Genomic DNA, 56,954 nt, shown 5'->3' with positions numbered 1-56,954 from the left:
TGACGGCGCCCTTCTCGATCGTGAAGTCGACGATGTCGCGCGAGGTGACCACCGCCTTGACGCCGGGCAGCGCCTCGGCCTTGGCGGTGTTGATCGACCTGATGCGGGCGTGCGGATGCGGGCTGCGCAGCACCTTGCCCCAGATCATGCCGGGCATGGTGGTGTCGGCGGCAAACGCCGCGCGGCCGGTCACCTTGTCGACGCCATCGGGCCGGATGGTGCGCTGGCCGATCCATTTGTTGTTGACGACGTTCATGGGCGGGTCTCCACCATTCCTTGCCGCATTTCAGCCGCGGTCTCCATCACCGCGCGGACGATCTTGTCGTAACCGGTGCAACGGCAGAGATTGCCGGCGAGCCAGAAGCGGACTTCCTCTTCGGTCGGGTTGGAATTTTTGGCGAGCAGCGCCTCGGAGGCGACCAGCATGCCCGAGGTGCAGATGCCGCACTGGAGCGCGGCATGCTCGAGGAACTTCTGCTGCAGCGGATGCAGCCGATCGCCCTTGGCCATGCCCTCGATGGTCCCGATCTCGTGGCCCTCGGCCTCAGCCGCGAGCATCAGGCAGGAGCAGACCAGGCGGCCGTCGAGCGTGATCGAGCAGGCGCCGCAATCGCCGGACGCGCAGCCCTCCTTGGAGCCGGTGAGCCCCAATTGCCCGCGCAGCGCGTCGAGCATGGTCTCGTACGGCTCGCACAGGAACTCGACCGGCTCGCCGTTGACTGAGGTGGTGACGTGCAGTTTCGCCATGGTGCTAGTGTCCTCCCGCGCGCTGGGCGGCGATCGCGGCGGTGCGCTTGAGCAGCACGCCGGCGGTTTTGGTCCTGTAGGCGATGGTGCCGCGCTTGTCGTCGATCGGACGACAGGCGGCGCGGCACGCGGCAGCGGCGGCTTCGAGCGCGGCATCGTCGAGCTTCGAGCCGATCAGCGCCTGGGCGGCAGGCTCAACCAGCAGCGCGGTCGGTGCCACTGCACCGAGGCCGACGCGGGCCGCGGTACAGACGCGATCCTTCAAGGTCAGGCTGACGCCGATGCCGACCACCGCGATGTCCATCTCGGTGCGCGGGATCATCCGCAGGTACGCGTCACCCGAGCCTTTCGGCCGCGGCGGTAACGTGAAGCTGACCAGGATCTCGCCCGGCTTGAGGTTGGTACGGCCAGGTCCGGCCGGCACATCCTCAACCTTCATGTCCCGCCGGCCGTTCGGACCCTGCACGGTGACGACGGCACCCGCCGCGATCATCGCCGGCACGCTGTCGCCGGCCGGTGAGCCGTTGCAGAGATTGCCGCCGGCGGAAGCGCGGCCTTGCACCTGCTTGGAGCCGATCAGGTTCACGGCCTCGAGCACGCCGGGCCATACCTTGCCAAAGCGCGCATGCTCGGCGAGCTCCATGCCGGAGACGGCGGCACCCACGCGGAAACCGCCATCGGCGGTTTCGCTGATTTCGGTCATCTCGCCGATCTTCTTGATGTCGACGATCAGTCCCGGCCGCACCAGGCCGGAGCGCATTTGCACCAATAAGTCGGTGCCCCCTGCCATAACGCGGGCGGCACTCCCGGCGGCAGCAAATGCGCCAATCGCTTCGTCAAGCGTGCGCGGTGCTACGTATCGGATATCGGTCATGACGGTTCTTTCGGTCTCCCTCGACTGCTTGTTCCCTTAGGATTTGCGGGATGTGGCCTTATTGCTGGCCGGCAGACCGCGAGCCTACACGGCGGATCGGGGTCCGAACAGCCTGCGAGGTGCGGCAGGAAGCGCAGGCTCCTATGCAGGATGCGGACTTGTGCGTGCCGGCGGCGGCGCGCGGCCTATGCTTCGTGGCGCTCGCGACCGGCCGCGACGAGGCCGCCAACCAGATCGGTCAGGCCTGACCGCGTTTGCCGGAGCCGATACCAAGCATCGAGAACATCCCGATGATGAGCAGCGCCGCCGGAATGCACCACCACAACACATAGCCGAACATGTATTCGAAGATCGTGCGCCGGTAAGGGGGAAGCGGATTGGGCAGCGCGCCGGCACGCTGCATCTGCTCGATCTTCTCCTGCGAGAGCTCGTGGTAAACGTTGAGCGGGCGGCCGTTGAGGTCTCTGCCGGAGCCCTTGACCATCAGGGCATAGTAGCCCGTCATCTTGTAGGGCAGGATGAAGGAGTGCGTGAGGCTCACATAGCCTAGCGCGAGCGCTTCGCCCTTGGGACCCTTCTCGGTCAGGTCCTGCAGCTGCTGGTAGCTGTATCGCGTGCCGAACTCCGCGGCGCGTACGTCCTGACCGGACACTGCCATGCCGATGAACATGAGAAGAACGAGCAGACCGCGGCGCATGGCGTCTTGCCTCTCAAAGGGACGCGGCGGTTCGACCGCCTAATACTCATCAGGCAAGCTACCGGAAAGGTGTCCAACCCCGGCTAACCCAGGCGATACAAGTGTCAGCAGCCGGTTAAGTCCTCCTCAACCTCGTCGGCGCGTGCTGCTCGCGGCGAAGCCCGGAACCAACGCCTGCTCGGCGACCTGCTCAAGCAGTGAGCGCACACGGCTGCGCAACCTCGCAACCGGACCAAACGCGATGGCGCGGCTCTTGCTTGCTTTCAACAACGGATTGGTGAAGCATGCCGGCGCAATGACAGATCGGGAGACGGCGAATGGTCGAATTCTCGCGCAGAACGCTCCTCAAGCTTGCGGCCGGCGTACCGCCGGCCATCGCGGCGCCGGCCATCCTGTCATCGCGCGCCCTTGCCGCGGGCAAGGGCAAGACCATCACCGCCGTGATGCATTCGGACCTGCGCATCATCGATCCCGGTTTCACCACCGCCTACATCACCCGCGACCATGGCTACATGGTCTACGACACACTGCTCGGCATCGATTCGAGTTTCAAGGTCCGCCCGCAAATGGCGGACTGGACGATCGCGGACGACAAGCTCACCTACACCTTCACGCTGCGCGACGGCCTGAAATGGCATGACGGCGCGCCCGTCACCGCGGAGGACTGCATCGCCTCGCTGAAGCGCTGGACCGCCGTCGACGGCATGGCGCAGAAGCTGGCCGAATTCACCGCTTCCCTCGAGGCGAGCGGGCCGAAGACGATCGTGCTCAAGCTCAAGGAGCCGTACGGCCTCGTGCTGGAGTCGCTGGCAAAGCCTTCCTCCTATGTCGCCTTCATGATGCCGAAGCGGCTCGCGGAGACGGCGCCGGGCAAGCAGATCGCCGAGCAGATCGGTTGCGGGCCGTTTAAATTCATACAGGCGGAATTCCAGCCGGGCGTGAAGGCCGTCTATGAGCGCAACGCCGACTACGTGCCGCGCAAGGACAAGCCGGATTGGCTGTCGGGCGGCAAGGTCGCGAAGGTCGATCGCGTCGAGTGGGTCACGATGCCCGACGCGCAGACCGCGATCAACGCGCTGCAATCCGGCGAGATCGACTTCCTGGAACAGCCGTCGGTCGACCTGCTGCCGGTGCTCGAGGCGGACTCCGACCTCACCGTGGCCGTGCTGAACAAGTTCGGCTTCCAGATCGAGGGCCGGATGAATTTCCTGCACCCGCCATTCGACAACGCCAAGGTCCGCCGCGCCGCATTCCTGGCGATGAACCAGAAGGACGTGCTCGACGCCACCGTCGGCAACGCGAAATATTACGAGATCTGCGGCTCCTATTTCGCCTGCGACACGCCGCTCGCCAGCGACGCCGGCGCCGAGACGCTGATCAAGGGCAACGGCATGGCCGAGGCGAAGAAGGCGCTGGCCGCCTCGGGCTATGACGGCACGCCCGTCGTGATCATGATCCCCGGCGACGTGCAGACGCTGAAGGGGCCGCCGACGGTCGCGGCGCAGCTGTTGCGCGCGGCCGGCTTCAACGTCGACGCGCAGGTGACGGACTGGCAGACCGTGGTGAGCCGCCGCGCCAGCCAGAAGCCGCCCAAGGAAGGCGGCTGGAACCTGTTCTTCACCTTCACCGGCGCGACCGAGGTGATGAACCCGATCGTCAACAACCAGATCGCCGCGAACGGCAAGCGGGCCTGGTTCGGCTGGCCCGAAGACGCCAGGCTCGAGCAGATGCGCGACGCCTATGCGCGCGCCACCTCCCCCGAAGAGCAGAAGAAGGTCGCGGTCGAGATTCAAAAGCAAGCCTACGAGCAGGTGATCTATATTCCGCTCGGCCAGTTCCGCTTGCCGAGCGCCTGGCGCAAATCGCTCACCGGGGTGCTGGAAGGCCCGGCGCCGCCGGTGTTCTGGAATGTCGACAAGACCGAATAGGACCAGCGGCGCGAGCGACGCGCGCCGCTGATCAACGTTGGGCCAGCCGATGCACGTCGGAAGGTTCATCGTTTCAGCCGCCTAGGCGCTTCACTGCTCTCGCTTGCGGGCGCCGCAAAATATCGAAAACAACCCCATGCAAAGGAGCCGACGGCCGCCAGCGTTCGACCGGGCACGTTCGACCGGGCAACTGTTCGACCGGGCAACTTGACACGTCGGGCAAATCAGGAATATATTTCCAATATTCCGAAATCAGCCTCCCCCTCCAGCCGAACCATTGGCTGCGACTGCGCATCATTCGCAGCACCCCAGCCTTGCCGATAACGAGGGCGTGGGCTCACAAAAGTCCGCTTCCGACGGCGATGCAGCAATTGCCATGCTGGATCGTCGTCCACTGCTTTTGACCGATTCCGTTGAAAAAGGCCGGCAGTTTTCGTTGTAATAGCTCCGTCGCGACGTGGCCGAACTGCTCTACCGACCCTATGCGAGCCTCGGGCTGGGCATCGGGATCAGCTTGGCCATCTTTCGAAGGTTCTGGGCGGTGGCTGCGAGGATGAACTCGTCGCGCGCGCCGTTTGGGCCTCGTAAACGCAAACGGTCGAGCTTGAGAATGCGCTTGAGGTGCGCGAACAGCATCTCGATTTTCTTGCGGAGCCGGCGCGAGGTGCCTCCCTCCCACGACCTTGCGATCTGGCGCGCCATGTCGCGAGCGCCCTCATAGATCGAGCGCGGCACTCTCCGTGAAGCCTGCTTGGGGCAACACCGAGCCTTCAATGCGCATCGATCACAATCGCGCTTGCTGGCGAGGTAAAGCATGGTGGCACCATCATTCACCAACGTTCCGGTCGTGGTAAGAACTTTGCCACCAGGGCAACGATAGATGTCCCCAGCATGGTCATAGGCGAAGTCGTCGCGCGAGAAGATCCCATCTGTGCGGGCCGACTTGTCGAAGACTGTAACGTGCGGCTCGATGCCGTGCTCATAGACCAGCCAGGCGAGCATCTCGGCCGAGCCATAGCCGCTGTCACCGAGGAGCCGGCTCGGATAGAGATCAAACCGCTCCAGCGAGCGCTCAATCATGCGCTTGGCGGCCAACACCTCCGCCTGCCGGATTGCCGTCGTTGCCTCAACATCGACGATGATCGCATTCTCGATGTCGATCAGGTAGTTCGTCGAGTAGGCGAAAAACGCTTGGCCGCCGTGCGCCCCCGTCCAGCGCGCCGCCGGGTCGGAGGGCGACACGAACTTCGGGGTAACCTCGGTCGCGGCTCCGAAAGCGGCATCATCGAGGACAGCCAGATACTCATCGATTGCTCGGCCGGCAGCCTCCGGCGGAAGTCCCTTGTCGCCTTCGATCCCCTTCTGCCGATTGGCATCGGCCTTGATCAGGCTCGCATCAACTGCAAATCCTTCACCGCCGACCAGTCGCTCCTCGATGCAGCGGCACAAGACGCTCTCGAACACGCGACTGAAGAGGTCGCTCTGCCGGAAGCGGCCATGCCTGTTCTTGGAGAATGTCGAGTGATCCGGCACCGCCCCATCCAGACCGAGCCGGCAAAACCACCGGTAGGCCAAATTGAGGTGAACCTCATCGCACAGCCGCCGCTCCGATCGGATGCCGAAGCAGTAACCGATCAGGAGCATCCGGATCATCAGCTCGGGATCGATCGAAGGTCGGCCGATGCTGCTGTAGAAAGGCGCCAGCTCCTGCCTGACCCGTTCAAGGTTGACAAACCTGTCGATCGACCGGAGCAAGTGGTCGGCGAGGATATGTCTTTCGAGCGAGAACTCATAGAACAAAGCAGCCTGGTCTACTTGTCGATGCCCCATCATGATCTTCAGTCCTGCCAACTAGACAGACTGAATCACTGATATCACTGCGTCGCAACAGCCGTCTTTTTCAACGGAATCGGCCCGTTCGAGACATCCAGCGATATCCGCTCTGTGGCCGCTATCGGGGGAAAGCGGAAGTCCCCCGGCGCGCGCAATTTTGGGCACAGACTGGCACGGCTATCCAGTTGCCGCGGGTCGGTTACCGGCTTCTCGCACGAGCGTTCGCGCGCCATCGCTCCGGGAGGCTCTGCGGCGAGGCGGCCGGTTTCCACTGCAGGGACACGACCCAGTTGTCGAAGACCGTGTTGAAGCTCCCGGACTGGTACGAGAAGTTCTCGCCCGCCGGCCAAAAGTAGCCGGCCTCGGCTGCGTAGGTAAAGAGCGTCCAGGTATGGGGCTTCTTCCAGAACGCGTTGCCGCCGTCCGGGTCCCCGTCGAGAGCGCTGAAATCGAGGAAGAGCCAGAGAGGTGCATTCTTGGTGCCGAGGTTCGTATCCGGCGAGTTGAACTGCAGCGCGTTCCAGTAGATCCCAGGTCCGGCTCCGGGATCAGCATCGTCCACGAGCTTCTGCAGCCGCCAATAGAAGCTCGCGTCGCCGGTCATAGTGGTCTCGCCGGTGAACGTGATTAGGCCAGCCTGCGGGCCTGCCTGGATGATGCCGCTGATTGAGGTGGTCCCGCTGATTGTTCCGCTCCCTTGTAGTGTGCCGCCGGGAGCAGGCGAATCGGTGCCGGTCGCTGCAATGGTGACCGGGCCCGAGACCGTCCCACCGTTCATGAACAGTGTGCCCGACTCGCCGACAACAACCGCGCCGGTCACCGTGCCGGCGACCTCCAGCGTCGCCGCGTAGGATACCAGCACCTCGCCGGCACCCGTTGCTGATCCACCGGTACCGCCGGCAATCAGCGTACCCCCATTGACCCTGATCAGACCGGAAAGCATGCCGCTGCTGTCTGCACTCAGGGTCAGCGTGCCGGGACCGAACATCGTCAGGCCCGCCGATCCCTCGATGGCGGCTGCGATCTGCGAACTACCGCCGGTAGCATTGGTGTAGATCAGGCCTTCTGCCGCGCCGAACGAAAGGCTCGCAGTAGCGATGCTGCCGCCGTTCATGATGAGGCCCGCGGCGTCGCCGCTCGCCTGGCTTCCGACCAGAATGCTCGCATCGCCGCCCGTAATCGCCCCGCCGTTCACTTCGAGCGCCGCCACCTGCGGCACACCGCCGCTCTCGACCGCCTGGCTGTCGACGACCTCGTAGACGGCATCGGCCGGAACATCGTTGATGCTGACATTGGTCGACGACACGGTCGCCGCGCTCGCGAAGCCCTCGGAGGGCGAATAGGTCAGGAACTTGCCCGAGCTGGCCGCGTCGTCGTCCTCTCCGAGAATGTAGGGAGCGACGATCCCGTTCATGACGATGGGCAGGTTTGCTCCCGTTCCTGCCACGAACACCTGTTGCGTCAGCCCAAGCTGGGCCATGCCGCCGCCCGGCACGATAACAAGAGTTCCGCCGGAGTTGCGGACAATGTTCGTCAGGGTACCGTCGTCATTGCCCCCGATTACGACGCGATAGTTGCCGCTTCCGGAAAGCTGCAAGGCGCCTCCCGTAGAGCCGATGACGAACGTCGCCAGAGATCCCGAGGCGATCTGCACATCGACCGTCGCGCCGTCCGAACGAAGCTCGAGTATTCCGCCGTTCGTCACCGTCACCCTGAAGCTGCCAAATGGTGTGCCGGATGTCCGGGTACTTGCCAGCGTCCCAGCGCCTACGGTGTTGTGTCCTATCAGCTGGTTCGTGTTGGTGAGCAGGAGCGTGCCTTCGCCGTATTTGTGGAGGCCGCCCAGCCCGGAGATCGGCGCGACGACGGTCAGCGTGCCGCCGTTCGTATTGATGACCTTAGGCTGGTTGATCGTCCAAGTGCTGGGTTCATATCCGGATGTCGAGGGCAGCGCCGACGGCGAGATCGCCCAAGCTTGCCCCTGCCAGAGCACGGCGTAGACGCCCCACCCGGTGAGCGCGTCGGTGACGACCTGGCTGTAGTCTTCGGAGGGTAGCGGCAGATTTTCCAGCGTCCATCCGCTGGGCATTTGCGCGATCTGGACGGTCTGCGGATTGCTAGACGGGAGGTTGGGTACGTTCTCGAACGAGGCGGGGAAAGCGTTGTTGATGGTGATCGTGCCGCCCGTCAGGTTCACCGTGAGCGGCGCGAGGACGTGGCCGCCGTTATTTTCCATGTATCCCTTCGTCGTCTGGGAAACGGAATACCAGCCAACCGCGAAATTGGCCAAGACGATCGTCTGCGGACTCTCGGACACGTTCGTGGCCAACTGATCGGCAAGCCACGCGAGGTCCGGATTAGAAGTGCTCGTCAAATTATAGAGATCAGGCCCGATTCCGCAGGCCGACAGATAGTCGGCCATCCCGCTCGTCATGCCGTCCACGAAGCTGCCGCTCTCGCTCGACGTCCGCACCAAGCCCGCGACCACCCTTTCAAGGTTGATCGCCACGGGGTCGTCCTCGCCGTCGTAGACCACAGGAGCAACCTGCGTGAAGCCGTTTGCCGACAGCCAGTAAAGGCCCATGACCATCGACGTCGGGCCGCAATAGGCTTCACCGTCCCCCGGCAGGCTCTGCCCGAAGGGCCCGAAATCGGTCTGGATGATCGAAGGCGTGCTCTTGATGGGGTCTTTCCACATGGGGCTGGTCCACTCCTGTCCGACAAGGCCACGGTACGCGCTTGACCCGCAGGTTAATGTCCCGTTAATTGCGAGACACAACTTGTGAATACTTTAGCGTGTCGATACACTCCAAGAGTGTAGAGCGGAATCTTGAAAGTACGCAAGCTGGGTCTCCAGCCTGGCCGGCAGGGACGGCTTAGGAGTTCAAGCGCGGGCGCCGAGCGGCAGCATGTTCATCGTGAGTGGCGCATATCTGCCACCAGCGGCGATGTCCTGCGGCAGGGCCTGATAACAGGTGGTGTCGCGGCCGGTCCGCGTAACGCGAACGTCTACTTCTGAGGCGTGCTGCGAATCCTGGAAGTAGCACCTTTGAGATATGGCGACCGGCTCTGAAGATGTCCGTTCATTGGGGTAGACCGGAAGTACCCGACTGATTGCTAAAACGACGCCTTTGACCCAGAGCGGAAATCAGAGCTCGATCGCTGCGAAAATCACCGAACGCAGCAGCACGCACCGTGCCGGGTTGCTCGCGGCCGCGCGTTGCGGTCGGGCAACACTTTCTGGAAAAGCGTAGCGCCAACGGCTTCCGCCCATTGCGCAATTCCATTTTGATCCGAATGATCGATGCCGTCGCGTGCTGGGCGGTGCAACAGGGCTCGGATCGAGCCCTTGGAGGCTACGGGGTGATGAACCCGCGGCGAATTGCGACTCCGGAGTTGTGCGGGACGGTCGTTCTCGCAGGGTGGCTCCTTGCCTGGCTTGCCGGCTCTGCCGGCATCGGGAACAGCGGCGCAGTGTCCATCGGGGACCTCGCACCATCTCTCGCCGCCAACGCCGAACTGGCCGATACGCGACAGGCCACGGCAGTCGACAACGTCACCAGAGTAAATGCTGAAGCAGCGATGGCTGCAGAACCCCTAACGGGGCCGGCGTCCGACACGATCGCCCCGCCGCAGGCAGGCGTCATGGGTAATGCTGTCGCCAACGCCGATGCGGCGATGGCGGTTGAATCGGTGCCGGCGACGCCCCCTGATGCGACAGCAACCTCGAGCGAGCCGAAGTCAATCGTCGTGGCTGCCTTGCCGGATTCGTCGCAGACGCTGCCGGTCGAAACATCGCCGGTGCAGGCGGCGACGGCGAGCCCGCCTCCAGTGTCTGGTGACACCGAGGAGGCCGCGAGACCCCTCGATATTTTCGAGGAGTGCCTCGTCGTCGATGTCTGCATCGACCGGTACCTGTGGGCGCTCTACCAGCGGACGCCGAAGCAAGACACCATCAGCGTACAAGAGCAGCGGAAAGTGACCGTCAAGAAGAAGCGCAAGACGGTGACTGTCACCAGGACGTTCACCAGGCGCGTCGATAACGATTTCACGTGGAAAGATCCGAAGGCGGCGGAACGAGTGGGCATGCCGATGATCGACTACGTGATTGGAGGGGTGGATCGAAACTTCAAACTCAAGCTGTTTCACGCACTTTACGCGGCGGAGCAGGCCGGGTTGGCGCCCGGCATCACCAGCGCGTTCCGCGATGACTACCGTCAATCGATCGCGAGCGGCCTGAAGGCGGCGTCCGACAAGTCATACCATGGAGGGAGCTTCCGCGGCGGCTATGGCCACGGGCTTGCCGTCGATGTCGTGAGCGTCAAAGGCGCGACGCGGGCGGAGCGTTGGGTCTCCACCGAGGCCCTTTGGAAATGGATCGATGCGCGTGGACCGGATTTTGGAATCGGGCGACCGTATCTCGATCGAGATCCACCGCATGTCGCGCCGATCGACGGCAAGGAATACGCCGCTCACCGCGGCGGGACGAAAGCTCAGCACGCGGAAGCGGATCGCAAGAAGCGCGACCGGGGCGCTGTGCGGGTCATGGCGAAACGATCAAAGACCGCAAAGGCGTCGAAGGGGAGAACGATCTGATCGGGTTCAGCTGCGCCTTCCAACACGACGCGGGCAACAATGCCTAGCAATTCCATCATCGTGCAAAAATACGGCGGCGTCTGTCTCGAAACACCGGCAAGAATCCGCGCGGCCGCGAGCAGTGTCGCCGATTTGCATGGCCGTGGTCATCGTGTCGTGGCGATCGTTTCCGCGATGGGCAAGACCACCGATGAACTCGTCAGGATGGCCTATCAGGTCAGCCCGTATCCCAATCGCCGCGAACTCGATATGCTGTTGACCACCGGCGAGCGCATCAGCATGTCCTTGATGAGCATGGCGCTGTCTGATCTCGGCGTGCCGGCGATCAGCTTTACCGGCAGTCAGGCCGGTGTCATGACCGACGGGTCCCATTCCTCCGCACGCATTCTGGACGTGCGGCCCATTCGCGTGCGCGAAGAACTCGATCGTGGACGCATCGTGGTTTTGGCGGGCTTTCAGGGCGTGAACCCGCTGACCAAGGAAATCACGACGCTTGGCCGAGGTGGCAGCGATACCACCGCGGTCGCCATGGCTGCGGCGCTCAAGGCGGAGTGCTGCGAGATCATCAAGGAGGTCGACGGAGTTTGCTCGGCTGACCCGCGCATCGTCGCGGACGCAAAACCCTTGCGTCAGCTGGATTTCGCATCCCTATCCGAAATGTGCTTCTGGGGCGCCAAGGTCCTGCACTTTCGCAGCGTGGAGCTGGCCCACAGCCAAAACGTGCCTTTGGTCCTGAGAAAGTGGGGCGGCGCGCGACACAGCACGCAAGTGATGAAGGAGGTCGCAGACATGGAGAACGGAAAAGTCCTGGCCGTCAACTCGATGGCTCGCATCGAGCATGTGGAGATCGATTCGGCGGACCTCAATCAAGGCTTTGAGAAGTTCGCGCAGCATCTCCAGCAAAATGGCTTGCCTTGGCCGCAACTCCTCGCCTCGGCTTTCACCGCCGAAAAAACCCGCATCATGATGACTTGCGATTCGGAAACACTCGACGCGTTGCTGCGCACACTGGATCGGAGCAAAGACCTGCGCAAACAGCGCGAGACGCTGAGTTCGGTGAGCCTCACTTGCTTCGGCGGCATTTCCTCGGACCTGCCGTACAAGGCGGTTCAGATTCTGCAACGCCACGGAATCATCGCCGACAAGTATGTTTTGTCATCGCATTCGGTAAGCTTCTTTGTTCCGGTGGAGAGCCGTGAGGCCGCGGTCATGGCCTTGCATTCGCTGATCTAGTTGAAATTTGGCAAGGGTCGGGAGTATTTCCACGCCGCTTCGGGCAAAACGCCCGATGACATTGCGAGACCGCCTGCACGCGCGAATGCTAGGAGTCTGTTACGAGGGAATGCTTGCGCGGCAGCAGGCAGCCAAGCGCCGGCGCCTCCTCGACGGTCGTACCACGCCTGCCACAACCCGGTGCGCGGATGACTCGCCATCATGACTGCCGACCGTGGAGCCGCGCGATGCGCAAGGGCTGGTTCAGGCCGACAATCGGAGTTGCGATCATCAGCCTCGGTCTGCTTGCTGCGGCCGATCTGTTTGCCGAAGGCCGCAAATACGATCCCGGTGCCAGCGATACCGAGATCAGGATAGGACAGACGATGCCCTATAGCGGCCCGGTGTCGGTATTCTCCGTCATCGGCAAGGTGCAGGCCGCCTACTTCCGGATGATCAACGAGCGGGGCGGCATCAACGGCCGCCGGATCAACCTGATCTCCTACGACGATGCCGCGACGCCGGCGAAGACGGTCGAGCAGGTCCGCAAGCTCGTCGAAAGTGACGAAGTCCTGTTCATGTTCCAGTCGGTGGGCAACGCCCCCAACATCGCGATCCAGAAATATCTCAACGACCGCCACGTTCCCCAGCTCTTCGCGGGCGGGCGGTCGATGCGGTTCGAGGATCCCGTCAACTTTCCCTGGACCATGGGATTCGCGCCGAACCTGCGGACCGAGATCCGCGTCTATGCGCGTTTCATTCTCGACAATTACCCGAACGCCAGGATCGGCCTGCTCTACCAGAATGACGAGAGCGGAAAGGAATATCTCGCGGGGCTGAAGGACGCGCTCGGCGCGCGGGCGCCGGCCATGCTGGCGTCCGAAGCCCCCTATGACATGACGGACCCGACCATCGACTCGCAGGTGGTCCGGCTCAAGGCTGCGGCGGTCGACGTGCTGATCGACATGGCCGCGCCGAAATTCGCCGCGCAGGCCATCCGCAAGACCGCCGAGCTCGGTTGGAAGCCGCTGCATTTGCTGGGTGTCGGCTCGTCCTCGATCGACGCGGTGCTTGTGCCGGCGGGGATCGAGCACGCTCGCGGGCTGATTTCGGCGAGCTCGTTCAAGGAAGCCACCGACCCGACCTGGGCCGACGATGCCGGCATGAAACGATGGAGCGCCTTCATGGCCTCCTACTACCCGGAAGGCGACCGGAACAGCCTCTTCACGACCTACGGCTACAGCGCCGCCGAGCTGCTGGTGCGCGTGCTGCACCAATGCGGCGACGATCTCTCGCGCGACAACATCGTGCGCCAGGCCGCGAGCCTGAAGGATGTCAGACTCGATCTGCTGTTGCCCGGCCTCGCCATCAATACCAGCCGCGCCGACTATCGCGTGGTGAAGGAGTTCCGGATGATGCGCTTCACCGGTGAGCGATGGCAGCCCTTCGGGCCGGTCGTCGCCGACTAGAGCCTTCCCCGTTCCGATTGAATCGGAACGGGATTCCATATCCATGGTTCAAACGCGTTTTCTTCACGCACAGCGGTACCGACTTCGCTCAGGAGCGCTCAAGGCCGGATCATCGGATTGATCGACCGGCCTTCCCTGAGGAAATCCGAACCACTTATCAATGCCCGAGCCGCGCCTCCGTGCCGGCCAGCAGCCGCTGAATGTTGGCACGATGGCGCACGATCACGTAGATGCCGCCTGCGATCACCAGCAAGCGATAGGGCAACGGTTGCTCCAGGCCGCAGACGAGGACGATCGCCGTCAATGCCGCCAGCATCGAGCCGAGGGAGACAATCCGAAAGACAGCCACCACAGCGCCAAAGGCCGCCGCAGCGCCGAGGCCGACCGGCCAGGACATCGCCAGCAACACGCCGAGCCCGGTCGCAGCGGATTTGCCGCCGGTGAAATTCAGCCAGATCGAACGGCCGTGCCCCAGCAACACGGCAAGCCCGGCCAGGCAGACAGCCCAGGACACGCACGTTTGCGGATCAAGCGCTGCCGGCGGCGTGACGGACGGCAAGGTGTACAGCCAGGGATAAAACCAGCGGGCGAACAGGATTGCCGCCACGCCTTTCAGCACGTCGACAAGGAGCACCGCCAATGCGGGCCACTTCCCCAGGGTTCGCAATACGTTCGTTGCCCCGGTGGATTTGGAGCCCTGCTGGCGGATATCGATGCCCCTCAGCAGCTTCCCCGCCAGATACCCCGACGGCGTCGAACCGAGCAGATAGGCGATCGCCAGTCCAGCCACACCCGCGATCCAGAAGACCATGTCAGTCACCTCGACGCCCTCAGCGGCGCGTCCATCAATCCTGACGCGGATGCCACCAGCGTCCGCCGATCACGACGCCTTCGGATGCGATCTTGCGATCGCCCGTTAAATGCTCGCCGACCACATCGACATAGTCGAACGTCCCCTGCCGGACCGAGAGCAGCGTGGCGTCGCCGACGCTGCCCGGCTTGAGGCTGCCGAGCTCTCCGGCCGCCGCAACGCCATCGCGGCATTGACGGTGGACGCCGCGATCACGTCCGGCAGCGGCATCCCCATGCAGAGGAATTTCGACATCATCGTCACCTGGTCGAATGCCGGGCCGTCGATGCAGAGCTGATGGATGTCGGAGGAGATGGTGTCGGGATAGAAGCCGTTGGCGAGCATCGCGCGCGCCGTCCTGAAGGCGAACGAGCCCTTGCCATGGCCGATGTCGAACAGCACGCCGCGCTCGCGCGCCTCCAGCACGACCTGCTTCACCGTGCCCTGCGCGGTCGCGGGCGTGTTGGGGAACGGACGGAGCGCATGGGTCAGCACGTCGCCCGGACGCAGGCGCGCGAGCACCTCCTCATAGCTCGGCGGCGGATGGTCGATATGCGCCATCAGGGGCATGCCGACCTGCTCGGCAACCTCGAGCGCGATCTCGAGCGGCACCAGCCCCGAGGTGCCCGAGGCGAACAGGCCGACCCGCACCTTGATGCCGACGATCAGGTCGCGGTTCTCGTCGGCGACGCGCGCCGCGTCGATCGGATTCATCAGCCGCAGCTCCTCGCTCTCGCCGACCATCACGCGATCCGAGAAGCCGAAGATGCCGGCGTGCGAGACGTGCAGATAGGCGAGGATGCGGACCTGGCTCGGCTCGATCACATGCTTGCGGAAGCCGGCAAAGTTGCCCGGGCCGGCGCTGCCGGTGTCGACCGACGTGGTGACGCCGGAGTTGCGGCAAAACTCCTCCGCGTCGATGCCGAGCGAGGTGCCGCCCCAATAGACATGGGTGTGCAGGTCGATGATGCCCGGTGAGACGATCAGCCCCGAGACGTCGCGGACCTCGGTGGCGGGATCGGCTTGCAATTCGCGGCCGAGCGCAGCGACCTTGCCCGCGGCAAAGCCGATATCGGTCACGGCGTCGAGTTTCTGCGACGGGTCGATCACCCGTCCGCCGCGCAGGATCAAATCGAAAGGCATCGTGTTCTCCGGATTCGGTCCGGCACGATGGTCGACTTCGCCGGCGCCTGCAAGCCGCTCAACCGACGCGGGCCTGCTCAGAAACCGGCGCGGTCGCTGTCGCGCGATCCGCGCCCTCGTCGGCGACCATGTCCGATCCCTTGTCCGCTCCGTTGGCCGACGCGACGATGGCCGCAATGGCGGGATTATGCACCGCCTCCGAGGCAGCAATGGTCTCGCGGGCCCAGCGGTACGAGGATTCGAAGATTTCCTGATGACGGTCGAAATCGGTGACGTCGATGCCGTCGGGCGTCGGCGGACGCATCACCATGTCGAGCGGCGTGGTCGGCAGCGTATCATAGCGCTGATGCGCAACGAGGCTTCGCCACAGCACGTTGACGGCGCTCGGCGCGGCCGGAAGCAATTTCTTGCGGAACGGCGTCAGCAGCGATGCAAGCAGCTCAAGCCGCCCCGGCAGCGCGGCATAGTCGACGTCGAACATCTCGGTTGCCGGGTCTCCGAAATGGACCACCAGATTCGGTCCGCTCTTCATCTGGTGCATCTGCGCCAGCGGAACGTTGTCGACGAGGCATCCGTCGACCAGCATCGAGCCGTCCCTTGTATAGAACGGCGGCAGCAGACCGGGGATGGCGCTCGACGCCCGCACCGCGTGCCACAGCAGACCGGTGCGGATCAATTCGAGACTGTGCGTCGACAGATTGGTCGCGACCGCCGCGAACGGCCGCCAGCAGTCCTCGATCCGGCAATTGTGGCCGTACTGATCGGCGAGCGCGGCATCGAACGCCTTGTGGTCCAGCAAGGCGTAGCGCGGCCAGGTCGGGCGGCGGAAGCTGCGACTGGAGACGAAGATCTCATGTGTGCCGCGCTCGAGATGCTCGGCGTCGTAGTTCTTGGCAAAGCCCGCCGCCATCGCCGAGCCGACGCTGGTGCCGACAAAGATGTCGAACATCGCGCCGCGCTCACGAAACGCCTTGTAGACGCCGACATGCGCGGTGCCGAGGCTGCCGCCGCCGCCGGCGACAAATCCGACGGCGCGACCGCACAGGAAGCGAACCAGGCTGTCGATGTCGAGCTGGTCCTCGAGCGCGACATGATGATGCATGAAGCAGGGCAGCCGCGCCAGCCACGCCGCGGTGCCGCTGACTTCGTGGCGCCTGACGTCATGAACCCGGACGAGGCGCCGCGTCGACGCCGGATGCACGGCGCAGGCGAAGCGTTCGATCTCCGTCAGATCGGGCGTCGGCGCATGGCCACGGCAGGCGAACACGACAAGATCGGCCTGGCGGATGGTTTTGCGCGCCCACTCCGATGCGTCGGGACCACCGAAATAAGCCACCAGCGGCGCGTCGTACTCGATCCTGTTGAGCCAGTCGGCGACCTCGGATGCGTCGAGCGCGCGGCCGGGAAACATCGCCTGAACCCGCGCGAGGTCGACGATCTCGGCACCGGCAGCGGCAAGGCCTTCGCGTAACCTGTGCTCAAAGGCGGCAGGCACCGGTTCCCGTCCGCCCGGGATCAGCGCGACGGTGCGCGCCTTCGGCGACGCCCGGAGCGGCAACAGGCGCGCAGTCTCGGTGGCAAACCGCCGCGCGAGCGCAGCCAGCAGCGCCTCGACGATCTCGGGCGTTTCCCGCGCCAGCGTCGTATAGGCGGCGCGCGTCAACACCAGCACGCTGGTGTCGCGGATCGCAATCACATTGGCGGTGCGCGGGATGTTGGCAAAGAAGCCGATCTCGCCGACCAGTTCGCCGGCGCGAAGTTCCGCGATCGGTTCGGGATGACTGGTTCGGTACACCGCGAGCGCGCCATGAAGCACCAGGAACAGCGCGTCGGAGGCGCCGCCCTGCTCGACCAGCAGCTCGCCGCGCACGAGGTCGCGCCGGGTCATTGCGCCAAAGGCGATCAGCCGCTGCTCCGCGCTGAGGGTTCTGAACAGCGCGAAGTCCTCGGACACGTTTCCCCACGCAAACGTCGCGCTCGGCGGCACACGGTTCGAATGCATGATCCGATGTTAGCGCCGGGCCGTCGTCCCGGCGAGCGATATCAGGGCCCAATCGGCCGCACCATGGACACAAATCCTTGGGAGCACTGCAGCAGGATTTGCAACATCCGCCATCTGATTCACCCGACCAGTTCCGGCCACGGCACGATGGTCGACTTCACCGTCTTCATCGCCATTGCGTCGGCAACCGCGCGGGCGACGCCATCCTCGGTGAACGGATAGATCGTCTGCATGTCGAGCCAGGGATATTTGTTGCGCGTGCGGTAGAGCATGTCGACGCCGAGCGGCAGGTCGTTGCCGGTAAAGCCCCAGGAGCCGAGCACGTTGAGATCCTTGGTGCAGATGCGGTGCCACGAGGTGTTGATCGAGCCGGCATCGGTGAACTGCCCCATCTCGACATAGGTGCCGCCGTCGCGCAGCATCTCGATGCCCTCGGGGCCGGCGGTCGGATGGCCCGAGCAGTCCATGACGAGGTCGGCGCCGAAACCGCCGACGATGTCACGCACCGCCTTGATGCGCTGCTCCGGCGTCTTGAGCTGCTCGATATCGACAGTCGCCTCGGCGCCGAACTTGCGCGCCAGCGCAAGGCGCGGCGCCTCCGGCGCGCCGACGCAGATCACGCGCCCCGCGCCCATTTCCTGCGCGGCGGCGACCGCGAGGATACCGATCGGCCCCGAGCCCTGGATCACCACCGTGTCGCCCCAGCTGAAACCGCCGGCGCGGGTGGCGCGGTTGAAGGCGCGGATGCAAGAGGTCAGAGGCTCGGAAAGCGCACCGAGCCGCAGCGACATGTCGTCAGGCAATTTGTAGATCTTGGTGCCGGGCAGCATGTCGAGATCGACATAGACATATTCAGCCCAGCCGCCCCACATGTGCGGCGCCTTGTCGAAGCCAAGATAGCGGCCGTAATAGACCGGCGTCAGGCACTTGTTGGCGCTCTGGGGATAATGGATGCAGTAGTAGCAGCGGCCGCACGGCATCAAGGGCGGGATCATCACCTTCGATCCCACCTGCAGCGGCTTGCTCATGAAATCCTCGGTGAACTCCGCGCCGCATTCCACGATCACGCCGCCGAGCTCGTGGCCGAGCGTGAACGGCCACGGCAACGGCTTCGGCCAATGTCCCTTCAGGATGTGCAGATCGGTTCCGCAAACGCCACAGGCGCCCACCTTGATCAAGGCCGCCTTTTTGCCGATTTCCGGCCATGGCACTGTCCGTATTACCGGCTTGGCTCCAGGTCCATCATGCGTGCAGACGCGGATCTGCTCCATCGGTTCGCTCTCCCTGTCCTTGTCGTTGGGCCGGGTTCGGCCGAGCCGACTTTAGGTCAGGACGATTGGGATGTCATGAAGGCCTGTCATGAAGGTCTTCATGACAGACCTTGGCGGAACGAGGCGCTTCTAGTCCTGGCGGAGTAATTTCCGCAAGGAGGCATCGATTGTGAAAGCAGCCGAGGGCGAATTGGCTGGTAGCATTGCGGGGAACGACACCATGAATCCTGGTATCGAAGGCATCGTCGGCATGTACGTCAAGTTGGGCGAACTGGACACGCTGCAACGGATGAAGGAGCATCGACAGGGCTTGCTCGACCAATGCGTCGATACGGCGAATTTCAGCTTCGATGTGACGAGATCGATCTACAGGAGCGACCTCGAGGTGATCGAGGCGGGCATCGAGAGCCTGTATGGCGAGATCATCGGCCATGTCGACGTCATCAACGAAAAAAGGATTTCCGGCTGGGCGCTGTACAACCAACACCCCGACAAGAGGGTCGCGATCGATATCTACTTCAACGGCAACCTCGTTGGCGAGGTCGTCGCCGATCAGTTCCGCAACGATCTTCTCAAGCTCAACAAGGGCGATGGACACCATGCCTTCGCCTTCGTGCCGCCAAGCGGATCCTATCAGCCGCCGCTGCAGATTGAGGTCCGCGCGGCGAAGCGAAAGGTGCTGAAAGCCGTGGCTGTTGAACCACCAGCGGCGGCAGTCGAACCGGAAACGGCTGTCGAACCGGAAATGGACGCCGAGGCCAAATAACCTCACCGCGCCGCTTCCGCACACCCCGGATCCGCCGGGTGCCGCCACCCGGCTGAAGCCGCCGCAGACGCCAATACGGGCTGCGACATGACGGACGTGCGCGGCCGATTGACAGCGACGATCGCTTCACCGCAACCTGCGATGCAACCTCAGGTGACGGGAATGAAGCCGCAACCCGGCTCGGAGCGAATCTTCGTGGACGCCAGCACCGATCCGCTGGACGGGCGCGTGCGATGGGCGCCGGCGAAGTCGCTGTGGCTTGGCGGCATGACCGCGGTCGCGATCGTCCTCGGGCCGCTGCTGTTCACGTGGAGCGCGTTCGCATTATTCATCGTCACCAGCGCGATCACGCTGTGCTTCGGGCATTCGGTCGGCATGCACCGCCGCCTGATCCATGCGAGCTTCGACTGTCCGCTGTCGCTGGAGCGGCTCTGCGTCTATCTCGGCACGCTGGTCGGGATGGCCGGCCCCTACGGCATGGTGCGGCTGCACGATTTCCGCGACTGGGCGCAGCGCCAGACGGCGTGCCACGACTACTCCTGCCACCGCGCCGGTTTCTGGCGCGACGCGTGGTGGCAACTGCACTGCACGCTGGTGCTGAAACACCCGCCCGAATTCCGGCTCGAACGGCGGCTCGCCGATGACCCCTTCTACGCCTTCGTCGAGCGAACCTGGATGTGGCAGCAATTGCCCTGGGCGATCCTGTTCCTCGCGATCGGCTCGTGGAGCTGGCTGGTTTGGGGCATCTGCGTCCGCGTCGCCGTCTGCGTCACCGGTCACTGGCTGATCGGTCATTACTCGCATCGCAAGGGCGGACAGACCTGGATCATCGAAGGCGTCGCGGCCCAGGGCTACAATGTCGGCATCGCGGGCCTGATCAGCATGGGCGAAAGCTGGCACAACAATCACCACGCCTATCCCGGCTCCGCGAAGCTCGGGCTGCTGCCGGGTCAAATCGACCTCGGCTGGTGGTTGATCAAGGCATTCGAAGCCGCAGGACTCGCGAGCAACATCAAGACGCCGGACAATCTTGCGCCCCGCCCGGGCGCGCGCCGCGTCGACGAACCAGGCGACGCCGATGCAGTCGCGCCGCGACATCGCGGCCGCGCATTGTTCCAGTAATCCGCAGCCGCGCATCTTCCGTTGCGGATCGAACGCCACGCAGCTATATACGCCGCGTCGGAAAAGGCAGACTTGGTTCGGTAAGCCCAAGTCCTTTCGAAAACGAAGGTCCTTTCGAAAACGAAAGCTCTGGTCTCCTGCCTCGTGCATGAGATCCCCACGACGAACACCGGACGCCATCCAGGCGCCCAATGTTCGTCCGTGTGGTTCTCAACCCGACGAACCGCTCCGGTCGAACACCGACATAGGAGCAGTTCATGCACAAGCACCACCCCATTCCCCATGATGTCATGATTGCCGGCGCCGGCCCCGTCGGCTTGATGCTCGCCTGCGAGCTGCGGCTCGCAGGGTGCTCGGTGCTGGTGCTGGAGCAGGCCGCCGACCCGCATTCGCCGCTGAAGCGGCTGCCCTTCGGCATGCGCGGCCTTTCGGCGCCCAGCATCGAGGCGTTCTATCGTCGCGGGATGCTGGATGACATCGCGGTGGCTCAGCGTGTGCAGGATGGCACGGCCAGTACGCCGAACGGCACACATTGGATGCAACAGCCGCGCCGCCCGGCCGGCCATTTTGCCGGCATCCAGTTCTTTCACGATGATCTCGACACGTCGAAATGGCCGTTTCGTCTGCCGAGCCCGGCAGGCACCAGCATGGCGGTCGAGATGGAGGCGCTCGAATCCGCCCTCGCCGCGCGCGCAACCGCGATGGGGGTTGAGATCAGGCGCGGCACAGGCGTCGAGGCGTTCGAACAATCGGATGATGGCGTGATCGTTCGCGACGGTGCCGAGACGTTCCACGGACGCTGGCTGGTCGGCTGTGACGGCGGCCGCAGCATGTTGCGCAAGGCCGGCGGCTTTGAATTCGTCGGCACCGATCCCGAGTTCACCGGCTATTCGGTCGAGGTCGATATATCAGATCCGGACAAGCTCCGCACCGGCCGTCACTACACGCCGACGGGCATGTATACCTACGCACGGCCCGGCACGATCGCGATGGTGGAGTTCGACGGCGGCGCCTTCCACCGAACCCGGCCGATCACGCGCGAGCACGTGCAGGCGGTGCTGCGCCGCGTCTCCGGCACAGACGTCACGTTGACGGCGCTCCGGCTTGCCACCACCTGGACCGATCGCGCCTGCCAGGCGACGGATTACCGCAAGGGGCGCGTGCTGCTCGCGGGCGATGCCGCGCACATTCATTCTCCGCTCGGCGGCCAGGGGCTCAATCTCGGGCTTGGCGATGCGATGAACCTCGGCTGGAAGCTCGCGGCCACGATCCGCGGCGACACACCGGTGGACCTGCTCGACAGCTACTCGCGTGAGCGGCATCCGGTGGGCGCGCAGGTGCTGGACTGGTCGCGCGCCCAGGTCGCGCTGATGCGGCCAAGCCGAAGTTCGCGCGCGCTCGAAGCCATCATCCGCGACCTGATCGCGACATCAGACGGCGCGACCTACTTTGCCGAGCGCGTGTGGGGCGTTACGCTGCGCTACGATCTTGGCAGCAACCATCCGCTGGCGGGCCGCAGCGCCCCCGACTTCGAGTTCGTTTGCGGGGCTAAGCTCGGCGAGCTGCTCAGAGATGGTCGCGGCCTGCTGCTGGACTTTGATCGGCGCGCGCCCCTGCAAACGCTTGCCGATCGCTGGCATGGGCGGATCGGCTATGTCGCAAGCGACGCGCGGGATCGGCTGGGCCTTAATGCCGTGCTCGTACGCCCCGACGGCTTCGTCGCATGGGCCGCCGACACCGCCCCCCACATCGATGAAGCCGCTCAGGTCATGTCGCGGTGGTTCGGCGAACCTGATGTGCGGCCCTGCCCCTTCCACTCAGACTTCTCTTGCACCGTGTGCGAGTTCCCTGCCTCAACCGTAACGCCCCGTTAACCCTATCAGCCTTAGGGTCGTCGGGGCTCCGAATGGACGGTGGCCGGGTTTGTCGTGATGTCGTTTGCACAGAAGAAAACTACCGTCGTCCCCGTAGCCGAGGAGCGGCGGCGCTTCCAGCGCGTCAAGGTGCACCTGCTCGGCCGCTACATGCTGCCCGACCGGCGCGAGTTTCCCTGCCAGATTATCAACATGTCGCCGGGCGGCCTCGCTTTGCTGGCGCCGGGCATCGGCAATGTCGGCGACCGTGTGATCGCCTATCTCGACCATATCGGCCGGGTCGAGGGACGCATCACCCGCATCATCGACAACGGCTTTGCGATGACGATCGGCGCCACCGCGCGCAAGCGCGACAAGCTCGCCGCGCAGCTGACCTGGCTCGCCAACCGCGACATCCTCAATCTGCCCGAGGATCGCCGCCACGACCGTATCGTGCCGCGCAACCCGATCGCCCTGCTGACCCAGGAAGACGGCACGCGGATGACCTGCCGCATCATCGACCTTTCCTTGTCCGGTGCTGCGATTGCTGCCGAGAACCGCCCGCCGCTGAAATCGCTCGTGATGCTCGGGCGGGTACAGTCCCGCGTGGTGCGAAATCTCGAGGAAGGCTTCGCGCTCGAGTTCGTCCACGAGCAATCGGCGGAAACGCTCGAAGAGAGCGTTACCGCGAGGTAAAGCGAAAAACCGCTCAAAACCGCTTTTTTTGCCCGCGAAGGCGGCCACCGGTGCACCGGTGGCCGCCGTCGGCGCGTTTGGCCCGGTGAAAATCGGCGGTTAACGGCCGCAGCGTTTGGCGCAACAAACCGCGCTGGCGCAGCGCGCGCGGCGTTAATGCATAAAATTTGAATCAATTGCAGTTGTTTCAAATTTTACGCGAATTCGATTCAAGTACAGTTCGAATTCGCCGCAGGTTTTACCAGTATTCGCGTCAAATCTACTTTGCGTACTTAGCGGCGGCGCAAAAGCTTTGTGCGAAACGTGGTCCCAACAAGAAGAACGGGGGCCACGATGTTTGGGTTCAGGGGACAGGGGAAAGGTTTGGCGGTTGCCGCCATTCTGTTTGCGACGTGCGTGTCGGCCAAGGCCGGCGACGTGGTCTACGCCAGCCTGGGTGACGTTGCGCGTTCGCCGATCGGCTGGGTCGAATTCTGTGCCGACAATCCGGGCGAATGCCGCGGCGGCGCGACGCAACCACGCGACATCGTGTTGTCGCAGACCGCTTGGCGGGACCTCGTACGGGTCAACAAGTGGGTCAACGAATCCATCAAGCCGATGACCGACATGGATCATTGGGGCGTGATCGAGAAATGGTCGTTGCCATCCGACGGTTACGGCGACTGCGAGGACTACGTGCTCCTGAAGCGCAAGATGCTGATGGACGCCGGCTGGCCCCGCGAGGCGCTGTTGATCACGGTGGTCCGCGACAAGAAGGGCGAAGGCCACGCAGTGCTGACGGTGAAGACCGACAAGGGCGAGTTCGTGCTCGATAACCAGAACGAGAGCATCGTCGCCTGGACCGACACTGGCTACCGCTTCGTCAAGCGGCAGTCGCAGGGCGATCCCAATGTGTGGGTCTCGCTCGGTGACAACCGCCCGGCAGTTGCAACGGCAAGCTCGCGCTGAGCAGAACAGGAAATTTCGAGTTCGCGATCCGGTCACATCCCCACCCCTCCCCGTCCCAGACCGGTTCGCGCGCGGCCACCCTTCCCCCAAAGGGTGGCCGCACCTTTTTGAGCGGCGTCGATCGACGCCTAGCAGGCTGTTGAAAAAAGGCGGTCGCCGCCGACCGAGGATCATGATTCATTGGCTCCGACGAGATTCGGAGATGGTGCGTGCGCGGCGGCGACAATCGAACGGGCGAGCTGTTCAGCTACGTCGACCTGGAAGCAAGGGTGCGGCGTGATCATCCGCTGCGAGGGATCCGGACGATCGTGAACGAGGCGCTGGCGGCGCTGGAGCACGAGTTCGCCGCCCTTTATTCGCCGATTGGACGGCCGTCGATCCCGCCGGAGAAGCTGCTGCGGGCGATGCTGTTGCAGGCGTTTTATTCGATCCGCTCGGAGCGACTTCTGATGGAGCGGTTGGAATATGATTTGCTGTTCCGCTGGTTCGTCGGAATCGGCGTCGACGATGCAGCCTGGGACCATTCGGTATTCTCGAAGAACCGCGACCGGCTGCTGGAAGGCGACATCGCGGCGAAGTTCCTGGCGGCGGTGCTGGCGCAGCCCAGGGTGAAGAAGCTTCTGTCGAGCGATCACTTCTCGGTCGACGGCACGCTGATCGAGGCCTGGGCCTCGATGAAGAGCGTCAAACCGAAGGATAGCTCCGGCGAGCCGCCGGCCCAAGGCGGCGGGCGCAATGCTGAAGCGAACTTCCATGGCCAGAAGCGCTCCAACGACACCCATGCTTCGACCACCGATCCGGAGGCCAGGCTCTACCGCAAGGGGAAAGGCAAGGAGACGAAGCTGTGCTTCATCGGGCACGGGCTGATGGAGAACCGCCACGGCTTGCTGGTCGACGCCTGCCTGACGCAGGCCGGTGGGCATGCCGAACGGGTGGCCGCGCTGCACATGATCGAGCCTCGTGCCGATCGACCGACAGCGATCACGCTTGGTGCCGACAAAGCCTACGATGCAGAAGACTTCGTCAACGAGCTGCGCTCGATGAACGTGACGCCGCATGTTGCGCAGAATACCGGCGGCCGTAGCTCTGCGATCGACGGGCGTACGACCCGGCACGGCGGTTATGCTGTCAGCCAGCGCATCCGCAAGCGGATTGAGGAGGCATTCGGCTGGATCAAGACGGTCGCCGGGCAAGAGAAGACCAGATTCCGTGGCCGTGATCGGGTCGGATGGGCCTTTACCTTCGCTGCGGCCGCCTACAATCTGGTGCGGCTGCCCAAGTTGATCGCGGAGACCGGTTGATGGCCAAGGTGCCCGGCTTTGCCAAGGCCTTTGCCGGCCGCTGGCGCATCGTCGAAATGGACAACTGGGACAGCGACTTCCTCGATCTTGTCGGAGAGGCGCATCTCACCTTCCGTGGCAAGTCCGATGGCGAAATAGCGTTTGGGGCTCTCAAGGGCTTCCTGGATGCTCGCTACGGCACCCGCGACGGATCGGCCTGCGCCGAGTTCTCATGGGAGAGGCACGACGAGAATGATCCGTCCTGTGGTCGCGGATGGGCCATGATCGGCACTGCGGGCAGGCTCGTTAGCCACTTCTACATCCACAATGGCGACGATTCAGCCTTCGTTTGCGAACGCGGCTGAGTTCTTCAACGGCCTGCTAGTGTGCTGAATGCGAAGTTCGTGCGATTTCGCGGCAGCCACTTTCACGAACTTCGCATTCATAAAGCACACTAGAATCATAAGTTTGCTAGTGTCCTTATCGAATCCGAAGTTCGCTCCGAAGGTGCGGCAAATGATGCGAACTTCGGATTCGGGACACTAGAAGAACCGCTCGAGAAACGCCGCGGTCTCGTCTGAGATGCCGACGATCTTGTTGGTGGCCTGGCGATAGAATTTGAAATTCAGCTCGGTCTCGGGCCGGCCGTCGCCCCAATCCTTGAAGCGCTTGAGTTGCTCGCGCCCGAGCAGTCGCGCCGCGGATGCGGTGCGTCTGACCGTGATGCTGACGCGCGGCGTCTGCCTGATGACGCCGACCTTGCGGGGTGTCGCGTCGGCCGACGCGACGATCGCGCGGGCGATCAGGCCGCTGCCGCCCTCGTTCTCGCTCGCGAACACGAACACGACGTCGTCGGCCGCGATGTGCTTGCCGCCATACATGGTCTTCTGCGCGGTGAAGGTGAACACCTTCGCCCGCGGATTTCGGATCTCGGTCTTGATCGCAAACGCCATCGCATCCCTTCGCCGGCTCGCTTTGTCATCCGCGTCGGCGGCTTGACATCCTAGCATCGGCGAGATTGAATTGAATTCAATTCAGCGAAGGGCCCACGATGGACGCGGCGAGCCTCGGGACACGGGAACGGCTGCTCTCGGCAGCGCAGGCCGAGCTCATCGAGGGCCATGGGCACCTCGAGATGCAGGCCGTCGCAAGGCGGGCGCAGGTCTCGGTCGGGCTCGCCTACCACCACTTCGGATCGAAGGCGGGCCTGATCGCCGCCGTGGTCGAAGGCTTCTATGAACAACTTGATGCGGCGGCGTTCGGCGGTGCCAAGCTGTCCGCCACGGACTGGGCGGACCGGGAAAAGGAGCGGATCGGCGCCTATGTCGCCTTTCACTATGACCACCCGTTTGCGCCCCTCGTGATCGGACCGCTCAGCCCCGCGCCCGAGGTGCTCGATGTCGAGACCGCCTTCACCGGCCGGCAGCTTGCAGCCGGCGCCCGCATGCTCGAGGCGGCCCAGCGCGACGGGATCGTGCCCGGCGGCATCGACCCTCACCTCACCATTGCGCTGATGATCGGCGGCATCCGCCAGGCGCTGATCGGCGCGCTCATGAGCGAAAGACGGCCTGATCCGGCAAGGCTGACCGGCGACATCTGGGCCTTCATGGCCGCCGCGCTGCGCTTGCCTGCCAAACCCCTGTCCGCGCGGCCAGGAGCCACGCGGCGCAGCCGCAGCTAAGCTTCACCCAGAACCCAAACATCGATGGCCATCTTGTTCAATCCGCACGATTTTCACGCACCGCAATCGTCCTACAGCAAGCACGATCTGCTGCGCTCGAGCGAAGGCGGCTATTTCGGCCCGGGCAATGCGCAGCTGCCGGCACCGCCAATGCTGATGATGGACCGCATTACCGAGATCAGCCTGGACGGCGGCGCGTTCGGCAAGGGCCACGTCGCCGGCGAACTCGAGATTGCGCCGGACCACTGGTTCTTCGCCTGTCACTTTGCCGCCGACCCCGTGATGCCCGGATGCCTCGGCCTCGACGCCATGTGGCAGATCATCGGCTTCTGGCTCGGCTGGTCGGGCTCGCCCGGCAAGGGCCGCGCGCTCGGGGTCGGCGAGGTCAAGTTCAGGGGGCACATCACGCCGGATGTCAGGCTGGTGCGCTATGAGGTCGACATACGCCAGGCCAGGCGCGGCCGGCTGGTGCTGGGCATCGCCGACGGCCGGGTGCTCGCAGACGGCGCTTGCGTCTATCTGGCAAAGGACATGCGGGTCGGCCTGATCGCGCCCAGAGGCTGAATTCGGGGAGGTTGAGTTCGGGTCGGCCAGAGGCCGATCGTGCCTCGAGCAGGCCGGGCAGCACGGCCGAAAACTAACATATGATACAAATTTCGCTGCTGCCGCAGTGGTCTACACACCCCCCGGTTTTGCCCGCGCCGGGGTTTGTGCTATTTCGAACCTTTCAATTGATGTCCGGTTGTTGGTCGCATGGTCGAACTTGCCCCCCGGAATTCACAAGCCAGCAGCCTGATTGGCGTGCAGCCGATTGCGATCGGCGCCGTGGCGCTGGTGCTCGTGCTGTTCGGGATCGGCTCGATCGCGCTGTGGCGCGCCTACACCGGCAACGTGCCGGAGACCGACCGCATGGTCGCCGCGCGGCAGTTGCAGGCGCGGACCGCGCAGGTCTCCGAGGCCCTGGTGGAAAAGACCAAGGGCATGGAGGCGACCCAGCAGGAATCCATCGACCAGCTGCAGGAGGTGCAGGACCAGCTGCAGACCATGCGCAAGCAGCTCGCCTTGCAGGCGGCCGATGCGAAGAGGCTCTCCGACCAGGTCGCCGCGCTGACCGAACAGGTCGAGGGTTTGCGCCAGTCGCTGGCGAGTGCGCAGGCCAACGAGCCGGCCGCCGAGCCCGCGCCCCGCAAGCGCTCGAAGGCCACCCGTAGCGCCAACCGGAAGCGCCACAGGTCGCGCGGTTGACGCCCCCGCAGACCCCGCCCACCCAGGTGACCAGCCATAAAAATGCGCCAAATCCCGAGCAAGATCATCATCTAACGGGAACTTTCGCGCTCGAGGGCTGCCGGCGGCGGCCGATCATGAGTGCCCGTTACCGTGAATTAATCCTGACTTTGTGAACTGGTTCACATATCGGCCTTCGAATCCGAGTCATCTTCGAATGACCGGATGGCGTGAGCCGATTTCAATATCCGGGGCTGGCAAGGTCGTTGACGGTATACTACGTCGACGGCCTTGTTTTTTGGGGTCCTTGAATCCCGCTCGCGACCGCCCGGCAGGAAAGCTCCGGCTCGAGATCCCGAAGGCGGCCCTCGCCGCGCGAAAGATGCAGACCGCCTGAAGAAATACGGCGTGCTCGGCTGACAACTCTGGATGCGCAGCGTCACCGCGGCCAAAGCCGCGGCGAACGGAATTGCCGCCCTATTCGGTGCGATCGCGCGAGACGCGACCACCTCGCAGTCGCAGCCGCGCAAGCTTCGGCTCGAGCTCGCGCAGCATGTAGATCAGCGCAACGGCAAGGCTCGCAACAACCACCATGAGCAGCAATGTCAGGTCCGGAATGGTCAGCATCTTTGATGTCCTCTGGGCCCGGCTTCAATCGCGGCCGGGCCATCTGTTTTCGCGGCGCGCTCACGCACGGACTTCTGCAAGGCGGTGCAAGCCGCATACCAGTGTCCCGAATCCGAAGTTCGCATCATTTGCCGCACCTTCGGAGCGAACTTCGGATTCGATAAAGACACTAGCAAACTTATGATTCTAGTGTGCTTTATGAATGCGAAGTTCGTGAAAGTGGTTGCCGCGAAATCGCACGAACTTCGCATTCAGCACACTAGTGCGCGACAGAGAACGCGGCGGCCGGGCATCGAAACGCCGGCCGCGCCGATCATTGCAAGACCATCAGCATGGCGAGCGAATGGACCGGCCATGCATGAGCGAATGGCTCAATTGCAAACCTGCACCGGCCGAACGCGCCAGCCATACGGTGTCATCGCGCCGCGGCGCACGACGTAACAACCGCCGTAACCGTAGCCGTAGCCGTCGTCATAGCCGTAGCCCGCGTAGTATGGATTGCCATAGTAGCCGTCATAGTAATCGTAGGCGCCATAGCCCAGCCCGAAGCCGACCGCTGCCGCCGCGAGCGGATAGCCCCAGCCGCCGCCCCAGCCGCGCCGATAGTAGCCACCGTTCCAGCCGCCACCACGCCAGCCTCCGCCGTGCCAGCCGCGGCCGGCCCAACCGCCGCCGCCGATCGCAGCCGACCGGAAGCCACCGCCTCCGCCCATCGCCCGGAATGCAGCGCCGCCGCCGTGGAAGCCGCCAAATCCGCCGCCGCCGCGGAAGCCGCCACCACCATGAAATCCGCCGCCACCGAAGCCACCGCGTGCCGACGCAGCATCGACGGTGAACAGACCGACCGAGGCCGTCGCCAGCAAGGCAATCATCGTTTTACGCAACATCACCCGTTACTCCTTTTTTCAAAGGCTTTGTTTTCAAGCCTCCTCCGCCGCGTCCTGCGTATGCTAGCTCAATCTAGGACCGCGGCTTCTACCGCGCGCCTATGTCGCGCTCACATCTGCGCGACCCGCGTTCATCAAAGCACGGCCGTCAGAAGTTAACAGCCGCGGCAGATGCCTTTCGTACGGCGCTCGACTTTTTCGTTCTCGTCGGCGATGGCCTTGTCGACGCTCTCGGTCGTCGTTGCCGATCCGGTGGTAACGCCTCTACCGGTATTGGGGCCGCCGGAGGATTGCGCGGTCCCGGCGCTGTTGGTCCCGGCCGGCGGTGAAGTGGCTTGCGGCGATGTCGGGCTGGCTGACGAGGGGCTGCCCTTCCCGGCGCCGCTCCCGGTACCTTGGGCGACGGTAACCGCGGGCGTCAGCACAATCGCGATTGTCGCGAGCGCGGTGGTGACAGATAATTTGCGCATGGCAATTCTCCCTTGCGGACGTCAACGAGTCCGCAAAACGCCGGTTCCCGCAGGCGTTGGAGCAATACAGTTTGGGAGCAATGCAATTTGCGCAAGCTGATCGAGTTTGACGACGACACTTTCGACAAGCTGAAGCAGCTCGGGCGCGACCGGATGGCGACCTTGCAGGAGCTCGCGGACGAGGCTTTCGCCGACCTGCTCAAGAAGCACGGCATTCCGATCGACCTGAAGGATGCGCTGCGCAAGAGCGCAAGACTCAAGGAGTCAACGAGACCGCAAGCAACGAGACCCCAAGACGCAGCGAAGCCTCGCACCACGGCAGCGAACGCCGCGCGCAAGCGCGGCCGCAAGCGCTGAGGCCTCAGCCGATCTTCTTCAGTCCCGCTTTGTATTGCGGACCCCTGATCGCGTACGACTTCGCCGGCCTCGACAACGCCTCGGCCTGCGCTGCGTCAAGCGTACGCACCACGCGGGCGGGCGCACCGATGATCAGGGAATTTTCCGGAAACTCCTTGCCCTCGGTGATGACGGAGCCGGCACCGACCACGCTGCCGCGCCGAATCCGCGCGCCGTTCATCACGATCGATCCCATCCCGATCAGCACGCCGTCTTCCAGCGTGCAGCCGTGCACGATCGCATTGTGGCCGATGGTGACGTTGTTGCCGATGCTGAGGGGAAAGCCGGGATCGACGTGCAGGGTGGAATTGTCCTGGACGTTGGAGCCCTCGCCGATCTCGATCCACTCATTGTCGCCGCGCAGCACGGCGCCGAACCAGACGCTCGCGGCGGACTTGAGGCGGACCTTGCCGATCACAACGGCATTGTCGGCGATGAAATAGCTGCCGTCGGCGGGAAGATCGGGCGCCTGCCCGTCGAGTTCGTAGATCGCCATTGAGGTCTCCCTGGAGCGTTTTCGAGCGAAGTGGACACCGGTTCGCGTGAAGAAAACGCGTCGAAACGAAAATCCAGAGCTTCGGTTTCTGATTCAATCAGAACCGAAGCCCTGATCGCAGGAGACCTTGGCACGACGGCCGACATGGTTTCAAGCAAGCGCGACCGTGATCGGCCGCGGATCATGATCGGATCAGGCCAGCACGCCCGCAGCGCGCAGCGTCATCACGAAGAAGGTGCCCGACATCAGGCTCCAGAAGCCGGAGATGACGGTTGCCATCATCACGAATTCGAAGCGGCGGCGCTCGATGCGCGCCCCGCGCAGCGTGTTGCGCATGATGATGAACGGTGCGGCGAAGACGAGGAACGGGACCGCGGCGAAGGTCTTCGGCGCCGCGCCCTCCTGCAGCAGACCGAAACCGGCCGGGCGCTCCGCCATCGCCTGGTAACCGTTGGCCAGCGCGCCCGCGAGCGCGAAACCGATCAAGAGCGAGAACAGGGAATTCAAGGTATCGGGCGACATCGGAACTTTCGCTACGCAACAGGCCACCCGCCCTGCTTCGCAGAATTGGCAGCCTGCCGCCACATCATCCTTAAGGAAAGGTTAACCGGACACATCAGGCGCGGCGTTTGCGCATGGCCATTCGGTCCCGGATTCCATTGGAATCGTACGGAAATTCCCCGCCACGTGGCATATTCGGCAGATGATTCGGCCACTCCCGACCTGATCTCAGCCTCGCTCATGACGCTTCTCTCGACCGCCCAGCATCTCGCCCGCGACACCCGCCGCAACCCGCGCGCGCATCTCGTTCCGATCACCGCCTCGGCGGTGATCGCGGCCGGCGCGATCGCGCTTGTCGCCTATCTGCTGTGGCCGACCTACACGACCATCCCGCCGAGCGATCCGTCGCGGCTGCCGGTGAGCGTCGGCGGCACGCTGTTCAACGTGCCGACGATGGCCGTGCGCATGAAGATCCAGCGCCACTCCGGGCCGCAGGAGCGCGTCGATTTGAGCTTCCTCTATCCGTCGCTGGACGCGCCCGCCGCGCCGAAGCACTACAGCGCCGATACGGTCGATGACAAGGTGCAGCCGATCGACAGGATCTTCGTATCGATCGCGGCGCACCACGATTCACTCGCGCCGGACATGCGCCTGCGCACGATCTATCCGCGCTATCTCGACGAGCGCGCAAACATGGATGACGGCCTGACGGCGCGCGCGTTCCGCGACGGCACGCCCTATGGCGGCGAGGACCTGTTCACCGCGAGCGAGCCGCAGCTGACCGCGCGCTGCACGCGCGACACCTCGACGCCCGGCATGTGCCTGAGTGAGCGGCGCATCGACGGCGCCGACCTGATCTTTCGCTTTCCGCGCAGCTGGCTTGCGCAGTGGCGCGACATCGCCACCGCGATGAACCGTCTCTCCGCGCAGATGCACAGCGCGAAGGGATGACACTGTCATTGCAAGCGGAGCGACGTGTCCGCGAAGGATGGTCGCTCCAGCGCAAAATCGCTCTGCAATTTTGTCGCGAGTTCGTCGTAACGACGTGTGAAGGCGAGGCTGTTCCGCCTTACTCGGCCAGATCCTCTTCCAGGATCGCCATCTGGAACTGGAACGAGCGATCATCGTCCTCGTCGTCGACGAACAACACGCCGATGAACTCCTCGCCGATATAGACCTCGGCCGAGTCGTCCTTCTTGGGCCGCGGCACCACGCGGATCTTGGGATTGCTGAACACGCGTTTGAGATACGCGTCGAGCTTCCTGACTTCCTGAACGTCCACGGCCGTCTCCAATCGGGTCGATGATTTTCGGGGGAGTTTTAGGACGAGACGGCAAAGATCGCCAGAGCCTTTTCAGGCTTTGGCGACGTGATGTTGCGCACACGACTCTTGCTTGGGCGCTTTTTCGCCGCGATCAGAAAGCGAGTGAAATCAAAGCCCGATCGCGCTGAGCATCTGGTCCATGGTACGCGACGGCTCGGCACAGCCGGCCTCGCCGACGATTTTCGCCGGCACGCCCGCGACCGTGACGTTGTGCGGCACCGGCTTGACCACGACCGAGCCGGCCGCGATGCGCGCGCAATGACCGATCTCGATATTGCCGAGGATCTTGGCGCCGGCGCCGATCAGCACGCCGTGGCGGATCTTCGGATGGCGATCCTCGTTCTCCTTGCCGGTGCCGCCGAGCGTGACGCCATGCAGGATCGAGACATCGTCCTCGATGACCGCCGTCTCGCCGCAGACGAAACCGGTGGCATGATCGAGGAAGATGCCGCGGCCGATCCTGGCGGCCGGGTTGATGTCGGTCTGGAACACGGCCGAGGAGCGGCTCTGCAGGTAGAAGGCAAAATCCTTGCGGCCCTTCTGATAGAGCCAGTGCGCGAGACGGTGGGTCTGCAGCGCGTGAAAGCCCTTGAAGTAGAGCAAGGGATCGATGAAGCGCGAGGTCGCCGGATCGCGGTCATAGACGGCGACGAGATCGGCGCGGAACGCGTTGCCGATATCGGGCTCATCGCGCAGTGCCTCGCCATAGGTCTGGCGGATCAAGTCGCCCGACAGCGCGGCGTGATCGAGCCGCTCGGCAATGCGATGGACCACCGAATCTTCCAGCCGCTCATGATGCAGCACGGTCGCATAGATGAAGGATGCGAGTTCCGGCTCCCGCCGCAGGATGTCCTCCGCCTCCCCGCGGATTCGATCCCAGATCGGATCGAGCGCCGCAAGCTTGCCTCCCTGCGGATTGACCTGATGAACTGCCATAGCTGCTCTCGCAATTCGGTTGTTCTGATGTGCGTTATAGCACGATGGACCCAGCGCGTCCCGGGATGGCTCAGTACGGTAAACCCCAGCCGAACACCCCCGGGCCGGCGTCTAGGGGAATTGGTCGGGATTTTGCCGAAATCAAGCCGTGCTTCTGCAACTATTGGCGGATTTCGTCCCCCGTGTGGTTTTGGGCATGGTCGGCCCCAATAAAAGGGGGAAACATCATCAATACCCGGAGTTTAGGTGCCCGCCTGACCGATGCACGGTCGGTCTGGATCGCGACCATTGCCATCCCCCTCCTGCTGCTCGCCCCTGCCTTCTGGAACGGCTATCCGCTGCTCCAATGGGATACCGGCGGCTATCTGGCGCGCTGGTATGAGGGCTACCTGGTGCCGAGCCGGTCCACGGTATTCGGCATCTACCTCCATGTCGGCGAGACATCGGATTTCTGGCTCAACCTCGGCATCCAGACCCTGGCGACGCTGTGGATCCTGCAGCTGACGCTGCGCGTGCTCGGCCTCGCCCGGCCGGTCCGGCTGATCGCGATCAGCCTCGCGCTGATCGCAACCACCGCTTTGCCCTGGCTGGCCAGCATGCTGCTGACCGACATCTTCGCCGGCCTTTCGGTGCTCGCGCTCTTCATCCTCGTCCTGCACGGCGAACGGATCTCGACGCTGGAGAAGGCGGTGCTGTTCGGGTTCATCGCGTTCTCGGCCGCCACGCACAGCGCGACGCTGGCGGTGCTGCTCGGCCTGTGCTGCGTCGGCTGGATGCTGCGTCCATGGCTCGGGCAGCGCATCCCGTTCGCGGGCCTCGTGCAAGGCACCCTGACCACCGTCGCCGGCGCGGCGATGCTGCTGGCGGCGAACTTTGCGCTGTCCGGACAGCTGGCCTGGACGCCCGGCGGCTATGGCGTCGCCTTCGGCCGCATGCTGCAGGATGGCATCGTCGCGCAATACCTGCACGATCATTGCGCGACGGAGAAGCTGAAGCTCTGCCCCTATCGCAACGAGTTGCCGCCGACCGCGGACGACTTCCTGTGGGGCCACAGCATGTTCAACACGCTCGGCCGCTTCAAGGGACTGAATGACGAGATGGGCACCATCGTGCTGCGCTCGCTGGCCGAATATCCGGAATGGCAGGCAAAGGCGGCGCTAACGGCAACCGCCGACCAGCTCATGCATGTCGCGACAGGCGAAGGCGCTAATGGCTGGATCCCGCATACCTACGGCATCATCGAGCGCTACATTCCCAAACAGGTCCGGCCGATGCGCGCGGCGCGGCAGCAACGCTGGCACCTCGACTTCACCGCGATCAACCGCATCCACGTGCCGGTCGCGCTGGGCTCGATGCTCCTGGTCGTCATCCTGTTCGGCCGCGGACTGTGGCAGCGGCGGCTCGACGATCTGACGTTGCTGGCGGGCACGGTCACGCTCGCCTTGCTCGGCAATGCCTTTGTCTGCGGCGTGATCTCGGGACCGCACGACCGCTACGGCGCGCGCATGGTGTGGGTCGCGACCTTCGTGGTGCTGATCGCGGCCGCGCGCGCCTTCGCCAGGGATGAAGCCGACGATCTATTTTCGCCGCGACAGGAAGTCGATGACCCCGGTCTTGTAGACCTTGTCGCCGACCGCCCGCATGTGATCGCGGTTCGGAATGTCGAGCACCTCCGAACCCGGAATGATCCGGCCGAGCGCTGACGCCGAGCCCGCGATCTCGTCCTTGCTGCCGACCGCGATCAAAACCGGCAGGCGGATGCCGGCCGCCTCCTCGCGCGTCATCAGGCGGCGCGAGCCGCGCAGGCAGGCGGCGAGCGCGCGGCGGTCGGAGCGGGTCTGATCGGCAAAGGCGCGGAAGGTACGGCCGACCGGGTCGGTGACATCGTCGAGCGACGGCGCCTCCAGCGCCAGCGCGACCGCCTCGCCGGGGCCGCCGCCCTCGATCAGCCCGATGCCGATCCCGCCAAGGATCGCCGAGCGCACCCGATCGGAATTCTCTCGCGCCAGGATCGCGGTCATCCGCGAGCCCAGCGAATAGCCCATGATGTCGGCGCGCGCGATTCCGAGATGGTCCATCAGCGCGATCACGTCGCCGGCCATGGTCGCGATCTCGTACTGCGCGGCATCGTAGAGCTTGGCGGATTCGCCGTGGCCACGATTGTCGAGCGCGATCACCCGACGGCCGGCCTTGACGAGATCGGACACCCAGGTCGGGTAGATCCAGTTGACGTTCTTGCTCGAGGCAAAGCCGTGCACCAGCACGATCGGTTCGCCCGCGCCTTCGTCGATAAAGGCAATTTCAACATCGCCGTGATGGAAACTCGGCATCATCCATTCCGTTTGTTCTTGGGATTTGCGATTGGCGATCGACAGGCGACCGCAAGCCTAACCCTGGGCGGGCATACTCGCCAAGGTAGCCTGAGCGGCCATCTGCCGCTTCAGGCGCAGCGCCTTGCTTCGTCTGAGCCACCAGGCGGTGGCCCGTTCGGTGGTGGCCTTGATCGACGACAGGAAGCCGAACAGCGCCAGCAGCGCTCCGAACAGCCACATGGTGAGATTGAATGCGCCGGCCGCCAGCAGCAGCGCGCCGCGGCCGAGCAGCTTCAGGATCGCGCGGGTCTGGCCGCCCTTGACCTCGGCGATCCGCGCCGCCCGCGCGATCTCCCTCGGATTCTCGGCGACCTTCAGCGTATCCCGCGCAGCGCGAACCCCGGCCGCCTCGCCGATGCGCCCGACGTCCTTGGCGACGCGCACCAGCGCGCCGGCCTTCTCGGCGCGGAAGGCCGCGCGGATCGCGGTTGCGGTTTCCACCGGCCGCAGCACCGAGCCGGATGCGACCGCCTCGCGCAGCGCCGGCTGATTGACGACCTCGCGGGTCGAGCGTCCGGCCCATTCGATCATCCCCTCGCTCAGCCGTCCGGCCTTGCGCGTATCCTTGACCAGCGTCAGCCCGGCGCGCAGCGGCCCGGCGCCGCCGACCGACACATAGGTGGCCGCGGTCACGGCGAGCCCGGCGGCCGCGAGGCCGAGCACCAGCTGGTCGGTGTCCTCGCCCATCACGAGGTGCTTGCCCTCGCGCACGACGTCCCGGACATCGCCGAATACGAACAGGTCGCCGGCGACCGTGCCGGACAGGCTTGCGACATCGTCGGCATTGCCGGTCACCAGGCCGGTGGCGAACCCCTTGGCGTAATGCATGCTGGATGATTGCTCGGCGCGCGCGTCATCGACGCGCTTGGTGAGATCGTCACCAAGTGCGATGCTCTTCTCGCCGGCGAGTTCGACAAAGCTGGCCGCAAGGTCGGCATCGCCGGAAGCCAGTGCCGCCTCGATATTGTCCGCGATCAACGCCGGGTTGTTGCGCAGCACGGAATTGAGCCTGATGTCGGCGAGCGCAGCGGGATCGTCCCGCGCCGCCAGCACGGTGCCGGCATCACGGGCGTGCGGCCAAATAGCCGCGCCCACGGCAGCACTTGCTGCCACGCCGACCACCGCCAAGCTGACGCGCACCCGATTCATCCCGATAAAACCTCTAGTTTTATTCGCCTTGGAGATAGTGTGCCGTTTTTGCGACACAACGGCTCCGACCAAAGGAGGGCTTCTCTGGGACGACAAGATTGTGTCGAATTTGCATGAGCAAATGAGCCATCGGGGCTCTAGGAATCAACTGTTCCCGCCAGTATGGTGCGCGGCATTTCGCGATGCCGCATGCTGTTGATTGCGTCTGCCCATCGTTGCCATCAAGGTGAGAATATGTCCGACCACGTCGTCCCGCACTTCCATAACGATGCCGGTGTCTCGGTGATCGAAATCGGATCGCAGGAGTTCATGTGCGTCGGCGCCAACCCGCCGTTCGACCATCCGCACGTGTTCCTCGACCTCGGCAATGACAACGAGATTATCTGCCCGTACTGCTCGACGCTTTATCGCTTCGCATCCGACCTCGCGGCCGGCGAAGCGCGGCCGCCGGAATGCGTGCTGAAAGACAAGGTCGCCTGACCGCTCCGTGGCGCTGACGCGAACCGTCATCGTTGCAGGCGCCGGGATCGGAGGACTGACGGCGTCGCTGACACTGGCGGCACAGGGCTTTCGCGTCGTCGTGCTGGAGAAGGCCGAGCGGCTCGAGGAAGCCGGCGCCGGCATCCAGCTCTCTCCCAATGCCAGCCGCATCCTGGTCGAGCTCGGGCTCAAGGAACCGCTTGCGCGGCGCGCGGTCACGCCTGAATCCGTCAACATCCTGAGCGCGCGAGCCGGTGGCGAGATCGCACGGATGCCGCTTGGCCGGGCCGCCGAGTTCCGCGCCGGCGCACCCTATTGGGTGATCCACCGCGCCGATTTGCAGGCCGCGCTGCAGGCCGCCGCGAGCGACCATCCCGATATCGATCTGCGGCTCGGCTGCCAGTTCGAGGATGTGACCAAGCATGCGCGAGGCCTCACCGTCGTCCAACGCCGCGGCAATTCACGGCAGGAGGAATTGGCCGTCGCGCTGATCGGCGCCGACGGCATCTGGTCGTCGGTGCGCGGGCATTTGTTTCCGGATGTACAGCCGCAATTCTCCGGCCTGATCGCCTGGCGCGGCACGCTGGACGCCACCGCCCTGCCGCGTGAATACACCGCACCGCGCGTGCAGCTCTGGATGGGACCGGACGCGCATCTCGTCGCCTATCCCATCTCGGCCGGACGCCAGATCAACGTGGTCGCGATCGTATCGGGCACCTGGAACCGGCCGGGCTGGAGCGAGCCCGGCGACATCGACGAGATCAAGGGCGCATTCGCCACCGCGCGCTGGCCCGCGACGGCGCGGATGCTGATCGGCGCGGTCGACGGCTGGCGCAAATGGGCGCTGTTCACCCTGCCCGACATCGGCCGCTGGAGCGAAGGCGCGGTGACGCTGCTCGGCGATGCCGCGCATGCGATGCTGCCGTTTGCCGCACAAGGCGCCGGCATGGCGATCGAGGATGCGGCCGTGCTCGCCAAGGCCTTGAGAGACAGCACCGGGGAAAACACCGCGGGCATTCCCGCGGCGTTGACGCGCTACGCACGGGTGCGGCGCGGGCGCGTGCTGAAAGTGCAGCGCTTGGCGCGACAGCAGGGCCGCATCTATCATTTGCGTGGGCCGGCGGCGATCGCGCGCGATCTGGCGATCCGCGCCATCGGTCCGGAGCGCATGCTGGCGCGGCAGGACTGGATTTACGACTGGCGCGCCTGAGCTCGGCCAATCACGACCGACCCGTCTGGAAACGCCGGCTTAGTGGACGAGGCCCCGTGGCGCGCGCGGGCCCTTCGCCGCCGGCGTGGGAGCCGCGGGGGCCGCGGCCGCAGGCGTGTCCGGCGTGCTTTCATGGCACCTGCCTTTGCGCCAGGCCTCATCCGCCAGCTTCTGCTGGGAGTGGATCGAGATCAGCTCGTTGCGATAGACCATCTCGGAGACGACAGTACCGCCGACGCCGGTCTCCGCCTTGGCCATCAATTTTTCCTGATCCGCCGCGCGGGTCTTGAGATTGCTGCGCTCGTTCTCGAGCTGCTTGCAATCATAAAGCTCGTACTTGGCGGGATCGGCGAATGCCGACGGCACGGTGTCGCCGATCTGCGCGCAGCCGGAAACGCCCGCGGCCGAGGCGAGCAGCGCGATGACGGCCGCCGCGCGCGACAGCTTCAGGCGGCGTGGGAAACGAACGGACATTCAGCTTTCTTAACCGGACAGTGTTGAGATTGCCTAAAGCAGCCACCGGTGTCCGGATTGAGGCTCAATCGCGGCGGCGCGCTGCTTATCCCAATGCTCGGCCGCCGAGGCAAATGGAATTGCGGGCCGCCGCTTAAGCCTTTGAAAGCTCACCTGTTAGCACCGGATAATGACAATTCCACTCCGCGCCCAAACGCGCTAGAAATCGGCGCGCCTGGCGCAACGCGGACGTGGCGGAACTGGTAGACGCAAGGGACTTAAAATCCCTCGATGGCAACGTCGTGTGGGTTCGAGTCCCACCGCCCGCACCAACCTTCGCATGCCACGCGCACCCGAGCGGGCCAGCGTCGTGATTTCCGGCTGTGGCGCAGTTCACACGCCGCGATCGCTGACTGTCGTAGTCTTGCCCGTATTTGGAAATTCCGGCCGCGCATTTTCGCGGCTGTTGCATTTCGAAATCAATTTTGGTCGGAGGCGGCGATGGAGATTGCAAACCGCAATCGGATTGCGAAGGGCAATCGGATTGCCAGCGAAACGGCGCGCGATCATGGTGCCTTTACTCTCCAGCATGGCGACGATGCGGCTCATTGCAGCAACGGGCTCAATGCACAGAATTTCCGCAACGCTGCGCCCGACGACCGCGCAATCTACCGGCGATGGATCCGCGGCGCGATCATGCTGTACGGACTGCTCGCGTTTGCCGCTGGAGCGGTGGTCTGGATGAGCGGAACCGGCATCGGACAGACACAGCTCACGAGCCTGTCGAGCCCGAGCAGCATGAGACCAGACCACGGCGATTAGCGGTCGCCGGTTCGGAACCCGCACCCTGCGTATTCGTTGTCATGCCGCAATTGGAGCATGACGATGCCGAACGACGATCCATCCGCGCAGCGCGCAACCGACCAACCCGATCAGCGCAAGGAGCGACCCTCCCCGCCGCAGCACGCACCACAAGGCGGACCACCGCTCAGCGACGGACTGGAGCAGCTCCGCGACAGCCACACCTGACACGCGACAGCGCGAAAAGAAAAATGGCCGGGACAAGTCCCGGCCATTTGTTTTGCGTCAAGCCGCAAGCTTACTCGGACTTGTCGATATTCCAGAAGATCGGCGTTGCCGGGCCGTCGAGCACGCCGGTCAGCGACTTCCGCCATGCGCTCGGAATGGTGTACTGGCCGAGCGGAACGTAGATCACCTGATCGTAGGCCTCGGTCTGGATTTCCGTGGCGATCTTCTTCTTTTCCTCAGCCGAGCCGGCGCGTGCGAACTTGTCACGCAGCTCCTCGATCTTCGGGTCTTCGGCCCAGCCGAACCAGCCGCCATTCTTGCCGCGACCGGTGATCGACGCGTTGACGATCGGATCGGAGACGTCGGCCGCGACCCAGTTGGTGAAGAACATGTTCCAGCCACCTTCCTTCGGCGGCTTCTGGCTGGCGCGGCGGGTCACCACGGTCTGCCAGTCGGTGGCCTGCAGGTCGACCTTGAAGCCGGCCTCGCGCAACTGCTGCGCAGCCACGACCGGCTGGGCCTTCAACGTCGTGACGTCGCCCGGCGCCATGATCACCACGGGGGTGCCGTCATAGCCGGATGCGGCAAGCGCCTTCTTGGCTTCCGCCAGGCCGTTACCCTTCACCAGCGTTTCGGCCCCGACGTCGGTCTCGAGCGGCGTGCCGCAGACGAAGAAGGCGCCGCAGATCCTCTGGTACTTGGCGTTGCCGACCAGCGCGTCGAGCACGTCCTTCTGGTTCATCGCCAGGAACGCAGCCCGGCGCACCTTCGGATTGTCGAACGGCGGATAGAGGAAGTTCATGCGTCCGAGGGTCTGGAAGCCGAACTTGTTCAGGACGTCGATCTTGAGATCCGGATTGGCTTCGAGCACCGGCAGCATGTCGAACGGAAGGTTCTCCATGAAATCGATGTCGCCGGATTGCAGTGCGTTCACCGCGGTCTGCGCATCGGCCATCGTGACCCACTCGACACGGTCGACCTTGACGACCTTGCCGCCCGCGGTCCAGCTCGCCGGCTCCTTGCGCGGCACGTAGTCCTTGTTCTTCTCATAGACCGCCTTCACGCCCGGCTGGAATTCCGCCTGCACGAATTTGAACGGTCCGGAGCCGATCTGTTCCGGGATCGGCTTGTCCGGCGGCGTCTCGGCAAGACGCTTCGGCATCATGAACGGCACGCGCGACGACGGCTTGCCGATCGATTCCAGCACGAGGCCGTAGGGTTCCTTCAGCTTCAGCGTGATGGTCTTGGCGTCGGTCGCCTCCAGGCTCGCGACGAAGTCCATCAGCTTCTGGCCCATGCCGTCGACCTTGCCCCAACGCTGCAGCGAGGCGACGCAGTCTTCCGCGGTGACCGGCGCGCCGTCGTGCCACTTCAGACCGTCGCGCAGCGTGAACGTGTAGGTCAGCTTGTCGTCGGAAACCTTCCAGTCCGCCATCTGCGGCTGGATCTTGAAATTGGAATCCGTCGCCAGCAGCGTGTCATAGATCATGTAGCCATGATCGCGGGTGATGTAGGCCGTGGTCATGATCGGATCGATGACGCGCAGATCCGAGTGCATCACCGCGGTGATGGTCTTGCCCGCGGCCATCGCCTGCGGCGCGAATGACAATTCCTGCGGCGCGAACGACAGCGCGAGCGCCGTCAACGCGGCCGCTAGCGTGCGGTGTTTCCAACGCGAGATAGGGAACATGCAATCTCTCCTGACGTGTAACTGGTCAAAGCCGGCTTATTCGTTATGCATGTGGTTCGTTATTTAGGCGAACTAACATGCTGTATGGCTTGTGAAATCGAGACTTGCACCAAGCGCCAAGCGCGTCAATCGGTTTCAGGTCGCATCGGACGTACACAAACGAATGAGGCCGCGCGCCAGATTTTGGCTTTACAAAATCGTCGGCTGAGATTTTCGTAACGCGCGCGCGATGCCGGCGCCGTCAGAACAACAAGAGAGAACAACGATGAACCCCGCCAATCTCCCCTTTGATTCCGAAACGATGCTGCAGGGCCTGCGCAGCTGGGTGGAATGCGAAAGCCCGACCTGGGACGCCGCCGCGGTCGAACGCATGCTCGATCTCGCCGCCCGCGAGATGGCGATCATGGGTGCGACGATCGAGCGCATCGCCGGACGCCAGGGCTTCGCGGGCTGCGTCCGCGCCCGTTTTCCCCATCCGAAACAAGGCCAGCCCGGCATCCTGATCGCCGGCCATCTGGACACCGTTCACCCGGTCGGCACCATCGAGAAGCTGAAGTGGCGGCGCGAAGGCAACAAGTGCTTCGGGCCGGGCATCTTCGACATGAAGGGCGGCAACTACCTGTCGATCGAGGCGATCAGGCAATTGGCGCGCGCCTCCTTCCCGACCCCGCTGCCGATCACCGTGCTGTTCACCCCCGACGAAGAGGTCGGCACGCCGTCGACGCGCGACATCATCGAGGCGGAAGCCGCGCGCAACAAATATGTGCTGGTGCCGGAGCCCGGCCGTCCGAACAACGGCGTCGTCACCGGCCGCTACGCGATCGCGCGCTTCAACCTGGAAGCCACCGGCAAGCCCAGCCATGCCGGCGCGACGCTGTCTTCCGGCCGCTCCGCGATCCGCGAGATGGCGCGGCAGATCATCGCCATCGACGGCATGACCACCGAGGACTGCACCTTCTCGGTCGGCATCGTGCATGGCGGCCAGTGGGTCAATTGCGTCGCGACGACCTGCACCGGCGAAGCGCTCAGCATGGCCAAGCGCCAGGCCGATCTCGACCGCGGCGTCGAGCGCATGCTGGCACTGTCGGGCACCGCCAACGACGTGACCTTCAAGGTGACGCGCGGCGTCACCCGCCCGGTGTGGGAGCCCGATGCGGGCACCATGGCGCTCTATGAAAAGGCAAAAGGCCTTGCGGCAGCGATGGGTCTCGATCTGCCGCACGGCAGCGCCGGCGGCGGCTCGGACGGCAACTTCACCGGCGCGATGGGCATCCCCACGCTCGACGGCCTCGGCGTTCGCGGCGCCGATGCACATACGCTCAACGAGCACATCGAGGTCGATAGCCTCGCCGAACGCGGCCGCCTGATGGCGGCACTGCTGGCGACGCTGGACTGACATCGATTGCACTGCACAACACGTTGGCACTGCCGGATCGAAATTTAGCCTTGTCCATTTTTAAGGCTTCGCCTACGGTCCGGCCGTCCAACGCGACGATGCGGGAGAGATCGAAGCGACAACAATCGTGTTGTTGGCTTCGGCGCCGACGGAGCAACCGCCCCGGAAACTCTCAGGCAAAAGGACTGTATCGTCAGGACGATCTGGAGAGAGACGAACATGGCCGCACATCAAGGGCCATGACGTCCACCGAAGGGGATAGTTCGCTTCTGGCCACAGCCCGATGCGGATCAAGCTCTCAGGTACCGTGACAGATGGGGCGCCGAATGCCGGTTTGACCGGTGGTTCGGCGACTCTAACCCACGGGAGCCTGACAACCATCATGCCACACATCGCGATTATCGGCGCCGGCATCACCGGCGTAACGACGGCCTATGCCCTGCTTGAACGCGGCTACAAGGTGACTGTCCTTGACAGGCATCGCTACGCCGCGATGGAAACTTCGTTCGCCAATGGCGGACAGCTTTCCGCCAGCAACGCCGAAGTCTGGAACAGTGCTGCGACCATCCTGAAGGGGCTGCGCTGGATGCTCAGAAGCGACGCGCCGCTGCTGATGAACCCGAAGCCGAGCTGGCACAAATATTCCTGGATCAGCGAGTTCGTCGGCCACATCACGCGCTATCGCGGCAACACCATCGAGACCACGAAGCTCGCCATCGAAGCGCGCAAGCATCTGTTCTCGATCGCAGAGCGCGAAAACATCGCCTTCGATCTCGAACGCCGCGGCATCCTGCACGTCTATCACGACAGGGCCGGCTTCGAAGCCGGCCTCAAGGTCAACACGCTGCTGCAGCAAGGCGGGCTCGACCGCCGGCCGGTGACCCCGGACGAGATCCGCGTCATCGAACCCGCGCTGCAGACAACCTGCTATGGCGGCTTCTTCACGCCGTCCGACGCGACCGGCGATATTCACAAATTCACGCGTGGGCTTGCCGACGCCTGCATCCGCCGTGGCGCGAGCTTCGTCCATGAAGCCGACGTCGACACGATCGCACACGGCGATGACGGCTTCCGCATCGGCTGGAACGAAGCTGCTTCACATGATGCTGCGGTCGCGACGCGACAGCAGCTACAGGCGGACGGGATCGTGATTTGCGCCGGCGTGGCGAGCCGCCACTTCGCCAGCCTGCTCAACGACCGCGTCAATGTCTATCCGGTGAAGGGCTATTCGATCACGGTGCAGCTCGATGCGCCGCAAAGCCGGAATGCCGCCCCAACCGTCAGCCTGCTCGATGAAGCTGCGAAGATCGTCACCAGCCGGCTCGGCGCCGACCGCTTCCGCGTCGCCGGCACCGCCGAGTTCAACGGCTTCAACCGCGACATTCGCGCCGATCGCATTCAACCGCTGGTGGACTGGGTGCGGCATCATTTCCCGGAGATCGATACGTCGAAAGTCGTGCCATGGGCGGGCCTGCGCCCGATGATGCCGAACATGATGCCGGTGGTTCGCGCCGGACGGATTCCGGGCGTGTTCTACAATACGGGCCACGGTCATCTCGGCTGGACGCTGTCGGCGGCGACGGCGCAGATGGTGGCCCAGGCGATCGACGATTGGCGCGACCTCGACACGCCGCCGATGGCGCCGTCGTTCGGTGCCGGGCTCGATGTGCCCGCCGACGCGCGCAAAGCTGAAATCAATCCACCTTCCAGTGGACTGCTTCGAACTTCACCGGAGGAATAATCGCGGCCAACAGGACTGATTAGCTGCACCGCAAAATCCGCAGCACCGATGGCATGGGACTTGCTCAAGTTCTACCGTGAGTCTGCTACCATCTGTGCTACGGTCTGGTGTGCAACGGTCCCGCTGCGGACTTCATCGACCACAACCCAACGGATCAAATTTGCTCGGATATCTGCTTCGCCGCATCCTCGCCGCCATTCCCGTGATGGGCGTGGTGGCTCTGTTCGTGTTCCTGTTGCTGCGGCTGACGCCGGGCGACCCGGCCGCCATCCTCGCCGGCGACAACGCGACGCCCGAACAGCTCGAACGCATTCGGACCTCGCTTGGTCTGAACGAGCCGATCTACATCCAGTTCTACACCTGGATCGCCAAGTTGCTGCACGGCGACCTCGGCGTCTCCCTGATCTCGAACAAGCCGATCCTCGAAATGATCGTCCCGCGCCTCGAGCCCTCGATCTCGGTCGCGCTGGCCACCATCATCCTCTCGATCCTGGTGGCGGTGCCGCTCGGCGTGATCGCGGCGTGGAAGCACGGCACCTGGATCGACCGCTTCGTGATGGGGCTCTCGGTGCTCGGCTTCTCGGTGCCGGTGTTCGTGATCGGCTACGTGCTGATCCAGATCTTTGCGATTGATCTGCGCTGGGTTCCGGTACAGGGCTTCAAGAGCATCTCGGCCGGCTTCGGTCCGTTCTTCCAGCGCCTCATCCTGCCGACCTGCACACTCTCCTTCATCTATGTCGCGCTGATCGCACGCATGACGCGGGCCTCGATGCTCGATGTGCTCGGCGAGGATTACGTGCGCACGGCGCGGGCCAAGGGCATCGGCGAGACCGGCGTGCTGCTGCGCCATGCGCTGCGCAACGCCGCCGTGCCGGTCATCACGGTGATCGGTTCCGGCTTCGCGCTGCTGATCTCCGGCGTCGTCGTCACCGAGAGCGTGTTCAATCTTCCCGGCATCGGCCGCCTCACCGTCGATGCGGTGCTGGCGCGCGACTATCCGGTGATCCAGGCGATGATCCTGTTGACGTCGGGTATCTACGTCGCGGTCAATCTGTTGATCGACCTCGCCTACACCCTGCTCGATCCTCGTATCCGGTACTGAGCAATGGCGATCGAAACCCTTCCCGAATCCTCGCTTCCCGTCACCCGGCCGTTCCGCGTCAAGTTCGGCTTCCTGACGTCGACGCCGATCATCGCGGTTGCGACGATCAGCCTCGCCCTCATCATCCTGATGGCGATCTTCGCGCCGCTGCTTGCGCCGCACGATCCTCTGCTGCTGACGCCGTCGCAGCGGCTGAAGCCGTCGAGCGCGCAATACCTGCTCGGCACCGACGCCTATGGCCGCGACCTGTTGTCGCGCATCATCTACGGCGCACGGATCTCGCTGGTGATCGGGCTCGGCGCCGCCGTCTGCTCGATCGCCATCGGCCTTCTGATCGGCCTCGTCGCCGGCTTCTTCCGCTGGGTCGATGCGGTGCTGATGCGCGTGATGGACGGCTTGATGGCGATCCCCGCCATCCTGCTCGCGATCGCCGTGGTGTCGCTGTCGGGCGCCAGCATCTGGACCGTGATGGTCGCGATCACCATCCCCGAGATCCCGCGCGTGGCGCGGCTGGTGCGCTCAGTGGTGCTGACCGCACGCGAGGAACCTTATGTCGAGGCCGCGATCTCACTCGGCACCAGCCTGCCGAAGATCATGTGGCGGCATTTGATGCCGAACACGATCGCGCCGCTGATCGTGCAAGGCACCTATGTCTGCGCGTCCGCGATCCTGACCGAGGCGATCCTGTCGTTCCTCGGCGCCGGCATCTCGCCGGAAACGCCGACCTGGGGCAACATCATGGCCGAGGGCCGCGCCTATTTCCAGGTCAAGCCGTCGCTGATCTTCTGGCCGGGGCTGCTGCTCTCGATCGCCATTCTCAGCGTCAACCTGATCGGCGACGCCGCCCGCGACGCGCTCGATCCCCGCATGAAGCAGCGTGAGGGCAAGTGACGGCTTCAGCTCTTCTGAAGCCGTCATTCCGGGGCGATGCGAAGCATCGAACCCGGAATCTCGAGATTCCGGGTCTGGTGCTGGCGCACCATCCCGGAATGACAGTGGGTAAATTCCTTCACAGCGCCAAGAGACCCTGACATGACCAACGTCGTCCTCGACATCAGCAATCTCGTCGTCGGCCTCGGCCGCAAGGCGGATGCGCATCGCATCATCGACGACCTCTCGCTGCAGGTACGTGAAAGCGAGACGCTGTGCCTGGTCGGCGAAAGCGGCTCGGGCAAGTCGGTGACATCGCTCACCGTGATGGGCCTGCAGCAGAAGGGCACGCTGGTGCCGTCTGGCGGCAGCGTCAAACTGGTCGGCGAGGAACTGCTCACCGCCAGCGACCGGCGGCTGCGGCAACTCCGCGCCACGCGGATGGCGATGATCTTCCAGGAGCCGATGACCGCGCTCAATCCCGTGGTGCCGGTAGGCCGCCAGATCGACGAGGTGCTGCGCGCCCACACAGATCTCGATGCCCGCGCACGGCGCCAGAAAATCCTGGCGATGATGGAGCATGTGCGGCTGCCGGACGTGGAGCGCATCTTCTCCTCCTACCCGCACCGCCTCTCGGGCGGTCAGCGCCAGCGCATCATGATCGCGATGGCGCTGGTGCTGGAGCCGAAGCTCCTGATCGCGGACGAGCCGACCACCGCGCTCGACGTCACCACCCAGAAGCAGATCCTCACCTTGATCCGCGACCTGCAACGCGATCACGGCACCGCGGTTCTGTTCATCACCCACGACATGGGCGTGGTGGCCGAGATCGCCGACCGCGTCGCGGTGATGCGGCACGGCCGCCTGGTCGAAACCGGCCCGCTGCAGGACGTGCTGCGCAATCCGAAGATGGAGTACACCCGCAACCTCTTGTCCTCGGTGCCGAGCCTGGTGCCGCGCGCGCCGCGCCCGGAGACGACCGAGCCCGTGGTGCTGGAAGCCAACGAGCTCAGCAAGGTCTACCGGGAGCGGTCGCTGTACGGCAAAGCCCGCGAGGTCGCCGCCGCCAGCAACGTCACGCTCACTCTGCGCAAGGGCCGCACCCTCGGCATCGTCGGCGAAAGCGGTTCCGGCAAGTCGACGGTCGCGCGCTGCATCGTGCGCCTAATCGATCCGACCTCGGGCGGGGTACGCCTCGCCGGCCGCGAGATCTCCGACCTGTCGCGCCGGCTGTTGCAACCGCATCGCCAGAAGATCCAGATCATCTTCCAGGATCCCTACCGCTCGCTCAATCCGCGCGTCACCGTCGGCGAGAGCATCGCGGAAGGCCCGGTCAATTACGGCATGCCGCGCAAGGATGCGCTGGCGCGGGCGCGCGAGCTGCTCGAGCTCGTCCATTTGCCGCCCGACGCGATCTCGCGATATCCGCACCAGTTCTCCGGCGGCCAGCGCCAGCGCATCGCGATCGCGCGCGCGCTGGCGCTCGATCCCGACGTGCTCGTCGCGGATGAGGCGGTGTCCGCGCTCGACGTCTCGGTGCAGGCGCAGGTTCTGGATCTGCTTGACGAAATCCAGCGCCGGCTGGGCATCGCGCTGCTGTTCATCACGCATGATTTGCGCGTCGCCGCACAAATCTGCGACGACGTCGCCGTGATGCAACATGGCCGCGTCGTGGAACAGGGACCGGCCGCCGAGGTGCTGACCAATCCGCAGCAGGCCTATACCCGCGCGCTGCTCGATGCGGCGCCCGGTCGCGGCTGGGACTTCGCCAACTTCCGCCCCGTTTCGGAAGGCATTGTGGCGACGGCCTAGGTCTTTAGCCTCAAGCCTTTCCGCCCACAGGGCATGCAAATCCGCTGGTGCTCCCCGGCTTGCGCTGGGCGCGACGACACGCTTAACGTCGCGCGCTAGAGCGTGGCCCTGAAGGCGGACACCGGTCTTCCCCGGAGATCACGCTCCAACCAACGAGATGAGATCATGACGCGCGTCGTTATGATCGCATCATGATCGAAGAAACGTATCGAGACCGACTTGATGACCCGCATTGCCGTTGGCGGCTTCCTGCACGAGACCAATACCTTCGCACCGACGAAGGCAACCTATGACGATTTCGTGCATGGCGGTGGCTGGCCGTCGATGACGCATGGCGCCGACGTGCTCAAGGTCATGCGCAAGATCAATGTCGGCCTCGCCGGCTTTGTCGAGGCGGCGGAAGCCAATGGCTGGGAGCTGGTGCCGACGATCTTCGCCGCGGCGAGCCCGTCGGCGCATGTCAGCAAGGATGCGTTCGAGCGGATCGTGACGGAAATGGTCGACGGCATCGCCGCGGCCGGACCGATCGATGCCGTCTATCTCGACCTGCACGGCGCCATGGTCACCGAGCATTATGACGACGGTGAAGGCGAAACGCTGGCCCGCGTGCGCAAGGCGATCGGCAACGACCTGCCGCTGGTGGCGAGCCTCGATCTGCATGCGAACGTCTCGCCAAAGATGATCGAGCATGCCGATGCGCTGATTGCCTACCGCACCTATCCGCATGTCGACATGGCCGAAACCGGCCGCGCCTGCGCCCGGCATCTGGCGCTGATGCTCAAGTCCAGGCAGCGCTTCGCAAAGGCATTCCGGCAACTGCCGTTCCTGATCCCGATCAGCTGGCAATGCACCAACGACCAGCCGACCAAGGGCATCTATCAGAAGCTCGCCGCACTCGAGAGCGACGCGGTGCCGACGCTGTCGTTTGCGCCGGGCTTCCCGGCCGCCGATTTCAGGGATTGCGGGCCGAGCGTATTCGCTTACGGCCGGACCCAGGCCGATGCGGATGCCGCCGCCGACAAGGTCGTCGCCCTGGTCGAGAGCCATGAGGACGATTTCGACGGCCGGATCTATTCGCCCGACGAAGGCGTGCGGCTGGCGATGGAACTGGCGAAATCGGCCAGCAAGCCGATCATCATCGCCGACACGCAGGACAATCCCGGCGCCGGCGGCGATTCCGACACCACCGGCATGCTGCGCGCGCTGGTGCGCAACAAGGCGAGTGCCGCAACCGGCGTGATCTACGACCCGCAATCCGCGAAGGCCGCGCACAGCGCCGGTGTCGGGGCATCAGTCACGCTCGAGCTCGGCGGCAAGTCCGGCATTCCCGGCGACGCGCCATACCGGGAGACTTTTGTCGTCGAACAGCTCTCGGATGGAAAATTCGTGGCTCCCGGTCCCTATTTCGGCGGCCGCGACATGGACATGGGCCCCTCGGCCTGCCTGCGGGTCGGCGACGTCCGCGTCGTGGTCGGCTCCTACAAGGCCCAGCTTGCCGACCAGGCGATGTACCGCTATGTCGGCATCGAGCCGACGGCACAGAAGATTTTGGTCAACAAGAGCTCGGTGCACTTCCGCGCCGATTTCGAGCCGATCGCCGAGAAGCTCTTGATCTGCGCCGCTCCCGGCGCGATGCCCGCCGATACCGCCACGCTGCCGTGGAGACATTTGCGTCCCGGCATTCGTATCAAGCCGAACGGCCCTACTTTCACACCCACCTCCCCATCACGCACAAACGGATAGAGAGCCATGCCGACCATTGAGCGCATCGACAGTTTTGCCGACGAACTCACCGCCATCAGACGGGATCTGCATGCACATCCCGAGATCGGCTTCGAGGAGGTCCGCACCTCGGGCATCGTCGCCGACAAGCTGACGAGCTGGGGCATCGAGGTGCATCGCGGCCTCGGCGGCACCGGCGTGGTCGGTGTGCTCAAGGGCAAGGGCAACGGCACCAAGAAGATCGGCCTGCGCGCCGACATGGACGCGCTGCCGATGGAAGAGAACACCAATCTGAAGTGGCGTTCGACCATTCCCGGCCGCTTCCACGGCTGCGGCCATGACGGCCACACCACGATGCTGCTCGGCTCGGCGCGCTATCTCGCCGAGACCCGCAATTTCGACGGCACCGTGCATTTCATCTTCCAGCCGGCCGAGGAAGGCCTCGGCGGCGCCCGCGCCATGATCAAGGACGGCCTGTTCAAGCAGTTCCCCTGCGACGAGGTCTATGGCCTGCACAACGCGCCGGACCTCAACCATGGCGAGATCGCGATCCTGCCGGGCCCGGCAATGGCCGCAGCCGACTTCTTCGACATCAGGATCCAGGGCTATGGCGCCCATGGCGCGATGCCGGAGCGTTCCAAGGACGCGGTCGTGATCGCAATGACGCTCGGACAGGCGTTGCAGTCGATCGTCAGCCGCAACGTCGATCCGCTGCAGGCTGCGGTGCTGTCGATCACGCAGATCCATTCCGGGTCGGCGTACAACGTCATTCCCGGCGAAGCCTGGATGTGCGGCACGGTGCGCTGCTTCTCCGACGAGATCCGTGAGCTGATCCGCAAGCGCATGCGCGAAATCTCCGCCGGCTTTGCGGCGGCATATGACGCCGAAATCTCGGTCGAGATCCGCGACGGCTTCAGCGTGCTGGTGAATCAGGAAGAGCAGTCCCGCGTGGTCGAGGAAGTCGCGCGCACCGTCGTCGATCCGGCCAAGGTGATCACCCGCTCGACGCCAAAGATGGGCAGCGAGGATTTCGCCGACATGATGCAGGCCATTCCCGGCGCGTATTTCTGGGTCGGCCATGACGGCTCCGTGCCCGTTCACAATCCCGGTTACGTTCTCGACGACAAGATCCTGCCGATCGGCGCCAGCATGTTCGCCCGCATCATCGAGAAACGCATGCCGGCAGGTGCGCATGCATAAGCCCAAAGGGGACGCCATCACGTCGCTGCACGATCTCTCCGCCGTCGACCTGCTCGCCGGCTATCGTGCCAAGCAGTTCTCGCCGTCCGAGGTGCTGGAGGAAATCATTTCCCAGGTCGCGACCTGGGAGCCGCACATCAAGGCGCTGTATTTGTACGACCCGGAAGGGGCGCGGAAGGTCGCCAGGACCTCGACCGAGCGCTGGCAGCAGGCCGAGCCGGCCGGCACGCTCGATGGCGTTCCCGCCACCATCAAGGACAATGTCGCGACCAAGGGGCAGCCGGTGCCGCTGGGCGCGGCGAGCGTCAAGCTGGCGCCCGCGGAGAAGGATGCACCGCCCGCGGCGCGGCTGCGCGAGGCCGGCTGCGTGATCTTCTCCAAGACCACGATGCCGGACTACGGCATGCTGTCGTCGGGCCTGTCCTCATTCCATCCCCTGACCCGCAATCCCTGGGATGTCAGCAAGAACCCCGGCGGCTCGAGCGCCGGCGCGGGCGCGGCAGGTGCTGCCGGCTATGGTCCCTTGCATCTCGGCACCGATATCGGCGGCTCGGTGCGGCTGCCGGCCAACTGGTGCGGCCTCGTCGCATTGAAACCGAGCCTCGGCCGCGTGCCGATCGACCCGCCCTATATCGGCCGCGTCGCCGGTCCGATGACCCGCACCGTCGACGACGCCGCGCTGATGATGAGCGTATTGTCGCGTCCCGACCGCCGCGACGGCATGAGCCTGCCGGCGCTCGAGGTGAACTGGAAGGCGCTGGAGAAGTCGCCACGCAAGCTGCGCATCGGGCTGATGCTCGACGCCGGCTCCGGCCAGAAGGTCGAGAAGGAGGTTCGCGAAATCGTCGTCAAGGCGGCGAAGGCGTTCGAATCCGCCGGCGCCGTCATCACCGAGATCGACGGCATCCTGACGCCCGAGATGCTCGAAGGGCTCGACAATTTCTGGCGCGCCCGGACCTGGGATGAGCTGTCGAAACTGTCGCAGGCCGACCGCAGCAAGACCCTGCCCTACATCCTCAACTGGGCAGAGGCCGGTGCAAAGCTCTCCGGCGTCGATGTGGTGCGCGGCTTCAACCAAACGATGGCGATCCGCGCCGCCGCCGCGAAATTGTTTTGCGAGGTCGACTACGTGATCTCGCCGGTGTCGCCGGTGGTGAACTTCCCGGCGGAGTTCGCCGCACCGCTCAACGATCCCGCAAAGCCGTTCGAGCACATCTGCTTTACCGTGCCGTGGAATATGTCGGAGAACCCCGCGCTGTCGATCAACGGCGGCTACGACAAGAAGGGCTTTCCGATCGGCGTCCAGATCATCGGCCGCCGCTTCGACGACATCGGCGTGCTCGGCATGGGCAAGGCGTTCGAAGGCCTTCGCGGCCCGCAGAAGCCGTGGCCCACGCCGCCGAAGAAGTAGCGCCTCGGCCTTCCAAATTGTCATGCGCGGGCTCGACCCGCGCATCCATCTTCTTCATAAAGAAGAGATGGATTGCCGGGTCGAGCCCGGCAATGACAAATAAAAGGAAGGAAATCATCCCCATGGCGTATGAGACGATCAAGTACGAGGTCGCCGAGCAGATCCTGACCATCACGCTGAACCGGCCCGACAAGCTCAACGCCTTCAACGCCACGATGCAGCAGGAGCTGATCGACGCGTTCGACAAAGCCGACAAGGACGACGACGTCAGGGCCATCATCGTGACGGGTGCGGGCCGCGGCTTCTGCGCCGGCGCCGATCTCTCCTCCGGCGCCAACACGTTCGACCGCGATGCGCGGCGCGGTCCGGTCAAGCGCAATGCCGACGACAGCGTTGACTACAGCGATCCGCAGGTGCGCGACGGCGGCGGACAAGTGACGCTGCGCATCTTCAAGTGCCTGAAGCCTGTCATCGCTGCGGTGAACGGCCCGGCGGTCGGCATCGGCGTCACCATGCAGCTTGCGATGGATATCCGCATCGCCTCCGACGCCGCGCGCTTCGGCTTCGTGTTCTCCCAGCGCGGCATCGTGCCGGAAGCCGCATCGAGCTGGTTCCTGCCGCGCATCGTCGGCATCTCGCAGGCGCTGGAATGGTGCTATTCCGGCCGCGTCTTCCCGGCGCAGGAAGCGCTCGCCGGCCGGCTCGTCAGCAAGGTGGTGCCGCCGGCCGATCTGCTGCCGACCGCGCGTGCACTCGCCAAGGAGTTCGCGGCCAAGACCGCGCCGGTGTCGGTGGCGCTGATCCGCCAGATGATGTGGCGCATGATGGGCGCCGACGATCCGATGGAGGCGCACAAGGTGGACAGCCGCGGCATCTATGCCCGCGGCCGCTCCGACGACGTCAAGGAAGGCGTGGTGTCGTTCCTGGAAAAGCGCCCCGCGCAGTTCAAGAACAAGGTGTCGTCGGACATGCCCGACTATTTCCCGTGGTGGCAAGAGCGCGACTATAAGTGAACGAACGGCGTCAAGCGGCGTCCACACTTGACGGCGTCGTCCTGCTGCACGGCATCAGCAGGACGGCGCGCTCGTTTCGCAGGATGGAGCTGGCACTGAAGGCTGCCGGCTTTGCCACCCTCAATCTCGACTATGATAGCCGGCGCAAGCCACTCGACGTGTTGGCCGAGGACATCCGCCCCTCGCTCGATCGATTCGCAGAGAGCCTCGACGGCTCCGTGAACTTCGTCTGCCATTCCATGGGCGGGCTTCTGGCGCGCGTCTATCTGGCAAGGCATCGCCCGGCGCGGCTCGGCCGCGTCGTGATGCTGGGCACGCCGAACGGCGGCAGCGAGATCGCCGACCGCCTGAAGAACCTCGCGGCTTATCGCGCCTATTTCGGTCCGGCCGGGCAGCAGCTCGTCACCCGCCGCGATGCCGCGACCAGCGCGCTGCTGCCGCCGATCGATTATTCCGCCGGCATCATTGCCGGCAACCGTTCGGTCTATCCGATCACCTCCATGGCCCTGCCGCGGCCGCATGACGGCCGGGTGTCGGTCGCCAACACCAGGCTCGAGGGTATGGCCGATCACATCGTGATCCGCACCTCGCATCCCTGGCTGGTGCGCAACGCCGATGCGATCGCGCAGACCATCGCGTTCTTGCGAGAGGGGCAATTCAGCACAAATCGTCAGGTGGACTAGGCGTGGGCGTTACCCATCCTGTGCAGCTTGAGCATGGCATAGACCGCATTGTTGGCTGGCGTAGGAATGCCAAGCGGGCGGGCGAACTCCACCACCTTTCCGGCGAGCCAGTCGAGTTCGAGCCGGTTGCCGCGTTCGAGATCGTGCAGCATGGAAGCCTTGAAGGTGGGCGGCGAGGCTTCCGCGAATTTCATTCGGTCCTCGGCAAAATTCTCCGGAATGGGAACGCCCCTGGCACGGCCGACCGCCACCACCTCGCTCATCAGGCTGTAAAAGAACGCTCGCGTATCCGGGTCGGCCAGGATCGGCCCCAGCGGCTGGCGAGTCGTTGCGGTCGCGCCTGATAGTCCGACGAGGAATACAAATTTCTGCCAGCGCTCGCGGTCAATCCCGTCGGACACCGAGATGTCGATGCCGGCCGCTTGAGCGGCGTCGGCAAAGGCCTTGAGGCCGTCATCGGGCTTACCGTCGGTTCTGCCGCAGACCATGCGCGCGAACTGGCTCGTGTGGGTGACGACGCCAGGCGCGGACAGCACTGTAGCAATGTAGGCACTTCCGGCGACCACATTGTCGGCGCCGAGAATCGGGGCGATCCTCTCGGCGCTATCGACCCCGTTTTGCAGCGGGATCACCCGGGTGCGCGGTCCGACCAGGGGGAGAGACAACCTGGCTGCCGTCTCGCTGTCCCAAAGCTTGACCGCGAACAGTACGATATCGACCGGGCCGACCGTGGCTGGATCATCGGTCACGTTGGGTTCGGGCAAATGAAGATTGCCGAGCACACTCTCGACCTTGAGACCGTTTTTCCTGATCGCCTCGAGGTTGGAGCCGCGTGCGATAAAGAACACGTCGTGCCCTGCCGCAGCCATACGTGCTCCGAAATAACCGCCGAGGGCACCGGCCGCCATCACAGCGATACGCATGTCATATCCTCCCCCCTGCAACGACACTCAGCCGGCAGAGGATATCACGCGACGGACCCGGGTTCGATTCCCTGAACGTCAGGCCCATCGCGTCATTTGGCTGCACTGCAGAATTTGGTCTGCTATCGGTGCATGGCGGACGCTGGCAAGCCGCCTGCCCGACGGATCTATGGCTTCACGGCCTCGTCAGCAGCGCCACACGCCCGATCGCCTTGCGCTCGATCAACAGCCGCATCGCCTTCGCATAGTCTTCCAGCGGCAGCCGGTGCGAGATATTCGGCCGCACCCGGCCGGCCTCGGCCCATTCGCTCAGCGCCTTGAACCTGACCTCGCCGAGCGCGGGATCCTTGCGCACCGCCTCGCCGGCGCGAACGCCGAGCACGCTCGCGCCCTTGATCATCAACAGATTGGTGCGGGCAAGACCGATGCCGCCGGTGAAGCCGACGACGAGAATCCGCGCGCCCCAGTTGATGCAGCGCATCGAGTTCTCGAACACCTCGCCGCCGACAGGATCGAACACGACATCGGCGCCGCGACCGTCGGTGAGGCGCTTGACCGCATCGCGGAACGGCTCGCGCGCATAGAGCACGAGATGGTCCGCGCCGCGCGCCTTGGCGATCGCAAGCTTGTCCTCGCTCGAAGCCGCGGCGATCACGGTGGCGCCGAGCAGCTTGCCGATCTCGACCGCGGCAAGCCCAACGCCGCCGCCGGCGCCATGCACCAGCAGCACCTCGCCCGGCTTGATCTGTCCGCGATCGATCAGTGCGTGATACGCGGTGCCGTGCGCGGCCAGGAAGGTCGCGCCTTCCGCATAGTCGAAGGTCGACGGCACCGGCACGAGTTGCGACGGCGTTGCAACCGTCTCGTCG

General features: G+C 64.4%; 52 protein-coding genes, 1 tRNA gene, 2 pseudogenes and 2 riboswitches (2 of these 57 cut by a window edge). Of the genes and pseudogenes, 31 read left to right on the top strand and 24 right to left on the bottom strand.

The window, feature by feature from the left end; all coding sequences use genetic code 11:
* From J2R78_RS31650 to J2R78_RS31635, 4 genes are all read right to left on the bottom strand, one after another.
* A protein-coding gene (locus J2R78_RS31650; RefSeq protein ID WP_253608037.1) for a xanthine dehydrogenase family protein molybdopterin-binding subunit crosses the window boundary here: on the bottom strand, nt 1-256 show its start. Its footprint begins 2,003 nt before the window's first position; the window shows 256 of its 2,259 coding nt (coding positions 1-256); it begins with the start codon at nt 254-256; its stop codon lies beyond the left edge, outside the window.
* Nucleotides 253-747, bottom strand: coding sequence for a (2Fe-2S)-binding protein (locus J2R78_RS31645; protein WP_253608036.1), 495 nt, complete (start codon nt 745-747; stop codon nt 253-255). The genes J2R78_RS31650 and J2R78_RS31645 overlap by 4 nt, the downstream gene beginning before the upstream one ends.
* A 4-nt stretch (nt 748-751) precedes the next feature.
* Nucleotides 752-1,612 (bottom strand): xanthine dehydrogenase family protein subunit M, encoded by an 861-nt coding sequence (locus tag J2R78_RS31640; protein WP_253609983.1) that lies wholly within the window; start codon nt 1,610-1,612, stop codon nt 752-754.
* Between the two features lie 247 nt (nt 1,613-1,859).
* On the bottom strand, nt 1,860-2,318 hold the full coding sequence (locus J2R78_RS31635; protein ID WP_253608035.1) for a hypothetical protein: 459 nt from the start codon (nt 2,316-2,318) through the stop codon (nt 1,860-1,862).
* A gap of 317 nt (nt 2,319-2,635) precedes the next feature.
* Here J2R78_RS31635 and J2R78_RS31630 point away from each other — a divergent pair, with 317 nt between their 5' ends.
* A complete protein-coding gene (locus J2R78_RS31630) occupies nt 2,636-4,246 on the top strand; it encodes an ABC transporter substrate-binding protein (RefSeq protein WP_375167077.1) in 1,611 nt (536 codons plus the stop codon).
* 480 nt (nt 4,247-4,726) lie between these two features.
* Here the strand turns inward: J2R78_RS31630 and J2R78_RS31625 are convergent, their stop codons facing one another.
* The gene (locus tag J2R78_RS31625) at nt 4,727-6,079 is read right to left on the bottom strand and encodes a transposase (protein WP_253608034.1); all 1,353 of its coding nucleotides are present in this window, start codon (nt 6,077-6,079) and stop codon (nt 4,727-4,729) included.
* 199 nt (nt 6,080-6,278) lie between these two features.
* On the bottom strand, nt 6,279-8,777 hold the full coding sequence (locus J2R78_RS31620; protein ID WP_253608033.1) for a hypothetical protein: 2,499 nt from the start codon (nt 8,775-8,777) through the stop codon (nt 6,279-6,281).
* 599 nt (nt 8,778-9,376) lie between these two features.
* Between J2R78_RS31620 and J2R78_RS31615 the strand changes: the two genes are divergently transcribed.
* The 3 genes from J2R78_RS31615 (at nt 9,377) to J2R78_RS31605 (ending at nt 13,356) form a co-directional block, all read left to right on the top strand.
* Nucleotides 9,377-10,675: a peptidase M15 gene (locus J2R78_RS31615; RefSeq protein ID WP_253608032.1), complete on the top strand. Its 1,299-nt coding sequence runs from the start codon at nt 9,377-9,379 to the stop codon at nt 10,673-10,675.
* 39 nt (nt 10,676-10,714) lie between these two features.
* Nucleotides 10,715-11,908, top strand: a complete 1,194-nt coding sequence (locus J2R78_RS31610) for an aspartate kinase (protein WP_253608030.1) — start codon at nt 10,715-10,717, stop codon at nt 11,906-11,908.
* A 227-nt stretch (nt 11,909-12,135) separates the two neighbouring features.
* A complete protein-coding gene (locus J2R78_RS31605) occupies nt 12,136-13,356 on the top strand; it encodes an ABC transporter substrate-binding protein (RefSeq protein ID WP_253608029.1) in 1,221 nt (406 codons plus the stop codon).
* Nucleotides 13,357-13,513: 157 nt separating this feature from the next.
* Here J2R78_RS31605 and plsY read toward each other — a convergent pair whose 3' ends face one another.
* The 4 genes and pseudogenes from plsY to J2R78_RS31585 all read right to left on the bottom strand — a co-directional run bounded on the left by plsY (nt 13,514) and on the right by J2R78_RS31585 (nt 18,622).
* A complete protein-coding gene (gene plsY, locus J2R78_RS31600) occupies nt 13,514-14,167 on the bottom strand; it encodes a glycerol-3-phosphate 1-O-acyltransferase PlsY (protein ID WP_253608028.1) in 654 nt (217 codons plus the stop codon).
* Nucleotides 14,168-14,201: 34 nt separating this feature from the next.
* A pseudogene (locus J2R78_RS31595) lies at nt 14,202-15,349 on the bottom strand (amidohydrolase/deacetylase family metallohydrolase).
* Nucleotides 15,350-15,407: 58 nt separating this feature from the next.
* Nucleotides 15,408-17,303, bottom strand: coding sequence for a patatin-like phospholipase family protein (locus J2R78_RS31590; protein ID WP_253608027.1), 1,896 nt, complete (start codon nt 17,301-17,303; stop codon nt 15,408-15,410).
* A gap of 167 nt (nt 17,304-17,470) precedes the next feature.
* Nucleotides 17,471-18,622, bottom strand: a complete 1,152-nt coding sequence (locus J2R78_RS31585; RefSeq protein ID WP_253608026.1) for a zinc-binding dehydrogenase — start codon at nt 18,620-18,622, stop codon at nt 17,471-17,473.
* Nucleotides 18,623-18,791: 169 nt separating this feature from the next.
* Here J2R78_RS31585 and J2R78_RS31580 point away from each other — a divergent pair, with 169 nt between their 5' ends.
* From J2R78_RS31580 to J2R78_RS31550, 7 genes are all read left to right on the top strand, one after another.
* On the top strand, nt 18,792-19,388 hold the full coding sequence (locus J2R78_RS31580; protein WP_253608025.1) for a hypothetical protein: 597 nt from the start codon (nt 18,792-18,794) through the stop codon (nt 19,386-19,388).
* A 162-nt stretch (nt 19,389-19,550) separates the two neighbouring features.
* Entirely contained in the window at nt 19,551-20,510 is a 960-nt protein-coding gene (locus J2R78_RS31575; RefSeq protein ID WP_253608024.1) for an acyl-CoA desaturase, read from the top strand.
* Between the two features lie 257 nt (nt 20,511-20,767).
* On the top strand, nt 20,768-22,384 hold the full coding sequence (locus tag J2R78_RS31570; protein WP_253608023.1) for an FAD-dependent monooxygenase: 1,617 nt from the start codon (nt 20,768-20,770) through the stop codon (nt 22,382-22,384).
* A gap of 57 nt (nt 22,385-22,441) precedes the next feature.
* Nucleotides 22,442-23,059 (top strand): PilZ domain-containing protein, encoded by a 618-nt coding sequence (locus J2R78_RS31565; RefSeq protein WP_028342942.1) that lies wholly within the window; start codon nt 22,442-22,444, stop codon nt 23,057-23,059.
* A 333-nt stretch (nt 23,060-23,392) separates the two neighbouring features.
* Nucleotides 23,393-24,007 carry a transglutaminase-like cysteine peptidase gene (locus tag J2R78_RS31560; RefSeq protein ID WP_026192955.1) on the top strand — a complete coding sequence of 205 codons (615 nt, stop codon included), beginning with the start codon at nt 23,393-23,395 and terminating at the stop codon, nt 24,005-24,007.
* A gap of 209 nt (nt 24,008-24,216) precedes the next feature.
* Nucleotides 24,217-25,308, top strand: a complete 1,092-nt coding sequence (locus J2R78_RS31555) for an IS5 family transposase (RefSeq protein WP_069276043.1) — start codon at nt 24,217-24,219, stop codon at nt 25,306-25,308.
* A complete protein-coding gene (locus J2R78_RS31550) occupies nt 25,308-25,652 on the top strand; it encodes a hypothetical protein (protein WP_253603703.1) in 345 nt (114 codons plus the stop codon). Before J2R78_RS31555 ends, J2R78_RS31550 begins: the two co-directional genes overlap by 1 nt.
* Before the next feature lie 177 nt (nt 25,653-25,829).
* Here J2R78_RS31550 and J2R78_RS31545 read toward each other — a convergent pair whose 3' ends face one another.
* Nucleotides 25,830-26,240 carry a hypothetical protein gene (locus tag J2R78_RS31545; RefSeq protein ID WP_253608022.1) on the bottom strand — a complete coding sequence of 137 codons (411 nt, stop codon included), beginning with the start codon at nt 26,238-26,240 and terminating at the stop codon, nt 25,830-25,832.
* A 98-nt stretch (nt 26,241-26,338) separates the two neighbouring features.
* Here J2R78_RS31545 and J2R78_RS31540 point away from each other — a divergent pair, with 98 nt between their 5' ends.
* The 3 genes from J2R78_RS31540 to J2R78_RS31530 all read left to right on the top strand — a co-directional run bounded on the left by J2R78_RS31540 (nt 26,339) and on the right by J2R78_RS31530 (nt 28,213).
* A complete protein-coding gene (locus J2R78_RS31540; RefSeq protein WP_253608021.1) occupies nt 26,339-26,968 on the top strand; it encodes a TetR/AcrR family transcriptional regulator in 630 nt (209 codons plus the stop codon).
* A gap of 33 nt (nt 26,969-27,001) precedes the next feature.
* Nucleotides 27,002-27,532, top strand: a complete 531-nt coding sequence (gene fabA / locus J2R78_RS31535; RefSeq protein ID WP_253609981.1) for a bifunctional 3-hydroxydecanoyl-ACP dehydratase/trans-2-decenoyl-ACP isomerase — start codon at nt 27,002-27,004, stop codon at nt 27,530-27,532.
* A 189-nt stretch (nt 27,533-27,721) separates the two neighbouring features.
* Nucleotides 27,722-28,213, top strand: coding sequence for a hypothetical protein (locus J2R78_RS31530; RefSeq protein WP_076830140.1), 492 nt, complete (start codon nt 27,722-27,724; stop codon nt 28,211-28,213).
* A gap of 456 nt (nt 28,214-28,669) precedes the next feature.
* Here the strand turns inward: J2R78_RS31530 and J2R78_RS31525 are convergent, their stop codons facing one another.
* The 3 genes from J2R78_RS31525 to J2R78_RS31515 all read right to left on the bottom strand — a co-directional run bounded on the left by J2R78_RS31525 (nt 28,670) and on the right by J2R78_RS31515 (nt 30,176).
* Entirely contained in the window at nt 28,670-28,819 is a 150-nt protein-coding gene (locus J2R78_RS31525) for a hypothetical protein (RefSeq protein ID WP_253608020.1), read from the bottom strand.
* Between the two features lie 371 nt (nt 28,820-29,190).
* On the bottom strand, nt 29,191-29,706 hold the full coding sequence (locus J2R78_RS31520) for a hypothetical protein (protein WP_253608019.1): 516 nt from the start codon (nt 29,704-29,706) through the stop codon (nt 29,191-29,193).
* Between the two features lie 155 nt (nt 29,707-29,861).
* Nucleotides 29,862-30,176 carry a hypothetical protein gene (locus J2R78_RS31515; RefSeq protein ID WP_253608018.1) on the bottom strand — a complete coding sequence of 105 codons (315 nt, stop codon included), beginning with the start codon at nt 30,174-30,176 and terminating at the stop codon, nt 29,862-29,864.
* A gap of 87 nt (nt 30,177-30,263) precedes the next feature.
* On the opposite strand from J2R78_RS31515, the gene J2R78_RS31510 reads away from it, so the two are divergent.
* Nucleotides 30,264-30,533 carry a hypothetical protein gene (locus J2R78_RS31510; RefSeq protein ID WP_253608017.1) on the top strand — a complete coding sequence of 90 codons (270 nt, stop codon included), beginning with the start codon at nt 30,264-30,266 and terminating at the stop codon, nt 30,531-30,533.
* 4 nt (nt 30,534-30,537) lie between these two features.
* On the opposite strand, the gene J2R78_RS31505 is transcribed toward J2R78_RS31510, so the two are convergent.
* Nucleotides 30,538-31,068 carry a gamma carbonic anhydrase family protein gene (locus J2R78_RS31505; RefSeq protein WP_028336118.1) on the bottom strand — a complete coding sequence of 177 codons (531 nt, stop codon included), beginning with the start codon at nt 31,066-31,068 and terminating at the stop codon, nt 30,538-30,540.
* A gap of 192 nt (nt 31,069-31,260) precedes the next feature.
* Nucleotides 31,261-31,590, bottom strand: a complete 330-nt coding sequence (locus J2R78_RS31500; protein ID WP_028336117.1) for a DUF6949 family protein — start codon at nt 31,588-31,590, stop codon at nt 31,261-31,263.
* A 219-nt stretch (nt 31,591-31,809) separates the two neighbouring features.
* On the opposite strand from J2R78_RS31500, the gene J2R78_RS31495 reads away from it, so the two are divergent.
* Nucleotides 31,810-32,520 (top strand): hypothetical protein, encoded by a 711-nt coding sequence (locus J2R78_RS31495; protein WP_253608016.1) that lies wholly within the window; start codon nt 31,810-31,812, stop codon nt 32,518-32,520.
* 118 nt (nt 32,521-32,638) lie between these two features.
* Here the strand turns inward: J2R78_RS31495 and J2R78_RS31490 are convergent, their stop codons facing one another.
* Both J2R78_RS31490 and cysE read right to left on the bottom strand, forming a co-directional pair.
* Nucleotides 32,639-32,851 (bottom strand): DUF3126 family protein, encoded by a 213-nt coding sequence (locus J2R78_RS31490; RefSeq protein WP_021077729.1) that lies wholly within the window; start codon nt 32,849-32,851, stop codon nt 32,639-32,641.
* A 150-nt stretch (nt 32,852-33,001) separates the two neighbouring features.
* The gene (cysE, locus tag J2R78_RS31485; RefSeq protein WP_092089661.1) at nt 33,002-33,829 is read right to left on the bottom strand and encodes a serine O-acetyltransferase; all 828 of its coding nucleotides are present in this window, start codon (nt 33,827-33,829) and stop codon (nt 33,002-33,004) included.
* Between the two features lie 182 nt (nt 33,830-34,011).
* Here cysE and J2R78_RS31480 point away from each other — a divergent pair.
* Nucleotides 34,012-35,403, top strand: a pseudogene (locus J2R78_RS31480) (hypothetical protein); the annotation flags it as partial.
* 3 nt (nt 35,404-35,406) lie between these two features.
* Here J2R78_RS31480 and J2R78_RS31475 read toward each other — a convergent pair.
* Together J2R78_RS31475 and J2R78_RS31470 are read right to left on the bottom strand one after the other, a co-directional pair.
* Nucleotides 35,407-36,159 (bottom strand): alpha/beta fold hydrolase, encoded by a 753-nt coding sequence (locus tag J2R78_RS31475; RefSeq protein ID WP_253609980.1) that lies wholly within the window; start codon nt 36,157-36,159, stop codon nt 35,407-35,409.
* 57 nt (nt 36,160-36,216) lie between these two features.
* Nucleotides 36,217-37,350 (bottom strand): hypothetical protein, encoded by a 1,134-nt coding sequence (locus J2R78_RS31470; RefSeq protein ID WP_253608015.1) that lies wholly within the window; start codon nt 37,348-37,350, stop codon nt 36,217-36,219.
* 234 nt (nt 37,351-37,584) lie between these two features.
* On the opposite strand from J2R78_RS31470, the gene J2R78_RS31465 reads away from it, so the two are divergent.
* Both J2R78_RS31465 and J2R78_RS31460 read left to right on the top strand, forming a co-directional pair.
* A complete protein-coding gene (locus J2R78_RS31465) occupies nt 37,585-37,830 on the top strand; it encodes a zinc-finger domain-containing protein (RefSeq protein ID WP_018272338.1) in 246 nt (81 codons plus the stop codon).
* Between the two features lie 7 nt (nt 37,831-37,837).
* The gene (locus J2R78_RS31460; RefSeq protein WP_253608014.1) at nt 37,838-39,040 is read left to right on the top strand and encodes an FAD-dependent monooxygenase; all 1,203 of its coding nucleotides are present in this window, start codon (nt 37,838-37,840) and stop codon (nt 39,038-39,040) included.
* Nucleotides 39,041-39,079: 39 nt separating this feature from the next.
* Here J2R78_RS31460 and J2R78_RS31455 read toward each other — a convergent pair whose 3' ends face one another.
* Entirely contained in the window at nt 39,080-39,514 is a 435-nt protein-coding gene (locus tag J2R78_RS31455) for a hypothetical protein (RefSeq protein WP_016843796.1), read from the bottom strand.
* A 224-nt stretch (nt 39,515-39,738) separates the two neighbouring features.
* Here J2R78_RS31455 and J2R78_RS31450 point away from each other — a divergent pair.
* A tRNA-Leu gene (locus J2R78_RS31450) sits at nt 39,739-39,825 on the top strand.
* Nucleotides 39,785-40,315, top strand: a complete 531-nt coding sequence (locus J2R78_RS31445; protein ID WP_253608013.1) for a hypothetical protein — start codon at nt 39,785-39,787, stop codon at nt 40,313-40,315. Before J2R78_RS31450 ends, J2R78_RS31445 begins: the two co-directional genes overlap by 41 nt.
* Before the next feature lie 277 nt (nt 40,316-40,592).
* Here the strand turns inward: J2R78_RS31445 and J2R78_RS31440 are convergent, their stop codons facing one another.
* A complete protein-coding gene (locus J2R78_RS31440; RefSeq protein WP_225160283.1) occupies nt 40,593-42,212 on the bottom strand; it encodes an ABC transporter substrate-binding protein in 1,620 nt (539 codons plus the stop codon).
* Between the two features lie 265 nt (nt 42,213-42,477).
* Here J2R78_RS31440 and J2R78_RS31435 point away from each other — a divergent pair, with 265 nt between their 5' ends.
* From J2R78_RS31435 to J2R78_RS31390, 10 genes are all read left to right on the top strand, one after another.
* Nucleotides 42,478-43,608 (top strand): M20/M25/M40 family metallo-hydrolase, encoded by a 1,131-nt coding sequence (locus tag J2R78_RS31435; RefSeq protein WP_253608012.1) that lies wholly within the window; start codon nt 42,478-42,480, stop codon nt 43,606-43,608.
* Nucleotides 43,609-43,699: 91 nt separating this feature from the next.
* A riboswitch (glycine riboswitch) is annotated at nt 43,700-43,806 on the top strand.
* Between the two features lie 3 nt (nt 43,807-43,809).
* Nucleotides 43,810-43,924, top strand: a riboswitch (glycine riboswitch).
* 66 nt (nt 43,925-43,990) lie between these two features.
* The gene (locus J2R78_RS31430) at nt 43,991-45,349 is read left to right on the top strand and encodes a D-amino acid dehydrogenase (protein WP_253608011.1); all 1,359 of its coding nucleotides are present in this window, start codon (nt 43,991-43,993) and stop codon (nt 45,347-45,349) included.
* A gap of 160 nt (nt 45,350-45,509) precedes the next feature.
* Complete coding sequence (locus J2R78_RS31425) at nt 45,510-46,451, top strand: ABC transporter permease (RefSeq protein WP_028336105.1); 942 nt, start codon at nt 45,510-45,512, stop codon at nt 46,449-46,451.
* Nucleotides 46,452-46,454: 3 nt separating this feature from the next.
* Nucleotides 46,455-47,342: an ABC transporter permease gene (locus tag J2R78_RS31420; protein WP_057019082.1), complete on the top strand. Its 888-nt coding sequence runs from the start codon at nt 46,455-46,457 to the stop codon at nt 47,340-47,342.
* 141 nt (nt 47,343-47,483) lie between these two features.
* Nucleotides 47,484-49,133 carry an ABC transporter ATP-binding protein gene (locus J2R78_RS31415; RefSeq protein ID WP_253608010.1) on the top strand — a complete coding sequence of 550 codons (1,650 nt, stop codon included), beginning with the start codon at nt 47,484-47,486 and terminating at the stop codon, nt 49,131-49,133.
* Between the two features lie 222 nt (nt 49,134-49,355).
* The gene (locus J2R78_RS31410) at nt 49,356-50,876 is read left to right on the top strand and encodes a M81 family metallopeptidase (protein WP_253608009.1); all 1,521 of its coding nucleotides are present in this window, start codon (nt 49,356-49,358) and stop codon (nt 50,874-50,876) included.
* A gap of 6 nt (nt 50,877-50,882) precedes the next feature.
* Nucleotides 50,883-52,055, top strand: coding sequence for a M20 aminoacylase family protein (locus tag J2R78_RS31405; RefSeq protein WP_028336101.1), 1,173 nt, complete (start codon nt 50,883-50,885; stop codon nt 52,053-52,055).
* Nucleotides 52,048-53,466: an amidase gene (locus J2R78_RS31400; protein WP_253608008.1), complete on the top strand. Its 1,419-nt coding sequence runs from the start codon at nt 52,048-52,050 to the stop codon at nt 53,464-53,466. The genes J2R78_RS31405 and J2R78_RS31400 overlap by 8 nt, the downstream gene beginning before the upstream one ends.
* A gap of 122 nt (nt 53,467-53,588) precedes the next feature.
* Complete coding sequence (locus J2R78_RS31395; protein WP_253608007.1) at nt 53,589-54,479, top strand: crotonase/enoyl-CoA hydratase family protein; 891 nt, start codon at nt 53,589-53,591, stop codon at nt 54,477-54,479.
* Nucleotides 54,476-55,162 carry an alpha/beta fold hydrolase gene (locus J2R78_RS31390; protein ID WP_253608006.1) on the top strand — a complete coding sequence of 229 codons (687 nt, stop codon included), beginning with the start codon at nt 54,476-54,478 and terminating at the stop codon, nt 55,160-55,162. Before J2R78_RS31395 ends, J2R78_RS31390 begins: the two co-directional genes overlap by 4 nt.
* On the opposite strand, the gene J2R78_RS31385 is transcribed toward J2R78_RS31390, so the two are convergent.
* Both J2R78_RS31385 and J2R78_RS31380 read right to left on the bottom strand, forming a co-directional pair.
* Entirely contained in the window at nt 55,159-56,085 is a 927-nt protein-coding gene (locus J2R78_RS31385; RefSeq protein WP_253608005.1) for a ketopantoate reductase family protein, read from the bottom strand. The two genes, J2R78_RS31390 and J2R78_RS31385, sit on opposite strands and share 4 nt — an antisense overlap.
* Before the next feature lie 175 nt (nt 56,086-56,260).
* A protein-coding gene (locus J2R78_RS31380) for an NADPH:quinone oxidoreductase family protein (protein ID WP_253608004.1) crosses the window boundary here: on the bottom strand, nt 56,261-56,954 show its 3' portion. Its footprint extends 284 nt past the window's final position; the window shows 694 of its 978 coding nt (coding positions 285-978); its start codon lies beyond the right edge, outside the window — the gene reads right to left on this strand; the stop codon is at nt 56,261-56,263.

Origin of the sequence: Bradyrhizobium sp. USDA 4538, assembly GCF_024171045.1 — a bacterium.
GTDB classification, from domain to species: Bacteria; Pseudomonadota; Alphaproteobacteria; order Rhizobiales; family Xanthobacteraceae; genus Bradyrhizobium; species Bradyrhizobium australafricanum.
Note: the sequence above shows the minus strand (reverse complement) of the source record. Positions and strands in the feature narration are given on the sequence as shown.

Bases quoted from the DNA above. Each gene is read 5' to 3' on its own strand.
- J2R78_RS31645 (WP_253608036.1), bottom strand. From the start codon at position 747: ATGGCGAAACTGCACGTCACCACCTCAGTCAACGGCGAGCCGGTCGAG.
- J2R78_RS31635 (WP_253608035.1), bottom strand. From the start codon at position 2,318: ATGCGCCGCGGTCTGCTCGTTCTTCTCATGTTCATCGGCATGGCAGTG.
- J2R78_RS31630 (WP_375167077.1), top strand. From the start codon at position 2,636: ATGGTCGAATTCTCGCGCAGAACGCTCCTCAAGCTTGCGGCCGGCGTA.
- J2R78_RS31625 (WP_253608034.1), bottom strand. From the start codon at position 6,079: ATGATGGGGCATCGACAAGTAGACCAGGCTGCTTTGTTCTATGAGTTC.
- J2R78_RS31620 (WP_253608033.1), bottom strand. From the start codon at position 8,777: ATGTGGAAAGACCCCATCAAGAGCACGCCTTCGATCATCCAGACCGAT.
- J2R78_RS31615 (WP_253608032.1), top strand. From the start codon at position 9,377: ATGATCGATGCCGTCGCGTGCTGGGCGGTGCAACAGGGCTCGGATCGA.
- J2R78_RS31610 (WP_253608030.1), top strand. From the start codon at position 10,715: ATGCCTAGCAATTCCATCATCGTGCAAAAATACGGCGGCGTCTGTCTC.
- J2R78_RS31605 (WP_253608029.1), top strand. From the start codon at position 12,136: ATGCGCAAGGGCTGGTTCAGGCCGACAATCGGAGTTGCGATCATCAGC.
- plsY (WP_253608028.1), bottom strand. From the start codon at position 14,167: ATGGTCTTCTGGATCGCGGGTGTGGCTGGACTGGCGATCGCCTATCTG.
- J2R78_RS31585 (WP_253608026.1), bottom strand. From the start codon at position 18,622: ATGGAGCAGATCCGCGTCTGCACGCATGATGGACCTGGAGCCAAGCCG.
- J2R78_RS31575 (WP_253608024.1), top strand. From the start codon at position 19,551: ATGAAGCCGCAACCCGGCTCGGAGCGAATCTTCGTGGACGCCAGCACC.
- J2R78_RS31570 (WP_253608023.1), top strand. From the start codon at position 20,768: ATGCACAAGCACCACCCCATTCCCCATGATGTCATGATTGCCGGCGCC.
- J2R78_RS31565 (WP_028342942.1), top strand. From the start codon at position 22,442: ATGTCGTTTGCACAGAAGAAAACTACCGTCGTCCCCGTAGCCGAGGAG.
- J2R78_RS31560 (WP_026192955.1), top strand. From the start codon at position 23,393: ATGTTTGGGTTCAGGGGACAGGGGAAAGGTTTGGCGGTTGCCGCCATT.
- J2R78_RS31550 (WP_253603703.1), top strand. From the start codon at position 25,308: ATGGCCAAGGTGCCCGGCTTTGCCAAGGCCTTTGCCGGCCGCTGGCGC.
- J2R78_RS31545 (WP_253608022.1), bottom strand. From the start codon at position 26,240: ATGGCGTTTGCGATCAAGACCGAGATCCGAAATCCGCGGGCGAAGGTG.
- J2R78_RS31540 (WP_253608021.1), top strand. From the start codon at position 26,339: ATGGACGCGGCGAGCCTCGGGACACGGGAACGGCTGCTCTCGGCAGCG.
- J2R78_RS31530 (WP_076830140.1), top strand. From the start codon at position 27,722: ATGGTCGAACTTGCCCCCCGGAATTCACAAGCCAGCAGCCTGATTGGC.
- J2R78_RS31525 (WP_253608020.1), bottom strand. From the start codon at position 28,819: ATGCTGACCATTCCGGACCTGACATTGCTGCTCATGGTGGTTGTTGCG.
- J2R78_RS31520 (WP_253608019.1), bottom strand. From the start codon at position 29,706: ATGTTGCGTAAAACGATGATTGCCTTGCTGGCGACGGCCTCGGTCGGT.
- J2R78_RS31515 (WP_253608018.1), bottom strand. From the start codon at position 30,176: ATGCGCAAATTATCTGTCACCACCGCGCTCGCGACAATCGCGATTGTG.
- J2R78_RS31505 (WP_028336118.1), bottom strand. From the start codon at position 31,068: ATGGCGATCTACGAACTCGACGGGCAGGCGCCCGATCTTCCCGCCGAC.
- J2R78_RS31500 (WP_028336117.1), bottom strand. From the start codon at position 31,590: ATGTCGCCCGATACCTTGAATTCCCTGTTCTCGCTCTTGATCGGTTTC.
- J2R78_RS31495 (WP_253608016.1), top strand. From the start codon at position 31,810: ATGACGCTTCTCTCGACCGCCCAGCATCTCGCCCGCGACACCCGCCGC.
- cysE (WP_092089661.1), bottom strand. From the start codon at position 33,829: ATGGCAGTTCATCAGGTCAATCCGCAGGGAGGCAAGCTTGCGGCGCTC.
- J2R78_RS31475 (WP_253609980.1), bottom strand. From the start codon at position 36,159: ATGCCGAGTTTCCATCACGGCGATGTTGAAATTGCCTTTATCGACGAA.
- J2R78_RS31470 (WP_253608015.1), bottom strand. From the start codon at position 37,350: ATGAATCGGGTGCGCGTCAGCTTGGCGGTGGTCGGCGTGGCAGCAAGT.
- J2R78_RS31465 (WP_018272338.1), top strand. From the start codon at position 37,585: ATGTCCGACCACGTCGTCCCGCACTTCCATAACGATGCCGGTGTCTCG.
- J2R78_RS31455 (WP_016843796.1), bottom strand. From the start codon at position 39,514: ATGTCCGTTCGTTTCCCACGCCGCCTGAAGCTGTCGCGCGCGGCGGCC.
- J2R78_RS31445 (WP_253608013.1), top strand. From the start codon at position 39,785: ATGGCAACGTCGTGTGGGTTCGAGTCCCACCGCCCGCACCAACCTTCG.
- J2R78_RS31440 (WP_225160283.1), bottom strand. From the start codon at position 42,212: ATGTTCCCTATCTCGCGTTGGAAACACCGCACGCTAGCGGCCGCGTTG.
- J2R78_RS31435 (WP_253608012.1), top strand. From the start codon at position 42,478: ATGAACCCCGCCAATCTCCCCTTTGATTCCGAAACGATGCTGCAGGGC.
- J2R78_RS31430 (WP_253608011.1), top strand. From the start codon at position 43,991: ATGCCACACATCGCGATTATCGGCGCCGGCATCACCGGCGTAACGACG.
- J2R78_RS31420 (WP_057019082.1), top strand. From the start codon at position 46,455: ATGGCGATCGAAACCCTTCCCGAATCCTCGCTTCCCGTCACCCGGCCG.
- J2R78_RS31415 (WP_253608010.1), top strand. From the start codon at position 47,484: ATGACCAACGTCGTCCTCGACATCAGCAATCTCGTCGTCGGCCTCGGC.
- J2R78_RS31410 (WP_253608009.1), top strand. From the start codon at position 49,356: ATGACCCGCATTGCCGTTGGCGGCTTCCTGCACGAGACCAATACCTTC.
- J2R78_RS31405 (WP_028336101.1), top strand. From the start codon at position 50,883: ATGCCGACCATTGAGCGCATCGACAGTTTTGCCGACGAACTCACCGCC.
- J2R78_RS31400 (WP_253608008.1), top strand. From the start codon at position 52,048: ATGCATAAGCCCAAAGGGGACGCCATCACGTCGCTGCACGATCTCTCC.
- J2R78_RS31395 (WP_253608007.1), top strand. From the start codon at position 53,589: ATGGCGTATGAGACGATCAAGTACGAGGTCGCCGAGCAGATCCTGACC.
- J2R78_RS31385 (WP_253608005.1), bottom strand. From the start codon at position 56,085: ATGCGTATCGCTGTGATGGCGGCCGGTGCCCTCGGCGGTTATTTCGGA.